The 55,615-nt window shown below is 65.8% G+C and carries 54 protein-coding genes (1 of these 54 cut by a window edge); 23 read left to right on the top strand and 31 right to left on the bottom strand.

Annotated elements, in window-relative coordinates; all coding sequences use genetic code 11:
- Positions 1–337: the 3' portion of a type II RES/Xre toxin-antitoxin system toxin gene (locus tag BUA29_RS02815; protein ID WP_072755116.1), read on the top strand. Its footprint begins 149 nt before the window's first position; 337 of the gene's 486 nt are visible here — the last part of the coding sequence; its start codon lies off the left edge, out of view; the stop codon is at positions 335–337.
- A 112-nt stretch (positions 338–449) separates the two neighbouring features.
- Here the strand turns inward: BUA29_RS02815 and BUA29_RS02810 are convergent, their stop codons facing one another.
- The 6 genes from BUA29_RS02810 to rhlB all read right to left on the bottom strand — a co-directional run bounded on the left by BUA29_RS02810 (position 450) and on the right by rhlB (position 7,769).
- Positions 450–1,430: an alpha/beta fold hydrolase gene (locus BUA29_RS02810; RefSeq protein ID WP_245770486.1), complete on the bottom strand. Its 981-nt coding sequence runs from the start codon at positions 1,428–1,430 to the stop codon at positions 450–452.
- 97 nt (positions 1,431–1,527) lie between these two features.
- Positions 1,528–3,468, bottom strand: a complete 1,941-nt coding sequence (locus tag BUA29_RS02805; RefSeq protein ID WP_072755115.1) for a M1 family metallopeptidase — start codon at positions 3,466–3,468, stop codon at positions 1,528–1,530.
- A gap of 66 nt (positions 3,469–3,534) precedes the next feature.
- A complete protein-coding gene (locus BUA29_RS02800) occupies positions 3,535–4,374 on the bottom strand; it encodes a response regulator (protein ID WP_072755114.1) in 840 nt (279 codons plus the stop codon).
- Position 4,375: 1 nt separating this feature from the next.
- The gene (gene ftsX / locus BUA29_RS02795) at positions 4,376–5,326 is read right to left on the bottom strand and encodes a permease-like cell division protein FtsX (RefSeq protein WP_072755113.1); all 951 of its coding nucleotides are present in this window, start codon (positions 5,324–5,326) and stop codon (positions 4,376–4,378) included.
- On the bottom strand, positions 5,319–6,008 hold the full coding sequence (locus BUA29_RS02790) for a cell division ATP-binding protein FtsE (RefSeq protein WP_072755112.1): 690 nt from the start codon (positions 6,006–6,008) through the stop codon (positions 5,319–5,321). The genes ftsX and BUA29_RS02790 overlap by 8 nt, the downstream gene beginning before the upstream one ends.
- A gap of 90 nt (positions 6,009–6,098) precedes the next feature.
- A complete protein-coding gene (rhlB, locus tag BUA29_RS02785; protein ID WP_072755111.1) occupies positions 6,099–7,769 on the bottom strand; it encodes an ATP-dependent RNA helicase RhlB in 1,671 nt (556 codons plus the stop codon).
- Between the two features lie 228 nt (positions 7,770–7,997).
- Here rhlB and trxA point away from each other — a divergent pair, with 228 nt between their 5' ends.
- Both trxA and rho read left to right on the top strand, forming a co-directional pair.
- Complete coding sequence (gene trxA, locus BUA29_RS02780; protein ID WP_072755110.1) at positions 7,998–8,324, top strand: thioredoxin; 327 nt, start codon at positions 7,998–8,000, stop codon at positions 8,322–8,324.
- A 189-nt stretch (positions 8,325–8,513) separates the two neighbouring features.
- Positions 8,514–10,271, top strand: coding sequence for a transcription termination factor Rho (rho, locus tag BUA29_RS02775; RefSeq protein ID WP_072755109.1), 1,758 nt, complete (start codon positions 8,514–8,516; stop codon positions 10,269–10,271).
- 52 nt (positions 10,272–10,323) lie between these two features.
- Here the strand turns inward: rho and BUA29_RS02770 are convergent, their stop codons facing one another.
- On the bottom strand, positions 10,324–10,785 hold the full coding sequence (locus BUA29_RS02770) for a hypothetical protein (protein WP_072755108.1): 462 nt from the start codon (positions 10,783–10,785) through the stop codon (positions 10,324–10,326).
- A gap of 35 nt (positions 10,786–10,820) precedes the next feature.
- Positions 10,821–11,645 (bottom strand): undecaprenyl-diphosphate phosphatase, encoded by an 825-nt coding sequence (locus BUA29_RS02765; RefSeq protein ID WP_072755150.1) that lies wholly within the window; start codon positions 11,643–11,645, stop codon positions 10,821–10,823.
- A 266-nt stretch (positions 11,646–11,911) separates the two neighbouring features.
- On the opposite strand from BUA29_RS02765, the gene glnA reads away from it, so the two are divergent.
- Positions 11,912–13,321 (top strand): type I glutamate--ammonia ligase, encoded by a 1,410-nt coding sequence (gene glnA, locus BUA29_RS02760; protein ID WP_072755107.1) that lies wholly within the window; start codon positions 11,912–11,914, stop codon positions 13,319–13,321.
- A 664-nt stretch (positions 13,322–13,985) separates the two neighbouring features.
- On the opposite strand, the gene BUA29_RS02755 is transcribed toward glnA, so the two are convergent.
- The 5 genes from BUA29_RS02755 to BUA29_RS02735 form a co-directional block, all read right to left on the bottom strand.
- Positions 13,986–15,881, bottom strand: a complete 1,896-nt coding sequence (locus BUA29_RS02755; protein ID WP_072755106.1) for a M61 family metallopeptidase — start codon at positions 15,879–15,881, stop codon at positions 13,986–13,988.
- A 130-nt stretch (positions 15,882–16,011) separates the two neighbouring features.
- Positions 16,012–17,271 (bottom strand): TCR/Tet family MFS transporter, encoded by a 1,260-nt coding sequence (locus tag BUA29_RS02750; protein ID WP_072755105.1) that lies wholly within the window; start codon positions 17,269–17,271, stop codon positions 16,012–16,014.
- Positions 17,272–17,312: 41 nt separating this feature from the next.
- Positions 17,313–17,903, bottom strand: coding sequence for a DUF2239 family protein (locus BUA29_RS02745; RefSeq protein ID WP_072755104.1), 591 nt, complete (start codon positions 17,901–17,903; stop codon positions 17,313–17,315).
- Between the two features lie 8 nt (positions 17,904–17,911).
- Positions 17,912–18,508, bottom strand: a complete 597-nt coding sequence (gene folE / locus BUA29_RS02740) for a GTP cyclohydrolase I FolE (RefSeq protein ID WP_072755103.1) — start codon at positions 18,506–18,508, stop codon at positions 17,912–17,914.
- A gap of 63 nt (positions 18,509–18,571) precedes the next feature.
- Complete coding sequence (locus tag BUA29_RS02735; RefSeq protein ID WP_072755102.1) at positions 18,572–20,191, bottom strand: isovaleryl-CoA dehydrogenase; 1,620 nt, start codon at positions 20,189–20,191, stop codon at positions 18,572–18,574.
- A 248-nt stretch (positions 20,192–20,439) separates the two neighbouring features.
- On the opposite strand from BUA29_RS02735, the gene BUA29_RS02730 reads away from it, so the two are divergent.
- On the top strand, positions 20,440–20,940 hold the full coding sequence (locus BUA29_RS02730; protein WP_072755101.1) for a hypothetical protein: 501 nt from the start codon (positions 20,440–20,442) through the stop codon (positions 20,938–20,940).
- A gap of 198 nt (positions 20,941–21,138) precedes the next feature.
- Here BUA29_RS02730 and BUA29_RS02725 read toward each other — a convergent pair whose 3' ends face one another.
- Both BUA29_RS02725 and crcB read right to left on the bottom strand, forming a co-directional pair.
- A complete protein-coding gene (locus BUA29_RS02725) occupies positions 21,139–21,459 on the bottom strand; it encodes a DUF190 domain-containing protein (RefSeq protein WP_072755100.1) in 321 nt (106 codons plus the stop codon).
- Positions 21,456–21,863, bottom strand: a complete 408-nt coding sequence (crcB, locus tag BUA29_RS02720) for a fluoride efflux transporter CrcB (RefSeq protein WP_072755099.1) — start codon at positions 21,861–21,863, stop codon at positions 21,456–21,458. Before crcB ends, BUA29_RS02725 begins: the two co-directional genes overlap by 4 nt.
- 372 nt (positions 21,864–22,235) lie before the next feature.
- Here crcB and BUA29_RS02715 point away from each other — a divergent pair, with 372 nt between their 5' ends.
- Genes BUA29_RS02715 through BUA29_RS02695 form a run of 5 tightly spaced genes read left to right on the top strand, consistent with a single transcriptional unit; the run spans position 22,236 to position 25,999 of the window.
- Positions 22,236–23,021, top strand: coding sequence for an ABC transporter ATP-binding protein (locus tag BUA29_RS02715; protein ID WP_072755149.1), 786 nt, complete (start codon positions 22,236–22,238; stop codon positions 23,019–23,021).
- Positions 23,021–23,770, top strand: coding sequence for an MlaE family lipid ABC transporter permease subunit (locus tag BUA29_RS02710; protein WP_072755098.1), 750 nt, complete (start codon positions 23,021–23,023; stop codon positions 23,768–23,770). Before BUA29_RS02715 ends, BUA29_RS02710 begins: the two co-directional genes overlap by 1 nt.
- 36 nt (positions 23,771–23,806) lie before the next feature.
- Positions 23,807–24,322 carry an outer membrane lipid asymmetry maintenance protein MlaD gene (mlaD, locus tag BUA29_RS02705; protein ID WP_072755097.1) on the top strand — a complete coding sequence of 172 codons (516 nt, stop codon included), beginning with the start codon at positions 23,807–23,809 and terminating at the stop codon, positions 24,320–24,322.
- The gene (locus BUA29_RS02700) at positions 24,319–24,972 is read left to right on the top strand and encodes an MlaC/ttg2D family ABC transporter substrate-binding protein (RefSeq protein ID WP_072755096.1); all 654 of its coding nucleotides are present in this window, start codon (positions 24,319–24,321) and stop codon (positions 24,970–24,972) included. Before mlaD ends, BUA29_RS02700 begins: the two co-directional genes overlap by 4 nt.
- 25 nt (positions 24,973–24,997) lie before the next feature.
- Positions 24,998–25,999 carry an MlaA family lipoprotein gene (locus BUA29_RS02695; RefSeq protein ID WP_072755095.1) on the top strand — a complete coding sequence of 334 codons (1,002 nt, stop codon included), beginning with the start codon at positions 24,998–25,000 and terminating at the stop codon, positions 25,997–25,999.
- 6 nt (positions 26,000–26,005) lie between these two features.
- Here BUA29_RS02695 and BUA29_RS02690 read toward each other — a convergent pair whose 3' ends face one another.
- The 3 genes from BUA29_RS02690 to BUA29_RS02680 form a co-directional block, all read right to left on the bottom strand.
- The gene (locus tag BUA29_RS02690; protein WP_072755094.1) at positions 26,006–27,349 is read right to left on the bottom strand and encodes a DNA recombination protein RmuC; all 1,344 of its coding nucleotides are present in this window, start codon (positions 27,347–27,349) and stop codon (positions 26,006–26,008) included.
- 72 nt (positions 27,350–27,421) lie between these two features.
- Positions 27,422–28,135 (bottom strand): VIT1/CCC1 transporter family protein, encoded by a 714-nt coding sequence (locus BUA29_RS02685; protein ID WP_072755148.1) that lies wholly within the window; start codon positions 28,133–28,135, stop codon positions 27,422–27,424.
- 18 nt (positions 28,136–28,153) lie between these two features.
- Entirely contained in the window at positions 28,154–29,323 is a 1,170-nt protein-coding gene (locus BUA29_RS02680) for a class I SAM-dependent rRNA methyltransferase (protein WP_072755093.1), read from the bottom strand.
- Positions 29,324–29,539: 216 nt separating this feature from the next.
- On the opposite strand from BUA29_RS02680, the gene BUA29_RS02675 reads away from it, so the two are divergent.
- Entirely contained in the window at positions 29,540–30,502 is a 963-nt protein-coding gene (locus BUA29_RS02675) for a TerC family protein (RefSeq protein WP_072755092.1), read from the top strand.
- A gap of 263 nt (positions 30,503–30,765) precedes the next feature.
- Here the strand turns inward: BUA29_RS02675 and BUA29_RS02670 are convergent, their stop codons facing one another.
- A complete protein-coding gene (locus tag BUA29_RS02670) occupies positions 30,766–31,416 on the bottom strand; it encodes a DUF2238 domain-containing protein (RefSeq protein ID WP_072755091.1) in 651 nt (216 codons plus the stop codon).
- Positions 31,417–31,506: 90 nt separating this feature from the next.
- Between BUA29_RS02670 and BUA29_RS02665 the strand changes: the two genes are divergently transcribed.
- A complete protein-coding gene (locus tag BUA29_RS02665) occupies positions 31,507–32,451 on the top strand; it encodes a patatin-like phospholipase family protein (protein ID WP_084602314.1) in 945 nt (314 codons plus the stop codon).
- 24 nt (positions 32,452–32,475) lie between these two features.
- On the opposite strand, the gene BUA29_RS02660 is transcribed toward BUA29_RS02665, so the two are convergent.
- Entirely contained in the window at positions 32,476–32,970 is a 495-nt protein-coding gene (locus BUA29_RS02660) for an Lrp/AsnC family transcriptional regulator (RefSeq protein ID WP_072755090.1), read from the bottom strand.
- A gap of 130 nt (positions 32,971–33,100) precedes the next feature.
- Between BUA29_RS02660 and phhA the strand changes: the two genes are divergently transcribed.
- From phhA to BUA29_RS02630, 6 genes are all read left to right on the top strand, one after another.
- Positions 33,101–33,994: a phenylalanine 4-monooxygenase gene (gene phhA, locus BUA29_RS02655; protein ID WP_072755089.1), complete on the top strand. Its 894-nt coding sequence runs from the start codon at positions 33,101–33,103 to the stop codon at positions 33,992–33,994.
- 124 nt (positions 33,995–34,118) lie between these two features.
- Entirely contained in the window at positions 34,119–35,153 is a 1,035-nt protein-coding gene (locus BUA29_RS02650) for a class 1 fructose-bisphosphatase (protein ID WP_072755088.1), read from the top strand.
- A gap of 87 nt (positions 35,154–35,240) precedes the next feature.
- Complete coding sequence (locus BUA29_RS02645) at positions 35,241–37,055, top strand: SLC13 family permease (protein WP_072755087.1); 1,815 nt, start codon at positions 35,241–35,243, stop codon at positions 37,053–37,055.
- Positions 37,056–37,142: 87 nt separating this feature from the next.
- Positions 37,143–38,582 carry a cardiolipin synthase gene (gene cls / locus BUA29_RS02640; RefSeq protein ID WP_072755086.1) on the top strand — a complete coding sequence of 480 codons (1,440 nt, stop codon included), beginning with the start codon at positions 37,143–37,145 and terminating at the stop codon, positions 38,580–38,582.
- A gap of 49 nt (positions 38,583–38,631) precedes the next feature.
- Positions 38,632–38,892, top strand: a complete 261-nt coding sequence (locus BUA29_RS02635) for a hypothetical protein (RefSeq protein ID WP_072755085.1) — start codon at positions 38,632–38,634, stop codon at positions 38,890–38,892.
- Positions 38,889–39,647 carry a pyridoxine 5'-phosphate synthase gene (locus tag BUA29_RS02630; RefSeq protein WP_072755084.1) on the top strand — a complete coding sequence of 253 codons (759 nt, stop codon included), beginning with the start codon at positions 38,889–38,891 and terminating at the stop codon, positions 39,645–39,647. Before BUA29_RS02635 ends, BUA29_RS02630 begins: the two co-directional genes overlap by 4 nt.
- 95 nt (positions 39,648–39,742) lie before the next feature.
- On the opposite strand, the gene BUA29_RS02625 is transcribed toward BUA29_RS02630, so the two are convergent.
- The 10 genes from BUA29_RS02625 to dnaA all read right to left on the bottom strand — a co-directional run bounded on the left by BUA29_RS02625 (position 39,743) and on the right by dnaA (position 50,950).
- Positions 39,743–40,156, bottom strand: a complete 414-nt coding sequence (locus tag BUA29_RS02625; RefSeq protein WP_072755083.1) for an ExbD/TolR family protein — start codon at positions 40,154–40,156, stop codon at positions 39,743–39,745.
- 15 nt (positions 40,157–40,171) lie between these two features.
- Positions 40,172–40,603, bottom strand: coding sequence for an ExbD/TolR family protein (locus BUA29_RS02620; RefSeq protein WP_072755082.1), 432 nt, complete (start codon positions 40,601–40,603; stop codon positions 40,172–40,174).
- A gap of 39 nt (positions 40,604–40,642) precedes the next feature.
- Positions 40,643–41,398 (bottom strand): MotA/TolQ/ExbB proton channel family protein, encoded by a 756-nt coding sequence (locus tag BUA29_RS02615; RefSeq protein WP_072755081.1) that lies wholly within the window; start codon positions 41,396–41,398, stop codon positions 40,643–40,645.
- Positions 41,399–41,488: 90 nt separating this feature from the next.
- A complete protein-coding gene (locus tag BUA29_RS02610) occupies positions 41,489–42,157 on the bottom strand; it encodes an energy transducer TonB (RefSeq protein ID WP_072755080.1) in 669 nt (222 codons plus the stop codon).
- A 151-nt stretch (positions 42,158–42,308) separates the two neighbouring features.
- Entirely contained in the window at positions 42,309–43,397 is a 1,089-nt protein-coding gene (locus tag BUA29_RS02605; RefSeq protein WP_072755079.1) for a tetratricopeptide repeat protein, read from the bottom strand.
- Positions 43,398–43,697: 300 nt separating this feature from the next.
- A complete protein-coding gene (locus BUA29_RS02600) occupies positions 43,698–44,480 on the bottom strand; it encodes a M48 family metallopeptidase (RefSeq protein ID WP_072755078.1) in 783 nt (260 codons plus the stop codon).
- A 25-nt stretch (positions 44,481–44,505) separates the two neighbouring features.
- Positions 44,506–46,968, bottom strand: a complete 2,463-nt coding sequence (gene gyrB, locus BUA29_RS02595) for a DNA topoisomerase (ATP-hydrolyzing) subunit B (protein ID WP_072755077.1) — start codon at positions 46,966–46,968, stop codon at positions 44,506–44,508.
- Between the two features lie 106 nt (positions 46,969–47,074).
- On the bottom strand, positions 47,075–48,169 hold the full coding sequence (gene recF, locus BUA29_RS02590) for a DNA replication/repair protein RecF (RefSeq protein ID WP_072755076.1): 1,095 nt from the start codon (positions 48,167–48,169) through the stop codon (positions 47,075–47,077).
- Positions 48,170–48,263: 94 nt separating this feature from the next.
- Positions 48,264–49,367, bottom strand: a complete 1,104-nt coding sequence (gene dnaN / locus BUA29_RS02585) for a DNA polymerase III subunit beta (protein ID WP_072755075.1) — start codon at positions 49,365–49,367, stop codon at positions 48,264–48,266.
- 248 nt (positions 49,368–49,615) lie between these two features.
- Positions 49,616–50,950, bottom strand: coding sequence for a chromosomal replication initiator protein DnaA (gene dnaA, locus BUA29_RS02580; protein WP_072755074.1), 1,335 nt, complete (start codon positions 50,948–50,950; stop codon positions 49,616–49,618).
- A gap of 207 nt (positions 50,951–51,157) precedes the next feature.
- Here dnaA and rpmH point away from each other — a divergent pair, with 207 nt between their 5' ends.
- From rpmH to BUA29_RS02555, 5 genes are all read left to right on the top strand, one after another.
- Complete coding sequence (rpmH, locus tag BUA29_RS02575) at positions 51,158–51,298, top strand: 50S ribosomal protein L34 (protein ID WP_072755073.1); 141 nt, start codon at positions 51,158–51,160, stop codon at positions 51,296–51,298.
- A gap of 55 nt (positions 51,299–51,353) precedes the next feature.
- A complete protein-coding gene (gene rnpA, locus BUA29_RS02570) occupies positions 51,354–51,857 on the top strand; it encodes a ribonuclease P protein component (RefSeq protein WP_245770485.1) in 504 nt (167 codons plus the stop codon).
- Positions 51,854–53,482, top strand: coding sequence for a membrane protein insertase YidC (gene yidC / locus BUA29_RS02565; RefSeq protein ID WP_072755071.1), 1,629 nt, complete (start codon positions 51,854–51,856; stop codon positions 53,480–53,482). Before rnpA ends, yidC begins: the two co-directional genes overlap by 4 nt.
- 95 nt (positions 53,483–53,577) lie before the next feature.
- Positions 53,578–54,906 (top strand): tRNA uridine-5-carboxymethylaminomethyl(34) synthesis GTPase MnmE, encoded by a 1,329-nt coding sequence (mnmE, locus tag BUA29_RS02560; protein ID WP_072755070.1) that lies wholly within the window; start codon positions 53,578–53,580, stop codon positions 54,904–54,906.
- An 89-nt stretch (positions 54,907–54,995) separates the two neighbouring features.
- Positions 54,996–55,328 (top strand): hypothetical protein, encoded by a 333-nt coding sequence (locus BUA29_RS02555; protein ID WP_072755069.1) that lies wholly within the window; start codon positions 54,996–54,998, stop codon positions 55,326–55,328.
- On the opposite strand, the gene BUA29_RS02550 is transcribed toward BUA29_RS02555, so the two are convergent.
- Positions 55,319–55,615, bottom strand: a 297-nt coding sequence (locus BUA29_RS02550) for a transposase (RefSeq protein ID WP_143148779.1), incomplete at its 5' end; no start/stop codon positions are given. The genes BUA29_RS02555 and BUA29_RS02550 overlap by 10 nt on opposite strands.

Genomic DNA, 55,615 nt, shown 5'->3' with positions numbered 1-55,615 from the left:
AACCGTGGCGCACATAGACAGCCATGGGTTGCCACTGAACAGGTACGTGGTCTGGATTGACGTGCCCGACGACGTTTGGGGAGCCCGCAGGGTGTTGAAGGAAGAGGATCTGCCAGGCGGTTGGGACGCGATCCCTCACGGGATGGCCTCAACGCAGGTCGGAAGCGATTGGTACAACGCCAATCAGGAGGCTTTGCTCGAACTGCCCTCCGCAATCGTCCCGGAGGAGAGCATCGTCCTCATCAACGCCAAACACAAAGACGCCAAGCGACTGAAAGCAACGACGGGTCGTCGCATCGACTACAACATGGTGCTGCGGACGTTGACCGAGACGTAAACAGGCTGCCTCGACGTGAAGCGCGACGACCACAGCGAATGGCTGTTTGCGCCTTGAGGCGTGAGAACCCGCCGCCTGAAGGCGGGGGCATCATCGTCCTGCGCCCACACCGTCATGCCTGCGCTGCATGCAGGCCGCCATCCCGGTTCTGTCCAATCCAGTCCAGCACGGCCTCGGCCAAGGCCTGCGGCCGCTCCATCGGCACCATGTGCCCGCATCCCTCCAGCAGCAACGTGCGGGCGTGCGGAATGCGCGCGGCATACAGGCTCAGGGCGCTGGGATCGATCACGGCGTCCTGCCGCCCCCACACCAGCAGCGCCGGTTGAGTGATCCGTGCTGCCTCCTCGCCCGGCCGCAGGCTGTCGGGGCCGCGTCCGATCCGGTCCAGCACCACCTGTTCGAACGCTGCATCGGCGCGCCGTCGGGCAATCAATGCCGTGGCCACCGGCCAGGGAATCCACGGCTTGGCGGCCGGATCGTAGAACACGGTCGCCAGATAGCGGCGCAGCGACGCGGCATCGCAAACCGCAAACGGGTTGTGACCGGCCAGCACGGCCAACCCAAAGGCGTTGTCGTCGAAACGCACGCCTGCCGCGCTGATCAGCGCCACCTGCGCCACCTGCGCCGGAAACCGGGCCGCCACCAGGGCGGCGATGCCGCCGCCCATGGAATGCCCCAGCAGCACCACCGGGCGATCGGGTGACACCGCCCGCAGGTAGGCGGCGACGCGCTCGGCCTGTTCCACATAGCCATAGGCGGCATCGGGCTTGCGTTCGGATTCCCCCCAGCCGGGCAGATCGGGGATGCAGAGATGGAACCGCCGGCCTAGCGCCCGCGCCAGCGGATACCAGTTTTCTTTGCTGCCGGTAAAGCCGTGCAGCATCACCAGCATGGGGGCCGCTGGATCGCGAGCCGGGCACCAGGCATGCACCCAGCGATGCCCGGCAGCGACCAGCACACCCCGGCGCAAACGCGCCTGCCAGCGCAGCAAGGTAAACGCCAGCCGCAGCAGACGGTCGGGCTGATGCTGCCCCAGTAGGATGAGGGCAAGGCCAAGCACGACCAGACCCGTTGTCAGCAGCACAGCGGTCATCGCGGCTCCCGATGCGGAAGGAAGGTCTGCACAACGCCATCCTGGCGCCGCCAGCCCAGACCGAGCCCGGCGCATGTCCGGGCTCGGCACACGACCATCACGGGGTGGACGCCGCCGGCGGCGCGGCTTTGGCCGCCTCCAGGATCGCCTGCACCGACCCCTGGGTGATCGGATGCATGCCTGGCTTGGCGCGGGCGAACACCTGCTCGGCAAAGGTCAGGCCGTCCGGTGTCGCCACCAGCGCCTTGTAGATCGGCAGGATCAGCTTGCGGCGGCCAACACGTTCGAGGAACTTGCCCATCTCCTCGCGGGCGGCGGTATAGCCGCTGCGCTCGGCCAGCGGATACCAGCGCATCGCGATTTCGCCGTTCGGTGTGCCGGTGAAGTGATAGGCCGCGTCCAGCTGGGCCAGCTGCTCGGGTTTGAGCGTCTCCGGCATGGTCTCCAGGAAATGCACCCACTCCTGGGTGGTCCAGGCGTCGGTGAGCGCCTTGGCCGGCAACTGACCGCTGCCCTGCCAGGCGATGCGGGCGGCATTGACAGTGGCAAACCGGCCCGATTCCACCTTCGGCGCATTGTCGGGGATGCCGGGCTCATACAACCACTGATCGACCTCCTGCATGGTCACCACGTTCGGGTGCTTGTCGATCAGGGTGGCCTTGAGATAGTCGCGGAACTGGCGGGTGGTGATGCTCTGGAAGGCGAAGTGGTCGAAGTAGCCCTTCAGCCAGGGGTCGAACACGTCGCGGCCAAACCGCTTCTCCAGGAACTCGAGGAACCAGGCACCCTTGGTATAGACGGTGGCGCTGGACTGGTCGTCCGGGTCGGCCAGGGTGCCGGGCTTGAGCGAGAGCCGCTGCAGCTCGGGCGGCAGGGTCTTGTATTCCTGCTTGAGCTCGTCGCGGTCGATCACTTCTTCCATGTCGGCCATGTCACGGCCGTACAGCGCCTCGGTGATGCGGCTCTGCACGTAGGTGGTGGTGCCTTCGTTGAGCCAGGCGTCCTTGTCGGTGGCGAAGGTGACCAGGTTGCCGGACCAGCTGTGCGCCAGCTCGTGCGCCACCAGCGACACCAGCGATTTGTCGCCGACGATCACGGTGGGCGTGGCAAAGGTCAGGCGCGGGTTTTCCATGCCGCCGTAGGGGAATGACGGCGGCAGCACCAGCAGGTCGTAGCGGCCCCAGCGATACGGGCCGTACAGAGACTCCGCGGTGTCGATCATCTTCTCGGTGTCTTCGAACTCGGCGGCGGCCTTGTCCACCATCGTCGGTTCCGCCCACACGCCGCTGCGCGCGGAAATCGGCTTGAACACCAGGTCACCGGCCGCGATCGCCAGCAGGTAGGACGGAATCTTCTGCGGCATCCTGAAGCTGTAATCGCCGTCACGCACCGCATTGGGGTCGTTGTCGGCGCTCATCAGCACCATGGTGTCCTTCGGCGCGGTGATGTGCGCGGAATAGGTGAAGCGCACCTGCGGGGTGTCCTGCAGCGGCACCCACGAGCGCGCGTGGATCTGCTGCGACTGGCTGAACATGAACGGCTGACGCTTGCCTTCGGTCATCGCCGGTTCCAGCCACTGCAGACCGGACGCCTCGGGTGATGTCGAATAGGTCACGCGGATCTTGGCCGGACGGGTCGGCGCCTGGATGGTCAGCGCGCTGCCCAGCACCTTGTCCTTGTCCGACAGCGCGAAGGTCAGTGGGCTCCACGTACCGTCGGCCCCCAGACCCTCGGCCTTGACGATGGTCAGGTCGCGGGTGTCCAGCACCAGCTGGGTCGCGGTTTTGTCGATCCAGTCCAGGGTGTAGGTGGCCGTGCCGCTCAAGGTTTTCTTGTCGAAATCCAAGGCCAGATCCAGCGCCAGATCGGTGATCCGGACTTTGTCTGGCTGGGCGAATGAATGTTCATCCACGATTTTTTCCGCCACGGCAGGAGTCGTCGCAGCTGTTGCGGGGGCGGGTTCCGGGGCGCGGTTGCAGGCAGACAGCGAGGAGCCGAGCGCGGCAGCGACGGCGGCAGAGAGAAGCAAATGACGCATCGGGGGAATCCGGGCTTTACGGGAAAGCGCGAGTTTACCGCCTGGACGTCGCACCGGCCCCTGCGGTCATCCGTCCTGCTTCATCTTCGCCAGCCGCAGCTGGAACAGCACCTTGGTCACCAGCAGGCGCTCTTCGATCGGCTTGAGCACCAGATCGTTGGCACCCTCGCGCAGCAGCGCGGCCTGGTTATCACGGTTGTCGTCGCCGGTCATCATCACCATCGGCAGGCGCCGCTTGCCGTAGCGAAACACCCCGCGAATCTGGTTGAGCAGCTCGCGCCCGCTGAGCGCGCCTTTCAAATACACGTCGCTGAGCACCAAGTCGGCACCGACATCGCCATCCTTGCGCCCGAAGAACCGGTGCAGGTATTCCAGCGCGTCCTCGGCGCTTGGCATGTGCAGCACCTGCAGCCCGTGGCGCTCCAACATGCGCTTGGTCGCCACCGCTACCACCTTGCTGTCCTCGACATACAGCACCCGCGCCCCCTCGATCGGGGCAGGGTGGACGTAGCCACGGATGAATGCGGCCAACGCAGCCTGACCGAGCGATTTATCGAAGTAATCGGTGATGTCCTCGGTGAAGGCACGGGTTTCCAGCGCTTCCTGGGCGTTGCCGGAAATCACGATGACCGGAACATAGGCTTGCCCGGCCGCCTCGCGCACGCTGCGCGCCAGCGTCAGGCCATCGCCATCCGGCAGCACCAGCGCGGTGGTGACCAGATCGACCGTACCGGCCTCCAGTGCCTTGCGTGCCTCGGCGATGCTGCCGCAGCCGATCACCCGCGCATTCGGCAGCTCCTTGACCAGGGTGTCGGTGATCAGCTTGCGCACCAGCTTGCTGCCATCGACCACCATCACCCGCGGGGCGTCGCTGACCACATGGCGCAGATCGTGTTTGTCGGCCATTTCATTCCTCCATCGGGCGGTTTTCCCGCAGATGCCGGCCAACCGCCAGCAACGCTCCCAGCCAGCCCAGCAGCATGGCCACAAGAAGCAGGGCCAGACTGTCCGGCAGCGCCGGCCCCTGCAGGGTGAAGCGGCTGCCATAACTTGCCGCCAGCGCATCCAGCGGCGGCTGCACAAGGATGCCGATCACCCGCAAAAGCGCCAGCGCCAGTGCACCGGCAGCCAGCCCATACCACAGCCCCAGGTACAGGAACGGCCGCCGGACGAAGCCCTCGCTGGCCCCCAGCATCAGCAGCACGCTGATTTCCTCGCTCCGTGCCTGGATGTCCAGCCGCACGGTATTGCCAACCACCAGCACGGCACCCAGTCCCAGCAACACCGCCAGCACCTGAACCAGCCGGGTTCCCAGCGCCAGCCAATGCTGCAGGCGCTGCTGCCAGACCGCGTCGTACTGCACCCGCTCCACGCCTGGAAGCACCTGGACGCTGGCCACCAGCGTGCTGGCATCCCCACGCGGCACGAGATGCAGCACCTCCGGCAGCGCGGCGCGGGCCGCCTCCTCGCCGAGGGCGTCGATCGCCGCAGCGAAGTCGGGTTCCCGGCGCAGGTGATCCAGTGCCTGCCCGGGGCTCACCCGTTGCACCTGTTGCACGTCCGTGCGCGCACGCAAGCGGGCAACCAGGGCCTCGACCTGCGCGGCTGGCGTGCCTGGCACCAGAAACACCGTGACGTCATGGCTGGCCTGCACGCTGCCCTGCAGCCGCGCCAGATTCTCCAGCGCCAGCCCCAGCGCAGCCGGCAACGTCAGCGCCAGTGCCATCACGGTGATGGTGAGCAGGCTGGCCAACGGCCGCTGCACCAGCCGGCCCAGACTGGCCACGATGCTGAACCCATGGTGGGCCAGCCAGGTCCGAACCCGGCCTGCGGGGTGCTCGGTCAACGGCTCAGGCATCGGCCAGCTCCTCCGGGGCAATGTCGTCCACCAGCCGCCCCTGCTCCAGCACCAGCACCCGCTTGCGCATCCGCTTGACCAGCATCAGGTCATGGCTGGCCACCAACACGCTGGTGCCGCGTTCGGGCAGGCCCGCCAGCAGGGTCATGATCTCGGCCGACAGGGCCGGGTCGAGATTGCCGGTCGGCTCATCGGCGATCAGCAGGCACGGCTCGGCGATCACCGCACGCGCGATGCCCACCCGCTGCTGCTCGCCGGCCGACAGCTGGCCGGGCAGGGCCTTGGCCCGTGCGCCCAGCCCCAGACGGTCGAGCAGGTGCCACACCCGTTTGCCGATCTCATGGCGCCGAAGGCCCCGCAGCACCAGCGGCAGAGCGACGTTGTCTTCGACCGTGCGATCCGCAAGCAGGCGGTGGTGCTGGTGCACCACGCCGATCTGGCGCCGATGCCGAGCGATGCCAGCGCCGCGTACCCGCGCCAGATTGCGATCCTGGAACAGCACCGCACCGCGACTGGGCCGCTCCAGCAGATGGATCAACCTGAGCAGGGTGCTCTTGCCGGCACCGGAACGGCCGGTGACGAACAGCATCTCACCTGGCTCCACGGCAAAGCTCACCTCGGCAAGGGCGACCTGCCCCCCGGGGTAGTGCTTGCTGACGTTGTCGAACTGCAGGACCGGCATGTGCACACCCTACCCGAAGCAACCACCAGTATCGACGCCGCAACCCACTGCGACCAGCCCTGATGGCGGCCGACCATCATGACGTCCGCGTCAGTGCTGGTGCCGCGGCGCACGGGTGATCAAGGCGCGCAGGCGGCGGCGCAAGCGGCCCAATAGCGACGGCGTCTCCGCTTCCACCGGAGCTGGGGTGACCCGCTCCGCTGGCACCTGGACAGGGGCGTGCGTGTCTGCACCGGGTGCCCCGCCGTCCAGTGGCCGGCCGCGCCGCCGGCGCCGACGCTTGCGCTTCGGGGCCTGGTCCAGGGCCGTCCCTGGTGCGGTCGCTGCCTCTGCCGCGGACGTTGCGGCAGGTGCCGCGACCGTCTGCGTGCCTGCATCCGCCGCGGGCGCCTCGGGTGTGCGCGCTTGCCCCTCGCGCCGCCCGGCGCGGCGGCGCCCCGCTGGCCGGTCGCCATCGCGCTGGCGACGACGACCACCGCCACGCCGGCCTTCGTCGGTGGCCTGCGCCTGGCGCACCTCCTGGTAGATCGCGCCGATGCTCTCCGCGTCGCCTTCCGCCGGGCGCGAACGCTCGGGGCGGGGCAGCGGCGTCAACAGTTCCTGCGTGACCGGCTCGGAGGGAATTTTCTGGCCGATATAAGCCTCGATATCAGGCAGGCTCATCGCGTAGCGCTCGCAGGCAAAGCTGATGGCATCACCCTCGGCGCCGAGCCGCGCAGTGCGGCCGATCCGGTGCACGTAATCTTCCGGATCGAACGGCAGATCGTAGTTGTAGACGTATTTCACGCCGTCGATGTGCAAGCCGCGCGCGGCCACGTCAGTGGCCACCAGGATCTCCAGCTGGCCGGCCTGGAACTTCTTCAGCAGCGACTCGCGCTTTTTCTGTGGCACGTCGCCGGACAGCACGCCAACCCGGTAACCGGCCTTCTCCAGCGCCCGCGCAACCCGCTCGACGAACGCCTTGGTGTTGACGAACACCATGGTGCGTGCGCCCTCGCTGCGCGACAACAGCCCCAACAGCAGCGGCAGCTTTTCTTCGTCGGCCGGGTAATAGAGCTTCTGGCGGACGCGCGCGGCGGTGACCGTCTCGGCCTCCACCACCAGCTTCTGCGGCTCGTTCATGTGCTCATAAGCCAGCTCCAGCACGCGATGACTCAAGGTGGCCGAGAACAGCAGGGTCTGGCGGGTGGTGCGCTCGGGCATGCGCCGCAACAGGAAGCGGATGTCCTTGATGAAGCCGAGGTCGAACATGCGGTCGGCTTCGTCCAACACGCAGATCTCGCAGGCATGCAGGCTGACCACCTTGTGCTGCTTGACGTAGTCGATCAGCCGGCCTGGGGTGGCGATGATCACGTCGGCACCGGCCTGTAACTGTTCCCGCTGCTTGTCGTAATCCACGCCGCCATAGACCAGGGCGAACTTCAGGCCGAGATCGGCGGCGAACTTCATCGCATCCTTGTGGATCTGGATGGCCAGCTCGCGGGTTGGCGCCAGGATCAGCGCGCGCGGATCCTCAGGCTTGCGCTCGGCCAGCGCCGGGCGGGTCAGCAGGCGGTTGATCACCGCCACCAGAAACGCCAGCGTCTTGCCCGTGCCGGTCTGGGCCTGGCCAGCAACATCGCCACCAGCCAACGCCACCGGCAGGGTCATGGCCTGGATCGGGGTGCAGCGGATGAACCCGGCACCTTCCAGCCCGGCCAGCAGGGCTGGATGCAGGTCGAAGGAGGAAAAGGGGATATCGGTCAGCGGTTTATCGGACACGGAGACGGCCTCGGCGAAGGGTGCACTGCAACCGGCATGGAACGCCTCGTTGCAGACAACCCCTTGTCTTGCAGGGGGCAGCCGCGCAGACTGCCGGGAGGATTCCGGGGCTTGGCATTCCCGGCACGGGACCCGGAATCCGGACATTTGTGCCCATGTCCCGGGTCGAACCCCACGAAGTCTAGCATCCGCGCGCCCGACCCCGCGCCCCACCCGTTTGGAGTTCTCATGAGCAACGCCGTCCTGCACGCCACCGACGCCGATTTTGATCGCCTGGTTCTGGCTTCCGATATCCCGGTGCTGGTGGATTTCTGGGCCCCCTGGTGCGGCCCCTGCAAGATGATCGCCCCGGCCCTGGACCAGCTGGCCGAGGAATACGCCGGCAAGGCGAAGATCGTGAAGGTGGACGTGGACCAGAACCAGGCCACCGCCATGAAGTACCACGTGCGCAGCATCCCGATGCTGCTGGTGTTCAAGGGCGGCCAGGTGCAGGCCACCCAGATCGGCGCCGTGGGCAAAGCCCAGCTGGCGCAGATGCTGGACAAAGTGCTCTGACGCCTCACCCCGGCCGCCGCGTGCAAGCGGCGGCCGCTTGCGCGCCCTGCCATCGCAGTGCTAGCGTTATTGCCAATCCGGCGCCGCTGACGTCCCGACATCCCAGCGCGCCGCACCTTGACGGATTTTTTTAAGTTCCGATGACCCGCCCGCCGCCGCGGGCGCTCGCAACGCAAGCGAGGTTTTCCCTTGTCTGACACCATCAACGACGCCACCGGCGAAGTCGCCGAGAAGCGCGTGCGCAAGACCCGCGTGGCCAAGCCACGTAGCACCGACACCACCGCCGATGCCACTGCGGCGCCAGCCGCACCGGCCGCGCCGTCCTCCACGGGTGGCGAAACCGGCGGCACTGAGACTCCCGCCCATACTCCGCCGCCAACGCAGGCCGTGGCGACACCCTCTGCTGACGCCGGCCAGGCCAGCGCCCCCAGCCCGGACGCCACCGGCGCACCGGCCGGCGATGCAACCCAGGACGCCTCGTCTTCAGGCGGTGATGCCCAAACCGGTGGATCGGCGCAGGGCGAAGGCGGTTATCGCCGGCTCAGCCGACGTGAACGCTTCAAGCTGCGCCGCGAGCGCCAGCGCGATCGCCAGCGTGACGGCAGCCTGCCCGACGAAGGCGGCTACGGCGGCGAACAGCCATTCGTGCCGCGCCCGCACCCGCAGGTGCCGGAAGGCTTCCCCACCTACACGCTGGGCGACCTCAAGCGCATGCCGGCGCACAAACTGCTGGAAATCGCCGAGCAGCTCTCGATCAGCGAGGGCGTGGCACGCGCACGCAAGCAGGACATCATCTTCGCCATCCTCAAGGTGCTGACCCGGCACGGCGAAGGCGTACAGGCCGACGGCGTGCTGGAGATCCTGCCCGATGGCTACGGCTTCCTGCGCGCGGCCGAGGCCAGCTACCTGGCCGGCCCGGACGATGTCTACATCAGCCCCAGCCAGATCCGCCGCTTCAACCTGCGGACCGGCGACCACGTCTCCGGCCGCATCCGCTGGCCCAAGGACGGCGAGCGCTACTTCGCGCTCAACATCGTCGACACCATCAATGGCGAGCCAATCGAGGCGTCGAAGAACAAGACCCTGTTCGAGAACCTCACCCCGCTGTTCCCACGCAAGCGCTTCAAGCTGGAACGCGGTGACGGCTCTAGCGAAGACATCACCGGCCGCATCCTCGACCTGATCGCCCCGCAGGGCAAAGGCCAGCGCTCGCTGATCGTCAGCCCGCCCAAGGCCGGCAAGACGATGATGATGCAGCAGATCGCCACCGCGATCACCACCAACCACCCGGAAGTGCACCTGATCGTGCTGCTGATCGACGAGCGTCCGGAAGAAGTGACCGAAATGCAGCGCACCGTGCGTGCTGAGGTCATTTCCTCCACCTTCGACGAACCGGCCGCGCGCCACGTGCAGGTGGCGGAAATGGTGATCGAGCGCGCCAAGCGCCTGGTCGAGCACAAGAAGGACGTGGTGATCCTGCTCGACTCCATCACCCGCCTGGCCCGCGCCTACAACAACGTGCTGCCCAGCAGCGGCAAGGTGCTGACCGGCGGCGTCGATGCCAACGCCCTGCACCGGCCCAAGCGCTTCTTCGGCGCGGCCCGCAACGTCGAGGAAGGCGGCAGCCTCACCATCATCGCCACCGCGCTGGTCGATACCGGCAGCGCGATGGACAAGGTGATCTACGAGGAGTTCAAAGGCACCGGCAACAGCGAAATCCACCTCGACCGTCGCATTACCGAAAAGCGCGTGTATCCGGCCATTGCCGTCAACCTGTCCGGGACCCGGCGCGAGGATCTGCTGATCGAACCGGATCTGCTGCAGAAGATCTGGATCCTGCGCAAGCTGCTGCACCCGATGGACGAGATCGCGGCAATGGAGTTCCTGCTCGACAAGATGAAGAACACCAAGTCCAACGACGAGTTCTTCGCCTCGATGAAACGCTGACTGCAAACGCCAGCCGACACCACGCCCCGCCTCATGGCGGGGCGTTTTGCATTCACTCGCCGGCAAACACCAGGCGATCACCGTCGGCGTTGACCAGCACCAGCTTAAGCGGCGGGTCCGGCTCGAAATGCAGCCGCAACGTGCCCTGCAGACGGCGCACGATCTGCACGTCGCGCGCCGCTTGCGCCGGCACCGGACAGGGCTGCGGCGCGATGTCGAAGGTCGCTACCTCCAGCCGGTCCGCCAATACCCGTTGATGCGCACTCATCACCCGGCATGCCCGACCGACGCTCACCAGCGACGCATTGAAATCCAGCTCCAGTGGCGCCGCATCCGCCACAAACAGAGCCGCGATGCGCTGCCCGTGTGCGTCAGTGGCCTCGACCAGCTGCCAGCGATGGCGAATCAACTGCAACGTGGTGGCCAGACTGCCCACCGGGGCCTGTCCGGCAGGCGCATCCAGTGCGGCTTGCGCCTGGCTTGGGCCTGCCACCAGCAGAGCCAGCAGCGCCACCGCACAACTCCACACGCGCATGCGCCCACCCCGCCTCACTGCCCGGCCGGCAGCCACAGCAACAGGGCAAGCCCCAGCAATAGCCGGTACACCGCAAAGCCGGTGAAGCGATGGGTCTGGATGTAACGCAGCAGCCATTTGACCGCCACGAACGCCGTCACCGCGGCCGCTGCAAACGCCACTGCCAGCGCCTGCCAATCCTCGCCGGCCAGATCCCCATGCCGGGCCAGCGCCAGCAGCTCGTAGCCAGTGGCGGCAAACATCGTGGGAATGCCGACCAGAAACGCGAACTCGGTGGCCGCCGCACGGCTGGTGGTGCCTGCCAGCAGCGCCACGAAGATGGTCGCCGCACTCCGCGAGGTGCCGGGAAACACGCCCGCCACGATTTGTGCCAGGCCCACCAATACCGCCACAGTCCAGCTGATTCCAGTCTGCTCGCCGATGCGGCGGGCGCGCCATGCCGCGATCTGCTCGGCCAGCACCATCCACACCCCGCCCAGCACCAGTGCCCACGCCACCGGGGTCACCGTTTCTGGCAGTCGCCAACCCAAGCGCTTGACCAGCAGCCCGCCAACGGCCGTCACCAGGAACGCCACCACCAGCTTGGCGATCAACGCCCGTTGGTTGGCGGCATCGTCTGCGCGCCGGTCGAACAGGGCGCGCAGCATCGCCTGCAACTGCGTCCGGTAGATCAGCACCACCGCCAGGATTGCACCGGCCTGAATGGCAATGTTGAACAGGTCGCTGCGCGCACCCAGCCAGTGTTCGGCAATCAGCAGATGCCCGGTACTGGAGATCGGCAGAAACTCGGTGACGCCTTCGATGATCCCCAGAAGCAGGGCGATGAGTAGATCGTGCATGGTGCAGGCCGGCGACATGAAAGCCGGCAGGATAGCGGAATCGGCGCCGCCGCCAGAACAGGCTCGATCCGGCAGGCCCGCTGCGGCAGGCCCCTAAAGGGCAGTGTCCAACATTGGGCAAATATGGGCTTTCATGCACCACACTTGTGCAAGCTGCACTCGATGCAACCTAAAGATTCTTTTCAAATCAAACTTTTATGTGACTGGCACGGTTCCTGCTCTCATCCCGTCATCGCGGCCCTGCCGCATCTATCCGCAAGGCAACCATGTCTCTTGAACACGTCGAAAAACTGATCCGCGACCACAACGTCGAATTCGTCGATCTGCGCTTTGTCGACATGCGCGGCGTGCAGCATCACGTCACCTTCCCCAGCAGCATCGTCGATGCCAGCCTGTTCGAGGACGGCAAGATGTTCGACGGCAGCTCGATCTCCGGCTGGCGCGGCATCCAGAACTCCGACATGGTGCTGCTGCCGGATGCCTCCACCGCGTTCCTGGATCCGTTCACCGCCGATCCCACCCTGGTGCTGACCTGCGACATCCTCGATCCGACCACCCTGCAGGCCTACACCCGCGACCCGCGCGGCGTTGCCAAGCGCGCCGAAGCCTATCTGAAAGCCTCCGGCATCGCCGACCAGGCGTTCTTCGGCCCTGAGCCCGAGTTCTTCATCTTTGACTCGGTGCGTTTTGCCAACGAAATGGGCCACACCTTCTTCCACGTCGATTCGGACGAGGCGCACTGGAACTCCGCCCGCGAGTACGAAGGCGGCAACAGCGGCTATCGGCCGATGGTCAAGGGCGGCTATTTCCCGGTGCCGCCGGTTGATTCGCTGCACGACCTGCGCGCCGAAATGTGCAAGACGCTGCAAGCCGTGGGCATCGAGACCGAAGTGCACCATCACGAAGTGGCCAACGCCGGCCAGTGCGAGATCGGCACCCGGTTCAACACCCTGACCAAAAAGGGCGATGACCTGCTGACGCTGAAGTACATCATCAAGAACGTGGCTTACCGCAACGGCAAGACCGCCACCTTCATGCCCAAGCCGCTGGTCGGCGACAACGGCAGCGGCATGCACGTGCACATGTCGCTGGCCAAGGGCGGCGTCAATCTGTTCTCCGGCGACGGTTACGGCGGGCTGAGCCAGATCGCCCTGTGGTACATCGGCGGCATCTTCAAGCACGCCCGCGCCATCAATGCGTTCGCCAACTCCACCACCAACAGCTACAAGCGGCTGGTGCCTGGCTTCGAAGCGCCGGTGATGCTGGCCTACTCGGCCTCCAACCGTTCCGCCAGCTGCCGCATCCCGTACGTCGCCAACCCGAAGGCACGCCGTATCGAGATCCGTTTCCCCGATCCGATGCAGTCCGGCTACCTGACCTTTGCTGCCCTGATGATGGCGGGCCTGGACGGCATCAAGAACCAGATCGATCCCGGTGCACCCAGCGACAAGGATCTCTACGACCTGCCGCCGGAGGAAGAAAAGAACATCCCCACCGTCTGCCACTCGCTGGATCAGGCACTGGAAGCACTGGATGCCGACCGCGACTTCCTCAAGGCTGGCGGGGTGTTCAATGACGACTTCATCGACGCCTACATCGCGCTGAAGATGAAGGAAGTGACCGCCTTCCGCGCCGCCACCCATCCGCTGGAATATCAGATGTACTACACGATCTGATCCCGCTGACGAGGGTCACTGCACACGCCCCGCGTTCGACCAGGTCGCGGGGCGTGTCGTTTTGGCGACCGACTACGGCCGAAGATCCCGCGTCGGTTTGTTTGCACATGCTGGCGGCTTCGCCATCCGCAGACGCAGACGGTTGCCGTTCGTGCGCACGGAAGCAGGGGGGGGGCGCGTTGAAACAAGCCACGAACCGGCATGTGGCCGGGCGATCCAGACAGAGACGCAACATCGCGCCCGTACCGCCAGCCAGCACGAGGGGGGCGGGGCGGAACAGACGATGCCGGAAATGAGCCGTGGGAGGCGGGGAGATCGGCAGATGCGCCATCAAGAACCGGCAGCCCCGTCCTCCCTGACGGGGCCCGCAGCGGAAGGGGAGTCCTTGCCCACCCAGGGGTCACGGGGGGATCCGAGCGCTGCCGGTGTGGGGATAGCGTGCCCGGCGCGTCGGGGCCAGGCCATCAGCGGTTTGCCTATCTGCGGGTAGGACTTTTCTGATTCGCAGACCACCGCATGTGCCCCGCCGTCACCCGCCTCTGTAACGGCCATCCCGCCTTGGTTCACCTGGGCAGGCCCGAACGGCATCAACCCACGCCGAACCCGGCATCTGTCCGGGCCCGGCGCACACGCAGCAACGGCAGTCTTTGCCGTGTTCAGCGATTCACTTGCGTGGGCTGAGGATGGCGGTCAAGTAGTCCGGGGTGCCGGGGATGCGCTCCAGGTGCGGGTAGCGCAGGCCACCGCGGTAGTCGATCGTGACCGTCCGGTAGCGATCAAACTCCTTCACCAGCAGCGCGATCGGGGCCTTGCCATCGGTGTTTGCCTTCACTGCGTCTGCCAGCACATCGGGGCTGAACGCCTGACCATTGACTGCGACCACGGTGGCGCCGCTGCCAATGCCGGCGTTGAACGCCGGGCTGTCCCAGCGGACATCGGACACCGTGCCGTCCTTGCCCAGACTCAGGCCCAGCGAATACACGAAATCAGCACCGCCCCAACGCGCGTTGGCCTTGGCGTAGGCGCTCGGGGTGTCCTTGAACACCAGCCGCCAGCCCGCGGCCTCGATACCGCCGGTCAGGCCCTTCTTGCCATCCAGCCGCTCGCGCAGGAACGTGGCCCAGTCGTAGGGCAGCACCTTGTTGAGTGTGGCCACGACATCGTCGAAGGTGTAGGTGTTCTGCTGTTCCCACTCGCCATCGTTGACGCCGAAAAAGGCCTTGGCGAAATCATCCAGCGACTTCTTGCCGCCACTCCGACTGCGGATCAGCGCATCGGCCTCCAGCCAGATCATCTGGCCGCCGGAGTAGTAGTCCTCGCTCATCTGATAGTTGCGGTACGCGCGTGGCGCGCGGTTGGCGATGATCGGGTCGTTGGTGGTGTCCTGGATGTTGCGCCAGGACAGGCCCGGGCGGTTTTCGGCATAGGTAGCCACCACCAGCGCCAGCGCGTCGATCGACGCCGGCAGCGGACGCAGGCCGCTGCGTGCCGCCAGCACGTTGCCCCAATACTGGGTCTGGCCTTCATAGACCCACAGCAGGCTGTCTTGCATCGGCACGTTGAAGTTGGGTGTCCACAGATCGGCCGGACGCCGGTATTTGCCGTTCCAGCTGTGGGTGTACTCATGCGCCAGCAGGTCGGTGAACCCGATCTTTTCGTTCCAGCCGGTGAAATAGTCCGGCTCCACGCCGTTCTCGCTGGAGCGTTGATGCTCCAGGCCGTTGCCGCCCATCTGATCCGACAACGAGAACAGGAACTGGTAATGGTCGTAGTGCTGCGCGCCAAACAGTTTCAGCGCCTGTTCGACCAGGGCCTTGTGCAGCGCGATCTGTTTCGGCGTGGCCTCGAGATACTTCGGCGCATCGGCGACCACGCCCAGCTTCACCGGTACCCTGCTGCCGGCAGGCGTCAGGTCGATGTTCTTCGCGTAGCGCCCGGCATACACCGGCGAGTCCACGAAGATATCCAGCGGCACGTCCTTGTAATCCACGGTGTTGCCGCTGCGGCCCTCCTCGTCAAGCGCGGTGAACGCGGTCCAGCCGGCCGGGTAGGTGACACGCGGGTCGATCATGATCCGGTGCGCGTAGTGGCCAGCCGGGTACAACACCGTGGCCAGAAACTGCAGATTGAGCATGTTCGGCGTCATCACCACCCGACCCTGGCTGCCATTGGTGGGGGTGAGGTAATCGAACTCAGCCGTCAGCGTCTGCACACCCGCCGGCACCTGCAGATGGAAGGCATTGACGTCGAGCGGATCGCGTTTCCAGTCCAGCGTCTGGCCGTTGGCCTTGAAGGTGATGCCGGCGATCTTGTCGATCGGGTTGCGTGGGCTGTGTCCGCCCGGCACCCATTTGGGATACAGCAGGGTCAATGACCCAGGCTGCACCGGAATGGTTTGCTTCACCCGGAAGATGCGATGGGCGAGGTCGGTGGCATCGACCTCCACCCGAATCGTGCCTGGATATGGCACATCCTGCGGCGGCGGGATGTCAGGGGCCTGGGCGGCAAGCGGGCCAGCCAGCAACAGGGCCAGGGCAAGCGGCAGCAGACGGGGTGTCATGGCGGTATCCGGTCAGTGGGGATACCCGCGATGCTACCGCCGACCGCCGATCCTCCCCTATGCCGAAAGCCATGCCAGCGGTGTTCGGGCCTGCGGCTGAGTGCGTCCGCATCGGCCGCGGAACCAGGCGTCAGTCGGCCAGCTGCGTCGCTGCGTCTGGTGCTGGGGCAGCGCGCGCGGCGCGCCATGCCACCAGCGCGGCCAGCGACAGCAGCAGGGCCGCGATGAGAAAGGCCACACCTGGCAGCCGCACCGGCGCCGCCGGGCTGATGAAGTAGCCGAAGACACTGGCGAATGTCGCCGGCGCGATGATCCCCGCCAGTGACACCAGGCTGCTCAGCGCACCCTGGATGCGCCCCTGCGCGTCGGCCGGCACCTGCCGCGTGATCAACGCCATCGTGGCCGGCCCGGCCACAGCCCATAGCGCACTGATCGGCAGGCCGATCAGAAACACCCAGCCCGTCCGGGCAAACCCATACAGCACAAACCCGGTCGCGCCGCACAGCAAACCCAGCAGCATCGCGCGGCGTTCACCCAGCGCCTTCACCAGCCGCCCCACCACCATGACGTTGACCACCACGCTGCACACGCCCACCGCAGCCAGCACGTAGCCGGCCTGCTTTTCTTTCCAGCCGAAGGCGGCGTCGGCAAACAGCACGAAGGTGCTGGGATAGACGTAGTGGGCGAAGTTGGCGATGAACACCACCGCCACCAGCCCCCAGATGCGCGGATGCTCCAGCAGCATCTTCACGCCGCCCAGCGGGCGGGCGTGGGCCCAGTCGAAGCGGGCGGTGCGGCGTTCGGGCGGCAGCGATTCCGGCAACACGAACAGGCCGTAAAGGAAATTGAGCATCGCCAGGCCGGCGGCACACCAGAACGGCAGACGGTGGTTGATGTCACCCAGCACGCCGCCCAGCAGCGGGCCGACGATGAAGCCCAGGCCAAACGCCGCACCGACCATGCCGAAGCTCTTGGCGCGCTGATCTGAGGGCACCACGTCGGCAATGTAGGCATTGGCAGTGGAGAAACTGGCCGACGTGGCGGCAGACAGCAGGCGGCCGACGAACAGCCACGCCAACGTCGGTGCCAGCGCCATGAGCACGAAATCTGCGGCCAGCCCCAGGCACGACAGCAGGATCACCGGCCGGCGGCCAAAGCGATCGGACAGCGCGCCCTGGATCGGCGCGCAGAAAAACTGCACGATCGAAAACGTAAACGCGAACACGGCCGTCCAGTACGCGGCAGCGGACAGGTTGCCACCGACCATTTCCTGCACGAGATGCGGCAGAACCGGGATGATCACGCCGAAGGCGATCACATCGATCAGCACGGTGACGAAGATGAAGGCAAGCGCGGCCTTGCGCGCGCCGGGAGCAGTTTGAGTGTTCAAAACGTCAGGTCCGTGGATAGAAAAAAAGCCGTACTGATGGATCAGGCGACGAACGCATCGGTGGCCAGCCATTCGGCATGCTCGCGCACGTCGTCCGGCCAACTCGCCAGGTGTGACTGGAACGCGTGGAAATCACCCGCAAACAACGCCCGTGCCGCCGCCTCGAACCCTGCCAGCCCCTCGCCCATGGCCTGCATGAAGCGGTAGGTGGCTTCCTGTGCGGCCCGACGCCGGTCGTCGCTGGCGGAGACCTTGCGGGCTTCGTCCACCAACCGCCGCAGCGTCAGCGACGCACCGCCCGGCTGCGCCGCCAGCCAGTCCCACTGCTCCGGCAGCAGGGTCACCTCACGCGCCACCACGCCCAGCCGGGGCCGCCCCGGTCGCCGGGCGCGCTGCGCGGGCGCCGGCACGCCCTGCGGCTGCGCCAGCCAGGCCAACAGGTCGGCATCCGGCAGCTCCAGCGGCAACGCAAGCAGGCGCGCATCGGCATCGGCAAAGACCCGCACCGGCCGCTCCGGATGGGCTTCGCGCGCCTGCCTGGCCTTCAGCGCCACATGCCGGAGCTGGCCGCTGGCGATGCGATCAACCCCGCAGAACGCGGTACAGCGCAACCCCGGATGGATCGCCTCCACACCCTGCCTCAACGTCCTGGCCCGACCTCGATAAAGCGCAGGAACTCGGCGCGAGTGCGCGCATCGTCGCGGAAACAGCCCAGCATCTTGCTGGTCACCATGCTGACCCCGCGCTTGTGGATGCCACGCGTGGTCATGCACTCGTGGGTTCCCACCACCACCACGCCGACCCCGCGCGGTTCCAGTACGCGCTGGATGCAACCGGCGATCTGCGCGGTCATTTTTTCCTGCACCTGAAAGCGGCGCGCGTAGGCCTCCACCACCCGCGCCAGCTTGCTGATGCCAACGACCTTGCCCGCCGGCAGATAGCCCACGTGCACTTTGCCGATGATCGGCGCCATGTGGTGCTCGCAATGGCTTTCGTACTCGATGTCGCGCAACACGATCATCTCGTCATAGCCGCCCACTTCCTCGAACGTACGGGCCAGGTACTCGTCCGGATCCAGCGCATAGCCGCTGAACCAGTCTTCGTAGGCCTTGACCACCCGCTGCGGGGTGTCCAGCAGCCCTTCGCGGGTGGGGTCATCACCCGCCCAGCGCAACAGCGTGCGCACGGCCTCTTCGGCCTGCGCGCGGGTGACCTGGTTGCGAATGTCGTCGGCCATGGCGGCTCCGGGCACGTGTGGGGGCGCTATGGTAGCGCGCCCTGGGCCGACGCCCGGCGCTGGTCAGTCAGCGCTCGCCCGGACCAAGGCCGCCTCCACCTCCACCCCCGGCGGCAGGCTGCCATAGGTGGCGCCCGCATCCTGCCCGAGGCGCGCTGCACACCAGTCATGTGCCAGCGGATGCCCCGCACGCAGCAGGGTGGCGCCCTGCAGCAGCAGCGCCAGACGCTCGACCAGCCGCCGCGCCCCGGCTTCGTCGGGGTTGGCCAGCCAGGTCTGGGCCTGCGCCAGCGCGGCATCGAAATGGCCATCGCGGCCAGCCGCGGCGCTGTATTCGTCGTGCAAGGCCGCCGCCGTGGCCGGCTCACGTGCCAGCGCACGCAGCACGTCCAGGCACTGGATGTTGCCGCAGCCTTCCCAGATCGAGTTCAACGGTGCTTGTCGATACAGGCGCGGCAGCAGGGTTTCTTCGATGTAGCCGATGCCACCCAGGCATTCCTGCGCCTCGTTGACGAAACCCGGCGCGCGTTTGCAGATCCAGTACTTGCCGATGGCCGTCGCAATCCGCGCCAGCGCCGCGGCATGCGCATCATGGGGCGCACGATCGACCGCCCCGGACACGCGCAGCGCCAGCGCAGTGGCGGCTTCTGCTTCCAGCACCAGATCCGCCAGCACGCTGCGCATCAGCGGTTGGTCGAGCAGCCGCTTGCCAAACGCCTGACGATGCCGGGCATGGTGCAGCGCCTGCCGCAGCGCCATCCGCATCAGGCCGGCCGAGCCCAACATGCAGTCCAGCCGGGTCAGCATCACCATCTGCAGGATGGTCGGCACGCCGCGCCCTTCTTCGCCGATGCGATAGGCCCACGCATCGTCGAACTCCACCTCGCTGGAGGCGTTCGACCAGTCGCCCAGCTTGTCCTTCAGCCGCATCAGCCGGAACCGGTTGCGCTGGCCATCGGGCATCCAGCGTGGCAACAGAAAGCAGGTCAGCCCACCTGCAGCCTGCGCCAGCACCAAAAATCCGTCCGACATCGGCGCGGAGAAGAACCATTTGTGCCCAACCAGCGTGTATTCACCGTCCGCACCCAGCGGTGTTGCGCGGGTGGTGTTGGCCCGCACGTCGCTGCCGCCCTGCTTCTCGGTCATGCCCATGCCCAGCGTCACGCCACGCTTGTCCGTCATCGGCACGTCGCGGCCGTCGTAGGCGAACGCGCAGGCCTTGTCCGCCCACGCGCGCAATGCGGGCGCCTGCCGCAACACCGGCACCGCCGCGTGGGTCATGGTCAAGGGGCAGCTGCTGCCGGGTTCGGCCTGGTAGTGCAGATAACTCAGCGCCGCTCGCGCCACATGCGCGCCGGGGTGCGGCTGTGCCCACGACAGCGCGGCGACACCGTGCGCGATCGCAGTGCCCATCACCTCGTGATAGGCGGCATTGAACGCGACCTGGTCGATCCGGTGGCCGTAGGGGTCGTGTGTCTTCAGACGCGGCCGATCACGATGTGCCTCGTCAGCCAGGCGCAACAGCACATCGCCCGCCAGCCGACCATAGCCGGCCAGGTGGGCGCTGAAGCCCTCACCACCTTCGCGAACCACCGCCTCGCGCAGGCCGGGATCATCGGCCCACAGATCGAACGGCCCCGGCGGCGGTGGTTGGTTGAACACCGTATGCGTGGATTCACCCATCGGCCATCGCTCCCTGTTGCTGCAACAGCCCGCAGCATACTGCCGCGCGTCACATCCAGACGATTCATAAACAGCGACGCACTGCGCTGCGTGCATTCGATCACACAACCACGCATTCGCCTTGTGCCTGCCATCAAGCCATTGGCCACACGGCCGTTGTTATCAGCAGAGGCGCTGCGCTGCTGCCAACACACCGCAAGGGCGATGCGCTAGCGTCCAGGCCATCCCAGCAACACAGGAGGCAGGCCATGTCCACGCTCCATTTTGGCACCGCCGCCGAACTCTGGCACCACCTGCTGCGCGAGGCGGAATCCCGCAGCCACGTGCCGCTGGATGAGCAACAGGAAAGCTATCTGTTGTTCGTCTTGCTGCGCCATCAGAACGATGCCGACTTGCTGGCCCGCATCCAGGCCCTGGAATGGCTGCGCGCCCAGGAAAACGTCGGCCAGCTGCGTGCCGATGCCCTGCGCGACGTTGGCGACCGCTGCCTGCTGGTCGCCGGCCTGTTCCCGCAACTGGCCCAGCGCCGTCGAGTCAGTGTCGATTACTTCGTCACCCTCGGCCGCAGCGCGTATCGCGATGTCGCCGCCGCCTGCCGCAACGCCTACGCCGAGCTGTTTGCCCAGCTGGCCGCCCACTACGAGGCGCTGGTGCAGGTGCTGCGCGGGCTGCGCGAAGGCTCGCTGCTGATGACCCAGCCCGCACTCATACCGGCGGTACCTGCAACTCGACCGCGGGGCTTGCATTGACCTGTGCACTGGTGGGACGTTGCAACTTCCGGCCCAAGGCAACCAACTCGACGCTGAAGTTCTTGGGCGTGAAATACCCGCTTTCTTCGCCGTTTGGCTTCAACGGCGGTGAGTGGTATGTCCGCATGAGCATCAATTTCTAAAAATCCGCACCAGCACCGCGCCGGGTTCGGGGTTTACCTGAGCCCGGCGCGCGTTTTATTTCATTCCAACGATGCCGAAGTCCGCCTCCAGCCGGGCATAAAACACCTGGATGCCGGCGGTCTGCAGACGGTCGAGCAGGGCGTCGGCCTGTTCCGGCTGGGCGATGAACTCCACCAAGACCGGCTCGGTTCCGGCCAGCTCAAAGAAATTCGACTCGTGCAGGACACCGTGTCGGCCATAGCCGGCCATCGCCCGGAATACCGAGCCGCCGGGAATCCCGAGCGTGCGGGCCTGCTCCAGCAGCCACTCATACAGCAGCGCGCCCTCATGGCGGCTGGATTCATGGGTGTAGATGCGCAGATGGACGCCTTTCATGGACGGGCTCCGTGGACATAGGCCAGCAGCAGGGCATGGGTAAGGGCATAACCGCCCCAGGTGGCCAGCAGGGATGTCCCCACATGCAGACCGATCCCAACGCCAGCCCAGACCAGCTGGCCACGCATCAGGAGGGTGACGATTTCGGCCGAAAACGTGGAAAACGTGGTCAACCCGCCAAGAAACCCGGTCAACAGGGCCAGCCGCAAGACCGGCGGCAGTGCATCGAACTGGTTGAACACGGCCAGCAACACCCCCATCAACAGCCCGCCGATGGCATTGGCGGCCAGGGTGCCAAGCGGCAGGGTGGGGAACAGGGGGTTGAGCGCCAGCCCAAGGCCCCAGCGCGCAAGCGCGCCGACGCCCGCCCCGAAGAAGATGCCCATGACTGCGCCGAAGTTCATGCGGGCATCTTCTAGCGTACCGCCCGGCAAGGCAACCCCGGCATCGCCAGGCTTGCCCGGTTTGTCTGGACGGGTGGGCGGGCGCAAGGACGCGAATACCTGCTCGCCCAGCGCACTCAGCGCACTCCTGGTACAGGCGTATGTCCAGCAACGGTCAAGGGTTTGCCGCTGACCTGACCGGCCGTGCCACCAGACGATGCACCCGCAACGCAGCTTTCCATGTCCCTGTAGGTTTCTGGCTGTACATGCACACCTGATCGGCGATAATCCTGTACTAATCGGTTCAAATGCTTCGCCCCTGTTCAGCCGCGCTTTGGCATGCTGCGCGGCTATCTGTCTGGCCCGGTCCAGCCTGTCGAGATCCCGATTCCGATGACTGCCACCACCGCCGTCGTGCACTTGTCCAATGTCCGCCTGGAATACGGTGGACGGGCGGTCTTGCGCGGGATCAATCTCAGCGTGGCCAAGGGCAGCATGACCGCCGTGCTAGGCCCGTCGGGCAGCGGCAAGTCCACCCTGCTGGCCGCCATCACCGGCGAGCTGGTGCCGGCCCAGGGCCAGGTGGAGGTGTTCGGCCAGCCGGTTCCACGCGACGCCCGCGGGCTGCTGGCGATGCGCAAACGGCTGGGTGTCCTGCTGCAGGGCAATGGCCTGCTGACCGACCTGACCGTGCTGGAAAACGTGGCGCTGCCACTGCGTGCCCATTCCGGTCTGCCGGCCGCCGAGATCCAGGCGCGGGCGCTGGCCAAGCTGGAAGCGGTGGGGCTGGCCGCCGCCGCCGACCGTTTCCCGCGTGAACTGTCCGGCGGCATGGCGCGGCGGGCGGCGCTGGCGCGCGCGCTGGCGCTGGATCCGCCGCTGCTGCTATGCGATGAACCACTGACCGGGCTGGACCCGATCGCCAGCGGCGTGGTCATGAGCCTGCTGCGCCAGCTCAACCAATCGCTGGGACTGACCTGCATCGTGGTCAGCCATCACGTGCGCGAAACCCTGCCGGTGTGCGATCAGGCGGTCGTGGTCGCCAACGGCGGGCTGGCCTTTGATGGCACGCCCGAGGCGCTGCAGGCCAGCCAGGACCCGCTGCTGCGGCAGTTCCTGGATGGCAGCCCGCACGGGCCGATCGCCTTCGACGACGTCACTGGACAGAGGGCCGCCTGATGCCGCTGACCTCACCGCTGCGTTCGTTGGGCCGCGCCGGGCTGTTTGCCCTGGCGGTGCTGCGCGCCTCCCGTCCGGGTGCGGATTTCCTGGTCGAGCTGATCAAGGAGATCTACAAGATCGGCGCCCGCTCGCTGCCCATCATCATGGTCGGCGGTGCGTTCGTCGGCCTGGTGCTGACCCTGCAGGGGTATCGCACCCTGACCACGTTCGGCGCCACCGATGCCCTGTCCACCCTGCTGGGCCTGTCGCTGTACCGCGAGCTGGGCCCGGTGCTGACCGCGCTGCTGTTCATTGGTCGCGCCGGCAGCTCGATCGCTGCCGAGCTGGGCCTGATGCGCGCCACCGACCAGATCAAGGCACTGGAGCTGATGGCGATCGATCCGCTGGCCAAAGCCGTGGCGCCGCGATTCTGGGCGGCGGTGCTGAGCCTGCCGCTACTGACCGGGCTGTTCTGCCTGATGGCGATCACCGCCAGCTGGTTTGAGGCGGTGCAGTCGCTGGGGCTGGACAATGGCAACTTCTGGGCATCGCTGCAGAACAGCGTCGATGCCTGGGACGATTTCGGCGTGGCCCTGCTGAAATCCGCGGTCTTCGGTGCCACCGCCGCACTGGTGGCCGCCCACGCCGGGTTTTATGCCGAACCGACCATCGAGGGCACCTCGGTGGCCACCACCCGCGCCGTGGTCAATGCCTCGCTGCTGGTGCTGATGTTCAACTTCGTGATGTCGGCATTGCTGTTCAAATGACGACCGCTTCCCTTCGACTGAATCAGGATTTTGCCCATGGCCATCCGTAGCCCCAGGCTCGAGTTCGCAGTCGGCGCCTTCTTGCTGCTGGCGCTGGCCTCCCTGCTGGTGCTCGCCTTCGTCTCCACCAACCGTAAATTCGGGGATGGCGGCGCCCATTACTCCCTGCGCGCGCGCTTTACCTCGGTCGGGCAGCTGCGGCCACAGGCGCCGGTGCGGATCGGCGGTGTCACCATTGGCCGGGTCGCCTCAATCCGGCTGGATCCGACCCGGTTCGATGCGGTGGTGACGCTGGACATCGATTCTGCCTACGCATTACCGGCCGACACCTCTGCCGGGATCTACACCAGCGGCCTGCTCGGCGAGAGCTACGTCGGCCTGCAACCCGGCGGCGATCCGGATACCCTCAAGCCGGGCCAGGAAATCGCGTTTACCCAGCCGGCTGTGGATCTGATCCAGCTGGCGGGCAAGTACATGTTCGGTGGCGGCAGTACGGCCAACCCGGCTCCAGCGACCGCCCCCACTCCCGCGCAAACGGATAACACACAATGAAACCCCTGTTCCTCAGTCTCTGCCTCGTTCTGACCACCCCGCTGCTGCCGCTGCCGGCCTCGGCGCAAGCGGCGGCCACCCAAGCGGCAACGCCGGGTGCGCAGATCGTGGCCACCGGCAACCAGATTCTGGCCACTCTGCAACAGCGCCGTGCGGAGTTCCGCAAGGATCCGGCCGCCCTGCGCAGCTACATCGACAGCCAGATCCGCAACACCTTTGACAGCCTGTACGCCGCCCGCTTGGTGCTGGGCGTGCATGGCCGCGGCGCCAGCGATGCCGACGTCAAGCTGTTCGCCGACGCCCTGATCGACAACCTGATGCAACGATACGGCTCGGCCCTGCTGGATTTCGAAGGCAAACCGCGGCTGCGCCTGAAAAGTGAAACGCCACTGCCCAACGGGCGTGGCATGAAAATCTCCACCGAGCTGCTGCGCGAAAATGGTGCCCCGGTGCCGGTCGATTATCTGGTGCGCAACAACGGCGGCTGGAAGATCTTCGACGTGATGATCGAAGGCGTGTCCTACGTACAGACTTTCCGCACTCAGTTCGATACGCCGCTGCAGCAAAAGTCGATCGCCCAAGTCGCCGCCGATCTGCGCAACGGTGCGCTGCAGCCGCCTGCGCCAGCCTCGGCCAAGGGCGGCCGCTGAGCCGCCGAGTCAACCGGAGCCCACCATGTCGCGCCTGGTTCTGCTTGCCACCCTGACCGTCGCCCTGACCGGGTGCGCCGGTCAAACCGTGCGCACGGCTCCGCCATCGGACGCCGCCGTCTCCGCGCCGAGCGATCTCGCCGCCCCCACCCAGGCGACGCCAGCGCCTTCCGCACCCGCCGCGAGTACCCCCGCGCCTGCCGTTGCGGCAGCCCCGATCACGGCCACGCCACCGGTGTCGGAACAACAGGCGCCGGCAGCCGCCAGTGATGTCGCCGCGGATGCCGCTGAGGCCGACTACGAGGCGATCTACGGCGGCACCCACGCGATCAGCGCGGCCGGCACCTCAACGGCCCAGATCGATGATCCCTGGGAGCCGATGAACCGGCGCATCCATGCCTTCAACCTGGTGGTTGACCGGGCGGTGATGCACCCACTGGCACGCGCCTATGTGACCGTCATTCCGGAGCCGATCCGGATTGGCATCGGTAACTTTTTCGACAACCTGGGTGCCCCGCTGGCCGCTGCCAATCTGTTGCTGCAGGGACGGCCCGGGGCGGCGGTGGAAACCCTCGGCCGGTTCATGGTCAACACCACGATTGGTGTGGGCGGCCTGTTCGACCCGGCCACCAAACAGTTGAAGATGCACCGCCACAGCGCCGATCTGGGACGTACATTGGCGCGCTGGGGCTGGCAACGATCGCGCTACCTGGAGTTGCCATTGTTCGGCCCCAGCACCGTGCGCGACGGGCTGGGCCGCGCCGGGGATTTCACTCTCTCGCCGCTGAACCATATCGAGCGTGACCGCGTCCGGGTCAGCCTGCAGGCACTGCAGGCAGTCGATCTACGCGCCAGCCTGCTCAGCCTGGACGCCTTGCGGCAATCGGCACCGGATGACTACGTGCTGACCCGCGATGCCTGGCTGGCCCGCCGCCAGTACCTGATCGACAGCGACCGCAAGGATCGCGACGAGGGCAGCCAGGCACTGCCGCCCTATCTGCTGGAGCCATCGCCCACACAGCCTTGAGCGTGGTCAGGCACGATCGTCCGGCCCGGTCAGCACGTGCGGGCCGGCGCTGGAACCACTGTCGTCCACGTCTACTTCGCGCAGGCTGCGTTCGATGGCGCGGGTGCGCACGCCGGTCTGCTCGATCTGCTTGCTGGCCTGGTCGAGCTTTTCCTTGACCTTTTCCAGCACCTCGCCGAACTTGCGGAACTCGGTCTTGGCCTTTTCCAGGATGCGCCAGACTTCGGCCGAGCGCTTCTCAATGGCCACGGTACGAAACCCGATCTGCAAGCTGGTGAGCAATGCCAGCAGGGTGGTCGGGCCGGCCAGAGTGATGCGATGCTCGCGCTGCAGGGCCTCAAACAGCCCGGGCCGGCGCAGCACCTCGGCATACAGCCCTTCGGTGGGCAAAAACAGCACCGCGAACTCGGTGGTGTGCGGCGGGCAGACGTATTTGCTGCGGATCCGCTTGGCTTCCTCGCGCACCCGACGCTCCAGCGCATCACCTGCGGCACGTGCAGCCTCGACATCGGCGCGTTCCTGCGCGTCCAGCAGCCGCTCGTAGTCCTCGCGCGGGAACTTGGCGTCGATCGGCAACCACACCGGCTGGCTGCCGTCCGCCCCGGGAAAGCGCACCGCAAACTCGACCCGCTCGTGACTGCCCGGCACGGTGACCACGTTGGCGGCGTACTGGTCGGGCGCAAACACCTGCTCCAGCAGTGCCGCCAGTTGCACTTCGCCAAACACCCCACGCGACTTCACATTGGTCAGCACGCGCTGCAAGCCGCCGACATCGGCCGCCAGCTTGCTCATGTCGCCCAGCCCCTGGTGCACCTTGGCCAGCATCTGGCTGACGTTGGCGAAGCTTTCGGTGAGCCGCGTCTCCAGCGTGGCGTGCAGCTTTTCGTCCACTGTCGCACGCATCTGCTCGAGCTTGCGCGCGTTGTCTTCCCGCAGGGCGGTGAGCTGCTGCTCGAGTGTGGCACGCAGCTCGCCCAAGCGTGCCTCGTTGCGGGCGGTCAGCTCGCGCAGGCCGGCGCTGAGCGCCTCGGCATGCTGGGCCTGTTGCGTCGCAAGCTCAAGCCTTGCCTGCCTTGCATCCTCGCTTAAGGTGCGGCGCAATTCGTCCAGCCGATCCTCGGTGCGCGCCGCCGCCGTCTGCATCTGCAAGCCGACGTTGTCGATCCGCTGACCCTGCTGCAAAGCAAGGCTGTCGAGCTGGCTGCGCAGCTGCTCCCGATTCTCCTGCAACAGCTGGCGCAACGACGCCTCGATGCGTGCCTCGGGGCGACGCAATAACAGCCAGAGCAGCAATCCATCGGCCAGCAGGGCGGCGGCCAGCGCCATCAACAACAACGAGTGGGCATCCATGCCGCCAGTGTAGCGGTGTCCTGTTTTCAGGAAAGGGTGGATCGCCCGTGCGGATACGCCGGTCGTGCGGCGTCAGACCGCCTCAATGCCAAACAGGCGGCCGATGCCGGCCGTCACCGCCAGCGCCACGCTGCCCCATACCAGCACCCGCAGCGCGCCTTTGCCACCGCTGCCGCCGGCAATCCGTTCGGCCACATAGCCCAGCAGCGCCAGCAGCAGCAGCGTGCTGATCACCACCGCCGCTGCCAACCCGGCGCCTGGCCAAAGCCAGGCCAATAACACCGGCGGCAGGGCGCCAACCGTGAACGAGGCCGCCGACGCCAGCCCGGCCTGCACCGGACGGGCCCGTTGCAGCTCATGGATGCCGACTTCGTCGCGCAGATGCGCACTCAACGGATCATGGGCGCTGAGCTGTTCGGCCACCTGCCGCGCCAGTGCTGGCTCCAGACCGCGCGCGATGTAGATCTGGGTCAGCTCCTCCAGCTCCGCCTCCGGGTGTTTTTCCAGCGCCTCGCGTTCAATGCGGATGTCGGCTTCCTCGATATCGGCCTGTGAGCTCACCGAGACATACTCGCCCGCCGCCATCGACAGCGCACCCGCGGCCAGCCCGGCCAACCCGGTCAGCAGAATGGTCTGCGGCGTGGCCTGGGCCGTGACTATGCCCAGCACCAGACTGCTGGTGGAGATCAGCCCGTCATTGGCACCCAGCACGGCGGCGCGCAGCCAGCCGCCATGATGGCTGCGATGGTGCTCGGGGTGAGGGTGGGGAATCCTGGAACCATCCATCGCCATTGTCCTGTGGGCTCAATCCAGCAGCCGACAGAATACCGCCTTCAGATAGCGGCTTTCCGGCACCTGCACCTGCCAGGGATGGTCAGGGCCGGCACCGGCCACTTTCAACACCTGCACGGTACGGCCGGCGTAGAAGGCGGCACGGCGCAGCATGTCGAGGAACTGCTCCTCGCTGACCAGACCGGTACAACTGAAGGTGGCAAACAGCCCGCCGGGCTTCACCACGCCCAGCGCCAGCTTGTTCATGTCGAGGTATTTCTTCAGCGCAGGGATGACCTGCTCGCGATCGCGGGTCATCTTGGCCGGGTCGAGGATGACCACGTCAAACCGCTCACCATTGGCGGCGGCATCGCGCAGCCACGGGAAAATATCGGCCTGCACGAAGCGTGGCCTGACCTGATTGAGATGCGCATTCTGCTTTGCGATCTCGATCACCGCCGGGTCGATATCGATCCCCACCACCTCGTGCGCACCGCGCACTGCGGCATGCACGGCAAAGCCGCCGGTGTTGCAGCACAGATCGAGCACGCGCAGGCCCTGACACTGTTGTGCCACCCAATGGCGGTTCTCGCGCTGGTCGGCAAAGAAGCCGGTCTTGTGGGCACCGGCCGGGTCGGCGCGGAACTTCACCCCGTATTCGCTGACGATGGCCGGGGCAGTGCCCTGGGTCTCCTTGTAGTCGAAGCTCTCCTGCTTCTGCACATGCTCGTCGGCGAAGCTGTGGAAACGGCAGCCGGGGAAATGCGTGCGCAGCGCATCGAAGATGAGGCTGCGATGCCGCCAGGCGCCAGCGCTGAAAAACTCGACCACGATCAGGTCATCGTAGCGATCCACCACCAACCCGCTGATGCCATCGCCCTCGCTGTGCACCACGCGCCAGGCGTTAGTGATTTCATCCAGCTTGAGGATCTCGCGGCGTAGCCGCACCGCCTCGCCGATCTTGCGCACGAACCAGCCAGCATCCACCGGCACCTCTGGGTCGCGCTCGAGGATGCGCACGGCGATCCGGGAATGGCCATTGTAAAAACCGCGGCCGATGAACGCGCCGTCCACACCGACCACATCGACCACACTGCCGGGCTTGGGCCGCTGCGCGGGCTTCTCGACCAGGCGCTGGAAGATCCATGGGTGAGTGGAGTTCCAGGCGTTTTTCAGACGGATCACAGGCAGGGGGTCGGCCATGACGGCATTCACAGACAGATCTAAGAATCTGCTATTGTCGCCGATGAAGGGGAGTAACTCCGCGCCCGATGGTCGTCATGACGGATCTTCCACGATCCCGGCCCCGGGGCAGGCCAGACCGCCTGCGAGTGAGACCTTCGCCAACCGGCGAAGCGCGCTCCCTTTCCATGCCTCCCTGCATGGACGCCTCCGCCGGTCAAACCCGTGGAGCGTTGCATGGAGACGATTGGAACCCCTTTTCTCTGGCTGGTATTCGGCCTGGTCGTGCTGGCCGCACTGGTGGCTGACCTGGTGCTGATGCGCCATGGCGGGCCGCACAAGGTCACGTTCAAGGAAGCCGCCTGGTGGAGCGTAGGCTGGGTCGCGCTGGCGCTGGCCTTCAATGCCTGGCTGTGGTGGCAGACCGGACAACGCTTCGGTGCCGCAGAAGGCGGGCGCATCGGCATGGAGTTTTTGACCGGCTACCTGGTCGAAAAAGCGCTGGCGGTCGACAACATCTTCGTGTTCCTGATGATTTTCAGCTACTTCGCGGTGCCAGAGATGCAGCGCCAGCGCGCGCTGGTGATCGGCATCATCGGCGCCATCGTGCTGCGCGCGATCCTGATTTTCGCCGGCGCGCTGCTGCTGTCGAAGTTCCACTGGGTGCTGTATCTGTTCGGCGCCTTCCTGCTGCTGACCGGCATCAAGATGTGGCGTGCCGCGGGCGAGGAACCCGACCTCGACCGCAACCCGGTGCTGCGTTGGCTGACCGCGCACGTGCCGTTCGTGCGCCGCTACGTGGGCAGCGCGCTGTGGATCGGTCAGGGCCGCCGCCGCAAGTTCACCCCGCTGTTCATCGTGATCGCGATGATCGGCATCACCGACGTGATCTTCGCGGTGGACTCGATCCCGGCGATCTTTGCCATCACCACCGACCCGTTCATCGTGCTGACCTCCAACGTGTTCGCCGTGCTGGGCCTGCGCGCGATGTTCTTCCTGCTGCAGGGCATGGCCGACCGCTTTCACCTGCTGCCCTATGGCCTTGCGCTGGTGCTGGCCTTCATCGGTGCCAAGATGCTGCTGATCGGCCTCTACAAGATCCCGATCCTGCTCTCACTGGGCGTGGTGGCAGTCATCATCGGCACCACCATCGCACTCAGCCTACTGCGGCCGGCAACCAAGCCCGACGCCGGGCACTGACATATGCCGATGGCGGGGTACTGTGTCAAAAGAGGAACGCGGTAAGGTGCTGGCCCGATCATGATCCCGGCGGCACGGCGAAAGGCCTCTGGTTGGACGCCAACAGGTAGGAATTTCCTGAAATCCGCGTCGGTGTTTTCCGTGTGCATCAGCACCAATACCCTGTCACTGGGCCTGGAAGCGCGTTTCTAAGCACCCCGCCAGCAGTGACGCCACGACTGCCGCCGCAAGGCGGCAGTCGTATTTTCAAAGCCGAGCAGGTGCTATTTGCCCGCCAGCACCACTGCCCCCAGCTGGCGGTCATGCCAGCGCGACAACAGCAGCAAGGACGTGGCTGCACCGCACAGGCACAGGAACATGTCCCACTGGGTGTCCCACGGGTCGCCCTGGGTGGCGAGGAACGCATCGGCGTCAGCACCATAGATCAATGCCGACCACCATTCGATCAGTTCGAAGAACGCCGAAAAGCTGAGGCACGCCGCCAGCACCAGGTACACCAGCCAGCCGCCGCGACGTAGCGGCGTCAGCCGCAGCAGCAGCTCGCGGGCCAGGATGGCGGGGACGAAGCCCTGCATCCAGTGGCCCACGCGGTCCCAGGGGTTGCGGGTGGTGTCCAGCAGATCCTGCAGCCAGAACCCGAGCGGCGTTTTCGCATAGGTGTAGGCGCCGCCATGGATCAGCACCAGCGCATGCAGCGCCAACAGCCAGCACAGCAACCGGGTCAGCGGGAAGTGCGGCCAGCGCCACACAATCAGCGCCAGGCCAACCATCGCCCATACCGTTTCCAACACCCAGGTCAGCCGATCGGTGGCGATGACGAACGACACCGCGAGGGCTAGCACCACGCCACCAGCCAGCAGCCAGCGTTCGATGCGGGTGGGCGGGACGGCGACAGGATGTGGTTGGCGGGTCATGCACGGATGCTAGCGCACGATTCCGCCACGGTTGCGGTTGCGCGCCGTAAGCTTTGACGTCTTTTCCTGCCCCCATCGCTCATACCTGCCATGCGCCGCATCGTCGCCCTTGTCTGCTCCGCTGTTCTGCTGGCGGCCTGTGCCAGCGCCCCCGCGCCAGCGCCTGCTCCGCCGCCAGCCAAGGTCGAGATCAAACCCATCAAGGTGGGGCTGGCGTTGGGAGGTGGGGCCGCCAAGGGCTTTGCCCACATCGGCGTGATCAAGATGCTGGAGGCCAACGGCATCCAGCCGGTGGTGGTGGCCGGGACCAGCGCCGGCAGCGTGGTGGGCGCGCTGTATGCCGGCGGCATGGATGCCTATGCCCTGCAGCAAAACGCCTTCGAACTGGATGAGTCCCGCATCCGCGATGTCAGCCTGTTTTCCGGCGGGCTGGTCAAAGGGCAGAAACTGCAGGAGTACGTCAACCAGTTGCTGGGCAACCGCCCCTTCGAAAAGCTGAAAAAACCCTTTGCCGCCGTCGCGACCCGGCTGGAGGACGGCCAGCGCACGGTGTTCGTGCGTGGCAACGTCGGCCAGGCGGTACGCGCTTCTTGCGCCATTCCGGGCGTGTTCGAGGCGGTGACCATTGGTGGCTACCACTACGTGGATGGTGGCGTGGTCAGTCCGGTGCCGGTCGATGCCGCGCGCGAACTGGGGGCTGATTTCGTGATCGCGGTGGACATCTCCGCCAAGGCCGACGGGAAGGCCGACCCCTCCAGCCTGCTGGGCACGGTCAACCGCAGCATCGTCATCATGGGGCAGAAGCTGGGCGCCGCCGAACTGGCGCGAGCCGACGTGGTGATCCGGCCGCGGGTCAATGACATCGGTGCGGCCGATTTCGACCAGAAAAACCGCGCCATCCTGGAAGGCGAACGGGCCGCGCAGGCGGCACTACCGCTGATCCGCGCCAAGCTGGACGCCTTGCAGGCGCAACGGCGGGCGCAGGCGCAGCGTGCGGTACAGGCCTCCACACCGCCTGGCAAGGCCATGCGCTGAGCGCCCGCGGAACCGTCCGCTGATTTACGCCCCTTGCCCGCCACTCATCCCGGCAGGCAAGGGCACACCGCGGCCCGGCTTGACCGTGCGCAGCACGAAGCTGGTATTGACGTCGGCCACGCCGGCCTGGGCCAGCAGGCGATCCAGCAGGAAGCGTGAGAAGTGCTCCAGGTCACGCACCAGGGCCTGCAACAGATAGTCCATGTCGCCGGTCAGGGCATGGCAGGCGACGATCTCCGGCCAGCCGTTCACCAGTTCAGCAAAGCGGGCGATGTGCTCGGCATCGTGGCTTTTGAGCTGCACCCGCACGAATGCTTGCAGCCCCAGCCCCAGCCGCTCCGGATCGAGCTCGGCGTGGTAGCCGGTGATCACGCCTTCGCGTTCCAACCGCTGCACCCGGCGCAAACAGGCCGAGGGCGACAGATGCACACGCTCGGCCAGCTCGGCATTGGTCTGCCGGCAGGCACGCTGTAGCTCGGCCAGCAGGGCGAGATCGGTACGATCCAGCGATGCGCTCATTGATCGCTCAAAAATCCTGTGATGGCGCAATGATATTGCACAAAAATTCGAAATACTCGCAATAAAGCACGCATATTGCGCGTCATGGCGCTTACCCTGACCTTAAAGAAACCAATCACGGGTGACCGCCATGTCCACCGCCGCCCCGCGCCGTATCGAAAACATCCAGACCGACCGCGGCAAGCTGCCGGTCTATGCCACCGGCACCGTCGAGCAGCCTTGGGATGACTACACGCAGACTGACCACGCCGTGTGGCAACAGCTGTATGCACGGCAGCGGGACATCCTGCCGGGCCGCGCCTGCGAGGTGTTCCTGCATGCCCAGGATGCGATGGGGATGACGCCCGACCGCATCCCCAAGTTCAGCGACCTCAACCAGGCGCTGGGCGCGGCCACCGGCTGGCAGATCGTCGGAGTGGAAGGGCTGCTGCCGGAGCTGGATTTCTTTACTCATCTCGCACATCGCCGCTTCCCGGTGACCTGGTGGATCCGTCGCCCCGACCAGATCGACTACATCGAGGAACCGGATCTCTTCCACGACCTGTTCGGCCACGTGCCGCTGCTGATGGAACCGCAGTTCGCCGATTACTTGCAGGCCTACGGCCAGGGCGGGGTGAAGGCGCACCGCATCGGCCCGGAGGCGTTGATGCAGCTGGCGCGGTTGTACTGGTACACGGTGGAGTTCGGGCTGATCCGTGAGGCCGGCGGTCTGCGCATCTATGGCGCCGGGATCCTCAGCTCCAAGGGCGAGTCGATCTACTGCCTGGAGAGTGCCGCGCCCAACCGGATCGGCTTCGACCTGGAGCGGGTGATGCGCACGCGCTATCGCATCGACACCTACCAGAAGACGTATTTCGTCATCGACAGCTTCGAGCAGTTGATGGACGCAACGCGGCCCGACTTCACCCCGATCTATGCGCGCCTGGCCGGGCAGCCGGCATATCCCGCAGGCGCGGTGCTCCCGGGCGACGTGGTGCTCAAGCGCGGTACGGGTGAGGGCTGGGCCGCCGACGGCGATATTTGATCTCCGGCCCATCCCGGCCACGCAAGGGCAGCCCAGGAAGGGCGCGTGCATTCCGATCCGGGTCACACGCCACGCCGGCATCGGCGAAAATGGCGCCCTGTCCCATTCCGCTCGCCTTGCTGCCATGTCCCAGCCCATCTCACTGACCCGTTACCTGATCGAAGAAGAACGTCACGGCCACATCAATCCGGAGCTGCGCCTGCTGGTGGAAGTGGTGGCGCGCGCCTGCAAGCGCATCTCGATCGCCGTGGGCAAAGGCGCACTGGGCGGGGTGCTGGGCGATGCCGGCGAGGCCGGGCAGGCCAGCATCAACGTGCAGGGTGAGGCACAAAAAAAGCTGGACGTGCTGAGCAATGAGATCCTGCTGGAAGCCAATGCCTGGGGCGGCCATCTGGCCGGGCTGGCGTCGGAGGAAATGACCACGTCGCTGCCGATCCCCGAGCCATTTCCGCGCGGCCGCTACCTGCTGCTGTTCGATCCGCTCGACGGCAGCTCCAACATCGATGTGAACGTCTCGGTGGGCACCATCTTTTCGGTGCTGCGCTGTCCGGACGGGGTGAGCGAGCCACGCGATGAGGATTTCCTCCAGCCCGGCACGGCGCAGGTGGCGGCCGGCTACTGCATCTATGGGCCCAGCACCATGCTGGTGCTGACCGTCGGCCACGGCACCCACGCCTTCACCCTGGATCGCGAAGTCGGCAGCTTCATGCTGACCACCCGCGGCATGCGCATTCCGGAGGAAACCCGGGAATTCGCGGTCAACATGTCCAATCAGCGCTTCTGGGAACCGCCGATGCAGGCCTACATTGCCGACCTGCTGGCCGGCAAGGACGGGCCGCGCGGCAAGGATTTCAACATGCGCTGGGTGGCGTCGATGGTGGCCGACGTGCATCGCATCCTCACTCGCGGCGGCATCTTCAGCTATCCCCTGGACAGCAAGTGCGCGGCCAAGGGCGGCAAGCTGCGACTGATGTACGAGGCCAACCCGATGAGCCTGCTGGTCGAGCAAGCAGGCGGTGCCGCCAGCACCGGTCGCCAGCGCATGCTGGAGGTGGTGCCGACCAGCCTGCACCAGCGTGTGCCGGTGTTCCTGGGCTCGAAAGCGGAAGTGGACATTGCCGTGGACTACCACCTGCGTCACGACGCAGCGCACGGCTGATCCAGATCCTCTGCCATTCCACAAACCGGGCCGTCCGCACGTTGGCCCGGTTGCGGTTTTGTTCACGAAATTCGGCAGAATGGGGCCATGCACACCCTTCATGCGTTGTGGCCCCAGCTTGCCTTCGGCCTGATCCTTGCCGGCGGCCTGTACCTGTTCATCACCGAAAAGGTCAGGATCGACGTCACCGCCATGCTGATCCTGCTGGCGCTGGTGTTGACCCGCACCCTCGATCCGAAACAGGCCCTGTCGGGGTTTGCCAGTGAACCGGCGATCATCGTGGCGGCGGTGTTCGTGATCTCCGGGGCGCTGGCCTCCACCGGCATCACCGAGCACATCGGCGCCTGGATCGGCCGTGCCAGTGGCCGCTCGGAATGGCGCACGATTGCCGTGGTGATGCCGATCGTGGCACTGCTGGCATCGTTCACCCATCACGTGATGGTGACCGCAATGATGCTGCCGCTGCTGCTGCGGCACGCCCGCGACCGGCATCTGCCTGCTTCACGCCTGCTGATGCCGATGTCGCTGGCGGCCTCGCTGGGCACCACGCTGACGCTGGTCAGCGCACCCGCTTTCCTGCTGGCCAATGACCAGCTCAAACGCGCCGGTAGCGAGGGGCTGGGGATTTTCTCGATCACCCCGATTGGCGTGGCGTTGGTGGTGGTGGGCACGTTGTACATGCTGGCCGCGCGCTGGCTGTTACCTAAGCGCAGCGGCGAGGGGGGCGAGGATGACTTTCTGCGCCTGGGCCGTTTCCGCACCGAACTGCTGGTGGTGCCGGGCGGGCAGTGGTGCACCCGCACCCTGGCCGAGATGCAAAAAGCGATCGGCCCCTCGGTGCAGGTGCTGGGCTGGCTGCGCGATGGTGTTGCACGAACCGACCTGACCGCCGGCAGCCCGCTGTTGGGCGGCGACATCCTGCTGATCGAAGCCGGGGCCGATGAGTTGATGTCGCTGCACGACGATCCCGGCCTGGATCTGTGCGCGATCACTCGCTATGGCCGTTCGCTCAGCGGTGAGGGCGAGCCGCAGCTGGTCCAGACCGTGGTGGCGCCGGGGTCCGAGTTCATCGGTCGCAGCATCCGCGAGCTGGATTTTTCCAACCAGTTCCATGCCGTGGTGGTCGGGTTGTGGCGACATCGTGGCCGGGCAGTGGAACGCTTGGCCGATGCCCGTCTGCGCGAAGGCGATCTGCTGGTGCTGTGGGGGCGCCCCTCGCGGCTGGCGGAGCTGGCCACCCATCACGGGTTCCTGCTGCTGGCGCCGTTCGCCGGTGAAGCCAAGCGAAGGCTGCGTGCGCCGCTGGCACTGGCGATCCTGGCCGGCACCATCCTGATCGCCGCCAGTGAGTGGCTGCCCGCTCCGCTGGCGTTCCTGCTGGGTGCGGTGACCATGGTCGCCACCCGCTGTATCGACATCGATCAGGCCTACCGCGAAATCGACGTGCGCATTTTCGTGATGATTGCCGGCGTCATCCCGCTGGGCATCGCCATGGAACAGACCGGCACCGCCGACTTGCTGGCGCAGGGGTTGTCGCACATGGTCGCGCACTGGCCGCCGCTGGCGATCCTGCTGGTCATGTTCACCGCCGCCGCGCTGTTGACCCAACCGATGTCAGACGCCGCCACCGTGGCCCTGCTCGGCCCGGTCGCCATTGCCCTGGCCCAGATGCTCAAACTGCCACCCACGCCCTTCGTGGTCTGCACGGCGATGGGTGCCGTGGTCGCCTTCCTGACGCCGATCGGCCATCACGGCAATCTGCTGATTCTGCGCCCCGGCCAGTACCGATTTGGCGATTTTCTACGCGTCGGCCTGCCATTGACCGTGCTGATCGGGCTGGTCTGCGCCTGGATGGCGCGCTGGCTGTGGCTGGGCGGGCCGTTACTGCCGCGACTGCACTGACGCCGGGCAACATATGCGTGCCGTTTGTCCCCGCCGACAATCACCCTGCGCTAAGGTGACCTTTGCCGGCGTCACGGTGATCGTCGCATGAGTCTCTCCCTGCCCACCACGTTGGATGCCCTGTGGGCCATCCCGCACATCCGCGCCTGGCTCGCCGCCGCCTGGGTGCTGTATCTGCTGGGACTGGGCAGCTGGATCCTGCTGCAGAAGCGCGAGCCGGTGGCCACCCTGAGCTGGCTGCTGAGTCTGGCTGCGCTGCCGTATCTGGGCTTTGTCATTTATTACTTCTTCGGCCCGCACAGGATTGAGCGTCAACATCGGCGCCGGATCCGGCACAGGGCATCACTGACACCGAACCCCACGCTGGCTCCCGGCACCCAGGAGCTGCGCACCCTGGCCCATGCCACGACCGGGATGCCGCCCTGCACGGCGCGCTCGGTGCGCTTGCTGGTCGATGGTCGGGAAAAGTTCCCGGCCCTGCTTGCCGCCATTGCCGAGGCCCGCGATCACGTCCACCTCGAGTACTACATCTACCAGCCGGATCACACCGGCCGCGTGCTGCGTGATGCCCTGGTCGAACGTGCACGCGCGGGCGTGAAGGTGCGCCTGCTACTGGATGCCGTCGGCTCCAGCAAAATCAGGCGGCGCTTCTTTGCACCCCTGCTCGACGCCGGCGGAGAGCTGGCCTGGTTCCATCCGGTTCGCCCCTGGCTGCCCTGGAAACGGCCATGGATGAACCTGCGCACCCACCGCAAGCTGGTGGTGATCGACGGCCGCATCGGCTTCATCGGTGGCATCAATATCACCGATGAAGAGGACGACCGGCTGCGTGCCGATGCCTACCGTGACCTGCACCTGCAGGTCGAGGGCGACATCGTGCACTGGCTGCAGGAAGTGTTCGTCGAAGACTGGGCCTATGCCTGTCAGGACAACCGTTTCATTGCCGATGTCGCACGGGCCATGCCGGCGCCGCAACCCGGCGACATCCGCACGCAGTTGCTGAGCTCCGGCCCGGATTCACGCTGGGAACCGATCCACCGCCTGTATGTCGCGGCCATTCACGAGGCCCAGCATCGAGTCTGGCTGTCCACCCCATATTTCGTGCCGGGAGAGGCGGCGATGATGGCGCTGACCTCGGCCGCCCTGGGCGGCCTGGACGTGCGCCTGCTGGTGCCCAAAGTGAGCGACAGCCGGTGGGTCACCTGGTGTGTGCGCTCGTATTTCGACGATCTGCTTGCGGCAGGGGTCAAAGTCTACGAATACGGGCCGCGCATGCTGCACAGCAAGGCACTGCTGGTCGATGACCGGCTTGCGATAATCGGCAGCGCCAACTTCGACCATCGCAGTTTCCGCCTCAACTTCGAGGCCTCGCTGCTGGTCGAGGATCCGGCCCTGGCGCAGGCCCTGAAACAACAGTTCGAACAGGATTTCACGCATGCCCCCCGGGTTCGCAGCGACCGCCCGCAGCCATTGCTGACCGCCCGTCTCCCGGAGGCCCTGGCGCGCCTGCTTTCGCCACTGCTTTGATCCGCCACGCGGCGTACACTGAGGCATCTTCCATCGCGTGAGTTCCACCATGCATTGGCTGTTTCTGCTGCTGGCATTTGCCGCCATGGCGCTGGCCTTGCTCACCACCTCGATGCCCGTCCTGGTGGGCTGCCTCGTGGCGGCGTTGGTGTTGTTCGTGCTGTGGGTGGTCGGCCTGTACCAGGCACGGGTGGCCGGCACTGGCCGTGATCCCACCCTGATGGTCGATCCTGCCGAACTCCGCCGCCTGCGCGAGCAGGCACAGGCGCGCCAGCAACAAGACACAAGTGCAGGCGACCACACCCCATGACGGCACTGAGCGTCAACCTCAACAAAGTCGCGGTTCTGCGCAACTCACGCGGCGGCCGGGAGCCGGATGTGCTGCGTGCCGCCCAGGTCTGCCTCGATGCCGGTGCCGACGGGCTGACCGTGCATCCGCGTCCGGACGCGCGCCATATCCGCGCCGACGACGTGTATGCGTTGGGCGCGCTGTGCCGGGAACGCGGCGTCGAGTTCAATATCGAGGGCAACCCGTTTGCACCGCCCAGGCCCGGCTATCCGGGCCTGTTGGCGCTGTGCGAGGCGGTGCGGCCTGCCCAGGTGACCCTGGTGCCGGATGCCGATGGCCAGCTCACCTCCGATCATGGCTTTGATTTCACCCACAGCAGCGACGCCCTGCGGCCGCTGATTGCAGCCTTCAAGGCACTGGGCTGCCGGGTCAGCGTGTTCGTCGATGTCGGCGACCCCAATGTGGCGTTGGCCGCCCACTGCGGCGCCGACCGGGTCGAGCTCTACACCGGCCCCTACGCCGAGGCGTTTGCCGCCGGCACACCGCAGCCAGCGCTGGCGGCCGCTGCCGCGACGGCGCGTTACGCGCAAGCCGCCGGGCTCGGGGTGAATGCCGGCCACGATCTCAATCAGGCCAATCTGCCGGCCTTTCTGGCTACGGTGCCGAACGTGCTGGAAGTCTCGATCGGCCACGCCCTGATCGGCGACGCGCTGTACGCCGGACTGGACGCCACCGTCCGCGCCTACCGGGCGCTTGCGCACGCAACCGCCACCTGATCTTTACGACCGCATGCCCCAGAAAGAACGCCGCCCGTGACAGGCGGCGTTGTGCGTCATCCACGACGGCTCCGCAAAGCGGAGCGGAGAATTGCTTAGTTCTGGACGAACCCGATCTTGACCATCTCGGCGTTCTTGGCGGCTGCCAGTACCTTGGCCAGCACGCCGTATTCGGCCTGATCGTTGGTATCGATCTGCAGTTCCGGCTGGTTGGTCGGATCGCGGGCGACTTCTTCCATCATCCGCTTCTGCAAATCGCCCACGGCAACCGGCGAATCATTCCAGAACACCTGACCGGAGGCGTCGATCCGCAGTCGGATCGGCTCCGGCGGTTCCTTCGGATTTTCCGGCGGCTTGTCGGTCTTTTGCGGCAGATCCACATCCACCGGCACCGACTGGATCGGCATGGTCACCATGAAGATGATCAGCAGCACCAGCATCACGTCCACCAGCGGAGTGACGTTGATGTCCGCCATCGGGCCGCTGGATTTATTGGTCGAAAAGGCCATGTTGCATCGACTCCTTTATTGCCCTTTCTTCGGCGGCGTGGTGACGAAGCCGACCTTGGCGATGCCCTGCTGCTGGGCGATCTTCACCACCTCGCTGATCAGGTGATACTGGGTGGTCTTGTCGGCACGGATCTGAACCGGTGGCTGCGGTGTTTTCTGCGCCTCCACCGACAGCCGGCTTTCAATCGCACTCTTGCTGCTGGGTTCGTCATTGAGGAACAGCTCGCCGTTTTCGGTCACCGTGATGGTGATCGGAGGCACCTGCTGTTTTTCCTCTTTTTTCTTCTCGACCTTGGCTTCCGGCAGCGCCACCTTCACCTTGTGGTTCATCAGTGGCGTGGTGATCATGAAGATGATCAGCATGACCAGCATCACGTCCACCAAGGGCGTGACGTTGATTTCCGCCATCGGCGCGCCGTCTTCCTTATTGCCTACACTCGCACCCATGGTCGTGGCCTCCGTCAGGTCTCGGTCGATTGAGGACGATCAGTTCTTGCCGCCTTCGCCAACGCGCGCACCGGTGGCGAAGAAGTCATGCAGATCGTGGGCAAAGGTGTCGAACTGGTTGTTGGTCACCCGGTTGGAGCGCACGAACGCGTTGTAGGCCAGCAGCGCCGGGATCGCGGTGAACAAACCGATCGCGGTCATGATCAGCGCCTCACCCACCGGGCCGGCCACGGCCGAGATCGAGGCATCACCGGAAGAACCGATCTTGATCAGGGCGTGGTAGATGCCCCACACGGTTCCCAGCAGACCGACGAACGGGGCCGAAGAACCCACCGTGGCCAGCACGGTCAGACCGTCTTCCAGACGCAGGGACTCGCGGGTCACGGCCTGACGCAGCGCGCGATCGACGAACTCGGAACGGCTCAGCGATTCAGCCAGGCGAGACCCCTCGTGGCGGGAGTGGTGCGCCGCTGCCTGGGCGGCATCCAGCGCGATCTTGGAGAAGGGCTCCCACTTGGGCTGCTCTTCCATGAAACGGATCGCATCCTGGGCGTTCGGCGTTTCCCAGAAGGTATCCACGACACGGTCGGCGCGCGAACGCAGACGCATATTCTTGATGACGTTGATGATGATCCAGTACCAGGACATCACCGACATGATGGACAGCGTCAGGAAGACGGCCCAGCCAACCGCGTCGAAGTTCTGGATCAGATGGTCAAAGCCCATCTGCTGCAACGCGGCGGCGTTGTTGCCTCCGGCGGCGGCAGGTGCGGCGGCAGCAGTTTCTTGCAACATACGCTTAACCTTTTGTGTCGTGGATGAGGGTGGAACGGAAGGGATGGATCGGTTGGAACGGTACAGCAGGAAAAAACGGATCAGAACGGCTTAGAGCTTGAACTCCACCGGGACGCGAACGCGGCTGGCAACCTTCTGCCCGTTCCGGATCTCCGGATTGAAGCGCCACTTGCGTGCCGCCTGCATGGCCGAGCGATCCAGATTGCGGTTGCCGCTGGATTTCTCGACCTCCACATCGAGCACGTTGCCACTGGCATCGATGCTGATGATCAGGATGACGGTGCCCTGGATACCGCGGCGCTGCTCTTCCGGCGGATAGCGCGGCGGGTTCATGGCGCGCGAAGAAGGATCCACGCTGCCGCCGATATCCGGCACGGCCGGGGGCGGCGACGGCGGCGACGGCGGCGGTGCGGCCACGTCAACCGGACGGGACTCGCTCAGCACCACCGGCGGCTCCTCCGGCGGCGGCGGCACCGGTGATGGCCGCGGCGGCGCCAGGGTCTTGGGCGGCGTGAGCTGCTTGGGCGGTTCCGGCGGCGGCGGGGGCGGCGGCGGGGGCGGCGGCGGCGGTTCGATGAAGGTGACACTGACCACGTCTTCCTTCGGCATGTCCGGTGCCGGCGGTGCAATCGGTGCCAGCAGCAGCAGCAGGGCCGCGGCATGCAGGGCAAGGGCAACGCTGATACCGGCAATACGCGGCCAGCTCAAGCCGCTGTCGCGGTCGTCCTTCTTCTCGATGTAGGCGAGATGTTCCGTCATGCGCACGGCTCTGTTGTGGGGGAGCTCCGGCCGGATGCCGGAGCGGTGACTACATGGTCTTGCGACCGCAGGAATCCCCTAGTCTATACCAAGCCAGGGCACTTCTACCAAGCCCCGACGCTGGCGTATGTGAAAAACTGCGGCCTACGTCTCAACGCGAAAGAATGCGCTTGGCGTCCTCGGGCTTCTTTACGCCACGCTCCAGTGCCTGCTTGGCGGCGTCCTTGGCCTCAGCCTTTTTGCCGGCCACGTCAAGCACCTTGGCCAGGTTGAGGTAGGCCTCGCCATCAGCCGCCATGGGCGCGGCGCGACGATACAGCTCGATCGCCAGCGGCAGATCGTCATTGAAGTAAGCGTTCTGCGCCAGCACCTGGTAATCGCGCGCCAGATCCGGCCCGGGTTGCAGGATGCCTTTGGCGACACCGTCTTCGATCACCTTCTGCGCCTCAGCCCACTTGCCGGCGTTCATGTAGCCGGAGTAGAGCGCGCGCAGCTCACGGGATTCCGTCAACAGCCCGCGCTGATAGGCCTTCTCCAGAATCTTGACGGCTTCATCGAACTTGTCCGCCGCCTGCAACGCGGCGGCGGCATTCAACAGCAGGCGCTTGTCGTCGGGTTTTTGCTCCGCCAGCTGTTGCCAGAGTGCAGCCGCTTCTTCGTTGCGCTCCATGCTGGACAGGAGGCTGGCTTTCAGGCTCAGGTGTTCTGGCTTGTCTGTCTTGGTCTCGCTGAGAAAACGCTCCAGCGTCGCCAGCGCTTCCGGATACTTCTCCTGCTGGTACTGCATGACCACCAGGTTGTACATCACCGCGTAGTGACTGTTGTTGTCCAGCCCGTCGGCGGCAATGGCCTTGGAGAAGTACTCGATGGCTTTGTTCTGGTCATCGAGGTTGGCCGCGGCGTTGCCAGCCATGGAATAGGCAAACGACTTGTCATAGGCATTGGCCGCAGGCAGCGCGGCCACCTCTTCGGCCTTGGCAATCACGCCCGCCCAGTCTTCCTTTTCGTACAGCCCCTGCATCTCCTTCAGCAGCTTGATGCCTTTGGGCGAGGCGCTCGCCTCCGGAGAGTGCCGGGTGGCATTGGGATACTGAGCGGCCTGCTCCTGCGTCTTCTTGGCCTGCCGGTCGGCCATCCGGCGCGCCAAGCCGTCCTGTGCGGACACGGTCGGAGCAGCCAGTGCACCAGCCAGGGCGGTGACCAGGGCAAGCGAGAGCGAGCGACGGAGCAGGGTGTTCATACGACACAACCTCGAACAGGTGAAAGTGGAAACCAGACGACTGACGCTGACGGGGATTGGCAAGGCCCGCTGTATCTCACACAACGCGGTTGCCGGCAAGGCCGGCCATCGTCATCGCAATGATGATGACACTGCCGCCTGTGCGGCCTGAGAGATGCGGGCTGACGGTGGCGATCATGATGATGGCAGAACTGACGGCCGCCTTGAAATTTCCAATCCAATCAATCAGTTCCGCTCATCAAGCAAGGCGATCCCGACGCGCAGACGCATCACACGATTGGGTGCGCAAACGCGGTGCCCTCAACGACAGCGCGGGATGAACCCATCCTGACGTGCCTGCGCCATCACGGGCAGCAGACCATCGGCCCGCCCCTGCAACTCGCGCAAGCGTGAGACGGGATCGGGATGGGTGGACAGCCAGCGCGGCGGCCGTGCATCCCCCAGTGCCGCCATGTTGCGCCACAGCGTCACGGCGGCGCGCGGGTCGAAGCCGGCTTCCGCCATCAACTGTTGTCCGACCACATCGGCTTCGCGTTCCTGGGCCCGCGAATTGGGCAGCAGAAACCCAGTCTGCGCCAACAGGGACCCGCCTTCGGTGGCCAGTTGGCTGTAGTCGCCAGCCAGCGCGCCGAGAAGCTGCACCACACCGGCCGCGCCCAGCTGGCGGGTGATGCGCTCCTCATGGTGGCGGGCGATCACATGGCCGATCTCATGGGCAATCACTGCGGCCAGCTCGTCCTGGTCATGCGCCACGCGAAAGATGCCGGTATAGACCCCCACCTTGCCGCCGGGCAAGGCAAAGGCGTTGGGCTCGTCATTGATGAACACCGCGGTTTCCCACGGCAACTGCCGCCACGACGCGGGCAGCCGCGCCACCAGCGCGTTGGTCACGCAGGCCACGTACTGCTGCTGCGCAGGTGGCGCCAATCGCAGACTGGCTTTCTGTTCGGCAAAGGCCTGGCTGCCCAGCGCCTGCAACTGCGCCTGCGATACCGCCCCCACGTACTGGGTGCGACCGGTCGGTGAGGTGGTGGTGGCGCATCCGGCCAGCGCCGCCGCCAACAGCAGCGCCCGCCATCGCATTCCTGAGGTCATGCCTGGGCCGATATCAGACATCCAGGTTGGCCACTTTAAGCGCATTTTCTTCGATGAACTCCCGGCGTGGTTCGACGACATCACCCATCAACGTGCTGAACAGCGCATCGGCGGCCACCGCGTCCTCGATCCGCACCTGTAGCAGGCGGCGCGTCTCCGGATTGACCGTGGTTTCCCACAGCTGCTCCGGGTTCATCTCGCCCAAGCCCTTGAAGCGCTGGATCTGTCGGCCCTTCTTGGCCTCATCCATCAGCCAGGCCTGGGCCTGATCGAAACGGCTCACCGGCTGGGCGCGATTGCCGCGCACGATCCGCGCGCCTGCGCGCACCAGCCCATGCAACTGGCTGGCTGCCTCGCGCACGGGTTTGAGCTCGCCGTGCTCGAACAGGGGCTGCGGCAGCAGTTGCACTTGCTGTTCGCCCATGTGGCTGCGAACGATGCGCAGCGCCGGCGGCCGTTCGCCCTGGCCGGGCAGCCATTCCAGCGTGTACCGCGGCCGCCCCAGCCCCCCCTGGTTGAGCCGGGTCGCCAACGCGGCCAAGGCATCGGTCGGATCACCGTGCGCGGCGATGGACGCTGAATCCAGCGGCTGGAAATCGATCAACGCCTCGAGCACCCGCGAATCAAACCGGTGTGCGCTGCGGGCGATCGCCTCGCGGGCACGCGCATAGACCAGCAGGAGCTGTTCGAGCGCAGGCCCCTCGATTGGCGGCTCGCCCTCGGCCGGGAACAGTTGTGCGCCTTCCACCGCGCTGTTGGCCAGGTAGGCGTCGAGCGCGGCATCGTCTTTCAGATACAGCTCGTTCTTGCCCTGTTTGACTTTGTACAGCGGCGGCAGGCCGATGTAGATGTGGCCGCGCTCGATCAGCTCCGGCATCTGCCGGTAGAAGAAGGTCAGCAGCAGGGTGCGGATGTGGCTGCCGTCCACGTCGGCGTCGGTCATGATGATGACGCGGTGGTAACGCAGCTTGTCCGGGTTGTACTCGTCCTTGCCGATACCAGTACCCAGCGCGGTGATCAGGGTGCCCACCTCGGCACTGGAGAGCATGCGGTCGAAACGGGCACGCTCGACGTTGAGAATCTTGCCGCGCAGCGGCAACACCGCCTGGTTCTTGCGGTTGCGGCCCTGCTTGGCGCTGCCACCGGCCGAGTCGCCCTCGACGATGAACAGCTCCGACAGCGCCGGGTCTTTTTCCTGGCAATCGGCCAACTTGCCGGGCAGGCCGGCGATGTCCAGCGCACCTTTGCGCCGGGTCAGGTCACGCGCCTTGCGCGCCGCCTCGCGGGCACGGGCGGCATCGATGATCTTGCCAACGATGGCTCTGGCTTCGTTGGGATGTTCCTGCAGGAACTCGTCCAGACGGGCGGACACGATGGCTTCCACCACCGGCCGCACGTCAGAGGACACCAGCTTTTCCTTGGTCTGGCTGGAGAAGCTCGGATCCGGCACCTTGACCGACAGCACTGCGATCATGCCTTCGCGCATGTCATCGCCAGACAGCGCCACCTTGGCCTGTTTGGCGATGCCGTTCTGCTCGATGTAGTTCGTCAGGGTTCGGGTCAGCGCCGCCCGAAACCCTTGCAGGTGGGTACCGCCATCCTTCTGCGGGATGTTGTTGGTGAAGCAGAACATCGTCTCCTGGTAGGCGTCGGTCCATTGCATGGCCACCTCCACGGTGATGCCGTTCTGCTCACCCGTGACGGAAATCACACTCGGGTGCAGCGGGGTTTTCAGCTGCGCCAAATGCTCAACGAAGCTTTTGATCCCGCCTTCGTACTGGAATACGTCATGGCGGCCTTCACCGCGCTCGTCCACCAGGGTGATCTTGACGCCCGAGTTGAGAAAGCTCAGCTCGCGCAGGCGACGCGCCAGGATTTCGTAGTGGAACTCGGTGTCGCTGAAAATCTCGGGCGACGGCCAGAAGCGCAAGGTGGTGCCGCGCCGGTCACCCTGATCGCCCACCCGACGCAACGGGTACAGCGGTTCGCCCAGCGCGTATTCCTGCTGGAAATGGCCACCGTCACGCCAGATATCCAGCATGAGCCGGCTGGAAAGGGCGTTGACCACACTCACGCCCACCCCGTGCAGACCACCGGACACCTTGTAGCTGTTGTCGTCGAACTTGCCGCCGGCATGCAGCACGGTGAGGATGACCTCGGCCGCCGACCGGCCTTCTTCCTTGTGGATATCCACCGGGATGCCGCGACCGTTGTCGGCCACGCTCACCGAGCCATCGGCGTGGAGGGTCACCAGGATGTCATTGGCATACCCGGCCAACGCTTCATCCACCGAGTTATCCACAACCTCGAACACCATGTGGTGCAGGCCGGTGCCGTCGTGGACGTCACCGATGTACATGCCGGGACGTTTACGGACTGCTTCCAGCCCGCGCAGGACGGTGATCTTGCTGGAATCGTAAGACGATGACGGGGGCGTTTCGGGCTGCGGGCCCGGGGTATGTGGGTGCTGCGACATCGGCGCGTCTTGCTCCGCTGGACACGCCAGCAGGCGTGTCCGGATACTGATGGATAGGAAGCCTGCAGTATAGCCGACCCCCACCCCGGCCTGCCTGGCAACCGGGTCAGTCTGGGGCAACCGGGCCGGCGATTTGACCCTGTTCCACGTGAAACACGGCGGCGGCCGGCAGACTCCCACACCATCCCGCGGGCAGTTCCGTCCCGGTGACCAGCACCTGGGCGTCATAGGTCTGCAGTAGATCGAGCACCCGCTGCTGGTGGGCGCGATCCAGCTCCGACCCCAGATCATCCAACTGCAAGATCGGCCAGTCACCGCGCACACGTGCCAGATGAGCGGCCTGTGCCAGCAGCAACGCCAGCGCCAGTTGCTTGGTTTGACCGCGCGACAGGCCTTCGCGCCCGGGCAAATCGCACAACCGGATGCGCAGGTCGGCGCGATGTGGGCCCACACTGGTATGCCCCAGGGCTAGGTCGCGTTCGCGCGCCAGCAGCAAGGCGTCTTCCAGCGATTGCGTCTGCTGTCGCCAGCCTGGATACAGCTCAATGTCGATTCCCCCCGCCGCCGGCAATAACCGTGGAACAAGGTGATCCAGCTGAGACTTAAGCTCCGCCAGACAGGCGCTGCGCATCTGGGTGATCGCTGTGCCCGCCTGCGCTAGTTCCTGCTCCCAGGCATCCAGCTGTTCCAACCCATGCCGGTACCGCAGCAAGATGTTGCGTTGTTTGAGCGCACGGGCATAGCGCCGCCAGACCGGCAAAAACTCGTGTTCCACGTGAAACACGCTCCAGTCCAGATAGCGGCGGCGCATTTCGCCCCCACCCTCCACCAGAGCGTGGCTGCCCGGTTCAAACGTGACGACTGCCAAGGCCTGGCAAAGCTCGCCGAGCTGCTGCACGTCCCGGCCATCCAGACGCGCCTGCCAGTCCTGACCGGAATGACGCAGGCCGGCCCGATGGCAGCCGCCGTCGGCACGCTCCCATTCGACAAACACCGACAGCGCCGGCTGCCCTTGCCGCACCAACCCGTCGCGCACCCGTCCGCGGAAACTGCGGGCATGGCCGATCAGGTGCACGGCTTCCAACACCGATGTTTTGCCGCTGCCGTTGTCGCCCAGCAACAGGTTGAAACCCGGCTGCAAGGCCAGTTCGACCTGATCGAGGCGACGCAAGGCCTGGATCTGCAAGCGCCGGATCAGCATGGGGAAATCCCCGTGTGCGGGCGACCGAAACGGCGACGCCCGGAACGGGCCGGGCGTCGAAGGTCGTGTTCCACGTGGAACATGGTGTGCCGGATCACAGCCGCAATGGCATCACGACGTGGCGGGCCTGCGGATTGTCGGCGCCCTGGATGAGGGTGGAGGAATGGGCGTCGCGCATCTGCAGCAAAACGAACTCATCGCGTAGGGCAGTCAACGCATCCAGCAGATAAGTGACATTGAAGCCAATCGCCAGCCCATCCACGCTGGTCTGCGCTTCCACCTCTTCCAGCGCCTCCTCCTGCTCCTGGTTGTGGGCGCTGGTTTTCAGCAGGCCGGGCGTGATTTCCAGCCGGACGCCGCGATATTTCTCGTTGGACAGGATCGCCGTGCGCTGCAAGGCGGCGCGCAAGGCCTCGCGATCGACCTTCACGTGACGGTCAGCACCGATCGGGATCACCGCCTCGTAATCCGGGAACTTGCCGTCGATCAGCTTGCTGGTGAACGTCACATCATCTCGACGAATGCGGATGTGCGAGCGATCCAGTTCAAGGGTGATCTGCCGATCACTGCCGCCTTCCAACAGGCGCTGCATCTCCAGTACGCCCTTGCGCGGAACGATGATCTGGCGACGTCCGGACTGCCCATGTTCGAGCGGGGTTTCACACAGCGCCAGACGATGGCCATCGGTGGCCACGCAACGCAAGACGTGTTCGCGCAAGTCGAACAACAAGCCATTGAGGTAATGCCGGACATCTTGCTGCGCCATCGCAAATGCCGTGCGATCCAGCAATTCCTTCAGGGCCGATTCCGGCACGGTCACCTGCTCGCTGACCTGCATCTCGTCGAGGGCAGGGAAGTCGTTGGCGGGCAGCGTCACCAGGCTGTACCGGCTGCGCCCGGCTTGTACAGAGACCTTCTCGCCATTTTGACTCACGGTGATGCGGCTACCGTCGGGTAGCTCGCGCACGATTTCGAAGAACTTACGTGCGTGAATGGTGCATTCGCCGTCGATGCCATCTTCGATGGCGACGCGAGCCACCATCTCCACTTCCATGTCGGTGCCGGTCATGGACAGCAGCCCATTCTCAACCCGCACCAGCACGTTGGCCAGCACAGGCAGGGTATGCCGTCGCTCCACGACATTGACGACTTGCGCCAGAGGCTTCAGCAAGACTTCGCGTTGCAGGGTAAACCGCATGTGGACCCCTCGTCCGGTCTGTTCGTGCAGGAGCGCCCAAGCCCCTGCTTCTCAAAGAAGAATAACTGTGAAAACGCGGTGGTGCTGGTGTCCCAAAAAATCCGGGATAAGTGATACAACGTGTTGTTTCTAAAGCATTTTTTGATCACCGCAAGGCCTTGCACAAGTGCCGGTGGACTTGCGGACAAGCTGTGGATAAATGATCCGCCACATCGGCGTCCACCCGTTATCCACAGCCTGCGGGTGATTCATTCACTGAGTTTGCGCAGCAGTTTCTCCCAGTCTTCATGTAGCTTGGCATCGCTTTCGATCAGGCTGCGGATCTGCCGGCAGGCATGCAGAACCGTCGTATGGTCGCGACCATCGAAGGCCATGCCGATTTCCGGCAAGCTGTGTTCGGTGAGTTCCTTGGCCAGGGCCATGGCCATCTGGCGTGGCCGTGCCAGCGAGCGGTTGCGTTTCTTCCCCAGCATCTCCCGCAGCTGCAGTCCGTAGTAGTCTGCCACGGCCTTTTGGATGTTGGGGATGCTGATCGACTGCTGCTGGGCACGCCACAGGTCGCGCAGGGTTTCCTGGGCAAATTCCAGGGTCACCGGCTTACCCAGTAGCCCGGCCTGGGCGATCAGCTTGTTGATCGCGCCTTCCAGCTCGCGCACATTGCTGCGCATCTTCTTGGCGATCAGTTCGGCCACTTCGTCGGGGATCACCGCGCCACGCTCACGCGCCTTGGACAGCACGATCTGGGCGCGGGTCTCGAAATCCGGCGGGTCGATCGCCACCGACAGCCCCCAGCCGAGGCGTGACTTCAGCCGCGGCTCCAGGCCATCCACCTCGCGCGGGTAGCGGTCGCAGGTCAGGATGATCTGCTGGCGTCCCTCAAACAAGGCGTTGAACGTGTGGAAGAACTCTTCCTGGGTGCGATCCTTGCCAGCGAAGAACTGGATGTCGTCGATCAGCAACGCGTCGATCTTGTGGAACTGACGCTTGAACTGGTCGGTGGTTTTTTCCTGCAAGGAACGGAAAAACGCGTCGTAAAACGTGTTCGAGCGCAGGTACAGCACCCGTGCCGCCGGGTTGAGTCGACGCATCTCGTTGCCGGCGGCATGCATCAGATGGGTCTTGCCCAGACCGGTGCCGCCGTACAGCAACAGCGGGTTGTGGCCGCGGTCGCCGGGCTTTTGCGCGGCGTGCCAGGCAGCGGCGCGTGCAAGCTGGTTGCTGCGGCCTTCGACGAAGTTGTCGAAGGTGTAATGCGGGTCGACATTGCCATGGAACGGGCTGGCGGCCTCGTTGGACGCCGCCGCGGCCGCCGGGGTGACCGGGGCAGGCGGGGTGGCAGCACTCGGACGATGCGGGCTGCCCACATCCAGGACCACCTGGCTGAGCCCGCCGAAGTGATGCACCAGCTCACGAATACGTGGCAAGTAGCGCGACTGCACTTCGTCGCGCACGAATACGTTCGGGGCATACAGCACCAGGCCGTCGCCCTGGCGGGCGGGCAGCAGCGGGCGCAGCAGGGCCAGCACATCCTCGGGGGGTAACTCGGCTTCCAGGCGTTGCAGGCAGGCGGGCCAGACGTCCATGCGGGGTTGGATCTCGAAAACGGACACGGGCAGGATTCCGGGGGGAATCCTGTGGATAAGCGTTGGAAAGGTGCCAGCGTAGCATCGCGCCGGCATCCGCAAAACCCCAGCCACGCGGATATGGGCAGGCAGGCGTGTTGCGCGGCGTGCAATCGGTCGCTAAACTCTCCGGTCTTTTCCGTCAAGACTCAAGCGAGCAGGCCCGCCATGGCGACCAAGCGCACTTATCAGCCCAGCAATCTCAAGCGCAAGCGTGATCACGGCTTCCGCGCCCGCATGAAAACCGCCGACGGCCGCAAGGTGCTGGCACGGCGGCGTGCCAAGGGCCGTCATCGGCTGACCGTCTGAACGGCGCGGCCAGTCTGCCGCGGCCGGCCTTGGGCCGGAACCGATGACTTCATCCGTGACACCTCCGACGCCGGCGTCTGCTCAGGATGCCGGCGTCGCCGCGTCTGCGGCCAAAACGCGGCGGCACACCCTTCCACGTGGCGCCCGGGTTCGCCGCAAAGCCGAGTTCGCGCAGGTGTTTGAATCCGGAAAGCGGATCGGCACGCCGCTACTGGCGTTGCATTGGTACTTCGACGACGGCCCGGCCCGGCTGGGGTTGGCGGTGTCCCGTAAAACCGATCCGCATGCGGTGGGTCGCAACCGGATCAAGCGCGCTCTGCGCGAAGCCTTCCGCCAGTTGCGTCCCTGCCTGCGAGGGGGCGCCTATGTGCTGGTGGCGCGGCGCGATGCGGCGCAGGCCGACGGGCGCCAGCTGCGCGCCGCCCTGAACACACTGTTGCAGCGCGCCGGTGCGTTGTCGGCGACGCAGGTGCCGGGCACAATGCCGGCCGTCTTTCCTTCCCCCCGACGTCCCGCCGCGAACGGTTTCGCTGCGGGCCCGGAGCAGCCTGACCCATGAATCAGACCCGTACTTTCCTGCTGGCCGCCTGGCTGATGGTGGCATTTCTGCTCTGGCGTGAATGGGCGCAGCCGCCGCAGGCAGCGGCCACAGTGCCGGCTGTAACGGCCTCCTCCACCGGGGCGGCCGTGCCCACGCTGTCGGCCACCCATGAGCCCAGTGCGCAGGCGCCGGTCGCGCCCGTGGCGACGTCCGCAGCGCCGGTGCAAATGCGCAATGACGTGCTGGCCCTGACCCTGGATGGGGGGGCGGTCACCCGCGCCGAGCTGTTGACGTACCGGCAGAACCGCGACCCTGGTAGCCCGCCGGTGGTGTTGTTCAATCCTGATCCTGCCACCTTCTACGCAGCCGAGGCGGTCTGGCGCGATGCCCAGGGGCGGGCACTGGCGTGGCGTCCGCAGGGGCAGGCGCGTACATATGCACTGGCGCCTGGCCAGACCGAGGTGCAGGCGGTGTTCGTGGCCAGCGATGGCCGTGGCGTGACGGTGCAGCGCACCTTCACCCTGGCGCGTGGCAGTTACGCCCTGCGCGTCCGCGATGAGGTGATCAATGCCGGCACGACGCCCTGGCAGGGCGATATCGAGCGCCGGCTTGAGCGGGTACCGCCGGTCGTTGCGAGCGGGTTCACCAATACCGAGTCGTTCAGCCTCAACGGGGCGGCCTGGTACAGCCCGCAGGACAAGTACAAAAAGCGCAAGTATCCGGATTTCAGCAAAGACGGCCCGCTCAACCTGACCGTGACAGGCGGTTGGGTGGCGCTCTCGCAGCATTACTTCCTCACCGCCTGGGTGCCGCAGGCGGACCAGCCGGCATTGTTTGTGCTGGGGCAGCGTGGCCCGCTGTACAGCATCAGTGCCCGCGGGCCGGCCGTGACCCTGGCACCGGGTCAGCGCTTCACCAGCACGGCCACCTTGTGGGTGGGTCCCAAGCTGGCCGATCAGCTGGATGCCACCGCGCCGGGGCTGGGCCTTGCCATGGACTACGGCATCTTCACCGCCCTGTCCAAGCCGATCCATTGGCTGCTGACCCAGCTGCACAAGCTCACCGGCAACTGGGGTTGGGCGATCGTGCTGCTGGTGCTGCTGATCAAGCTGCTGCTGTATCCGCTGTCGGCCAAGCAGTACCAGTCGATGGCCAAGATGCGCAAGTTCCAGCCGCGCATTGAGCAGCTCAAGCAGCGCTACGGCGAGGACAAGCAGAAGTTCCAGATGGCCATGCTGGACCTCTACAAGAAGGAGAAGATCAATCCGGCGGGTGGCTGTCTGCCGGTGTTGATCCAGATGCCGGTGTTTTTGGCCCTGTACTACGTGCTGATCGAAGCGGTCGAGCTGCGGCAGGCGCCGTGGATCGCCGGCTGGATCAATGATCTGACCGCACGCGACCCCTACTTCATCCTGCCCCTGCTCAACGGGCTGATCATGTGGCTGACCCAGAAGATGACCCCGATGGTCGGCATGGACCCGATGCAGAAAAAGATGATGCAACTGATGCCGCTGGTGATGGCGGTGATGTTCGCCTTCTTCCCGGCGGGTCTGGTGCTGTACTGGGTGACCAACGGCGCGCTGGGCATGCTGCAGCAGTGGTGGAACACCAAGCGCTTCGCCGAGGCGGGAGAACCGGCTTGACCCCCCGTGCCCGGTGGCGGCTGGCCGGGCCCGCCTGCGCAGCCGCCGGCACGGCATCCCCGTTGGGCGACACCTGATTCTGCAATCATCCCGGCATGGCAGACACGGACACCATCGTCGCCATCGCCACCGCGCCCGGTGCTGGCGGGGTAGGCATCGTGCGTCTGTCCGGGCCGCGGGCGCATGCCATCGGCGAGGCCATCTGCGGTCGCAGACTGCAAGTGCGGCGGGTGCAGTACGCGCAGTTTCGCGATGCCGCCGGCGAGGTGCTCGATGACGGCATCGTGCTGTGTTTCCGCGCCCCGGCCAGTTTCACCGGGGAGGATGTGGTGGAACTGCAGGGCCATGGCAGCCCGGTGGTCTTGCAGGCCCTGCAGGCGCGCTGTGTCGAGCTGGGCGCTCGCCTGGCCGGGCCGGGCGAGTTCAGCCAGCGGGCATTTCTCAACGGCAAGCTGGATCTGGCCCAGGCCGAGGCGATCGCCGACCTGATCGCCGCTGCCGATCTGTACGCTGCGCGCGCCGCCCGCCGTTCGCTGGAGGGCGTGTTTTCGCGTCAGGTCGAACGGCTGATGGAGCAGGTCCTGCAGTTGCGGGTGCAGGTCGAGGCGGCGATCGATTTTGCCGACGAGCCGCTGGAAACGCTGGGTGGGGCCGCCTTACGGCAAGCCGTGCAGGACACCCGGCAGACCCTGGCCCGGCTCTGTCAGGAGGCTGAGCGCGGGCGGCGCCTGCGCGACGGGCTGCATGCCGTGCTGGTGGGCCCGCCCAATGCCGGCAAAAGCTCGCTGCTCAATGCGCTGGCGGGCAGTGAACGCGCCATCGTCACCGACATCGCCGGCACCACCCGTGATGTCTTGCAGGAAACCGTGCGGATCGGCGGAGTCGAGCTGACCCTGGTCGATACCGCAGGGCTGCGGCAGGCCGGTGATGCCATCGAAGCCGAGGGCATCCGGCGCGCGCGGGCGGAACTGGCACGCGCCGATCTGGCGCTGGTGGTGCTGGATGCGCGTGATCCCGACAGCGGTCGGGCCGCGGTCGCCGCTGATCTGGCCGGTGTTCCGCAGGTCTTGTGGCTGTACAACAAGGTCGATCTGCTGCCGGAGCCCCCCGTGCTGCCGGAGGGCGTGCTGGCACTGTCGGCGCGAACCGGTGCCGGGGTGCCGGCCTTGCAGGCGCAACTGGCGGCGCTGGCGGGTGGCCGCGCCGGGGATGGCGCATTCAGTGCACGGGCGCGGCATGTGGCCGCCCTGCAGCGCGCCGGCGAATGGCTGGCGCAAGCGCAGCAGGAGCTGGCCGTTGAGGCGCTGGAGCTGGCGGCCGAGGCGCTGGGGCAAGCCCACGCGGCGCTGGGCGAGATCGGCGGACGGGTGGACGCCGATGCCCTGCTCGGTCACATTTTTTCCAGCTTCTGCATTGGCAAGTAAGGCCCGACAGGCACAGGTTGCTTGACAATTGCGGGCAGTTATCGCGTGCTATGTTGCCTCAGGAGTCCACGCACGGGGGAAACACCACGATGTCTGCACGTCACAAGGGGTTTGCGGCTACGCTGCCGGTCGCCATGACCATGGCGGTCACGCTGGCGCTGGCCGCATGCAAGAAAGAGGAAACACCGGCGGCTGCGCCGGCGGCCACATCCGGGAACACGCAAGCACCCGCCACAGAGTCGGCGGTGGCGGCGTCGGTCTCGGCGATGAGCATCGACCAGCTGCGCGAGGCGGCCAGCAAGGCCTATAACGACAACCGTCTGTACGCACCGGCCGGCAACAATGCGATGGAGTATTACCTGGCGCTGCGCGACAAGCAGCCGGGCTCAATCGCGATTCCAGTGGAAACGGTTCATGTCTGATGGGGAGCATGGAGCCAAGGGTGACGGGGTAGATGCCTGAGCTTGGCGCACAGCAGGTAGCTGATGGCGATCAGGTTGGCGTCAGTGCGATAGCCCTTGGCGCGGGCCTTGGCGGCCTGGATCTGGGCGTTGAAGGCCTCGACCTGGCCGTTGGACAGGCCGGTGTCGAAATGCCGCAGGATGCCGGTGAGGTGGTCGCGGATGGTGGCACCGAGCTTCTTGAAGGGCGTCAGCCGACACCGTCGTGCCCAAGAGACCCACTTTCGGAGCAGCGGTTCGGCGGTGGG

Origin of the sequence: Thermomonas hydrothermalis, assembly GCF_900129205.1 — a bacterium.
Taxonomy (GTDB): domain Bacteria; phylum Pseudomonadota; class Gammaproteobacteria; order Xanthomonadales; family Xanthomonadaceae; genus Thermomonas; species Thermomonas hydrothermalis.
Note: the sequence above shows the minus strand (reverse complement) of the source record. Positions and strands in the feature narration are given on the sequence as shown.

What these genes read in the sequence shown, in the direction of transcription:
- BUA29_RS02810 (WP_245770486.1), bottom strand. Translation starts at nt 1,430, where the DNA reads ATGACCGCTGTGCTGCTGACAACGGGTCTGGTCGTGCTTGGCCTTGCC.
- BUA29_RS02805 (WP_072755115.1), bottom strand. Translation starts at nt 3,468, where the DNA reads ATGCGTCATTTGCTTCTCTCTGCCGCCGTCGCTGCCGCGCTCGGCTCC.
- BUA29_RS02800 (WP_072755114.1), bottom strand. Translation starts at nt 4,374, where the DNA reads ATGGCCGACAAACACGATCTGCGCCATGTGGTCAGCGACGCCCCGCGG.
- ftsX (WP_072755113.1), bottom strand. Translation starts at nt 5,326, where the DNA reads ATGCCTGAGCCGTTGACCGAGCACCCCGCAGGCCGGGTTCGGACCTGG.
- BUA29_RS02790 (WP_072755112.1), bottom strand. Translation starts at nt 6,008, where the DNA reads ATGCCGGTCCTGCAGTTCGACAACGTCAGCAAGCACTACCCCGGGGGG.
- trxA (WP_072755110.1), top strand. Translation starts at nt 7,998, where the DNA reads ATGAGCAACGCCGTCCTGCACGCCACCGACGCCGATTTTGATCGCCTG.
- BUA29_RS02765 (WP_072755150.1), bottom strand. Translation starts at nt 11,645, where the DNA reads ATGCACGATCTACTCATCGCCCTGCTTCTGGGGATCATCGAAGGCGTC.
- glnA (WP_072755107.1), top strand. Translation starts at nt 11,912, where the DNA reads ATGTCTCTTGAACACGTCGAAAAACTGATCCGCGACCACAACGTCGAA.
- BUA29_RS02755 (WP_072755106.1), bottom strand. Translation starts at nt 15,881, where the DNA reads ATGACACCCCGTCTGCTGCCGCTTGCCCTGGCCCTGTTGCTGGCTGGC.
- folE (WP_072755103.1), bottom strand. Translation starts at nt 18,508, where the DNA reads ATGGCCGACGACATTCGCAACCAGGTCACCCGCGCGCAGGCCGAAGAG.
- BUA29_RS02735 (WP_072755102.1), bottom strand. Translation starts at nt 20,191, where the DNA reads ATGGGTGAATCCACGCATACGGTGTTCAACCAACCACCGCCGCCGGGG.
- BUA29_RS02730 (WP_072755101.1), top strand. Translation starts at nt 20,440, where the DNA reads ATGTCCACGCTCCATTTTGGCACCGCCGCCGAACTCTGGCACCACCTG.
- BUA29_RS02725 (WP_072755100.1), bottom strand. Translation starts at nt 21,459, where the DNA reads ATGAAAGGCGTCCATCTGCGCATCTACACCCATGAATCCAGCCGCCAT.
- crcB (WP_072755099.1), bottom strand. Translation starts at nt 21,863, where the DNA reads ATGAACTTCGGCGCAGTCATGGGCATCTTCTTCGGGGCGGGCGTCGGC.
- BUA29_RS02715 (WP_072755149.1), top strand. Translation starts at nt 22,236, where the DNA reads ATGACTGCCACCACCGCCGTCGTGCACTTGTCCAATGTCCGCCTGGAA.
- BUA29_RS02710 (WP_072755098.1), top strand. Translation starts at nt 23,021, where the DNA reads ATGCCGCTGACCTCACCGCTGCGTTCGTTGGGCCGCGCCGGGCTGTTT.
- mlaD (WP_072755097.1), top strand. Translation starts at nt 23,807, where the DNA reads ATGGCCATCCGTAGCCCCAGGCTCGAGTTCGCAGTCGGCGCCTTCTTG.
- BUA29_RS02700 (WP_072755096.1), top strand. Translation starts at nt 24,319, where the DNA reads ATGAAACCCCTGTTCCTCAGTCTCTGCCTCGTTCTGACCACCCCGCTG.
- BUA29_RS02695 (WP_072755095.1), top strand. Translation starts at nt 24,998, where the DNA reads ATGTCGCGCCTGGTTCTGCTTGCCACCCTGACCGTCGCCCTGACCGGG.
- BUA29_RS02690 (WP_072755094.1), bottom strand. Translation starts at nt 27,349, where the DNA reads ATGGATGCCCACTCGTTGTTGTTGATGGCGCTGGCCGCCGCCCTGCTG.
- BUA29_RS02685 (WP_072755148.1), bottom strand. Translation starts at nt 28,135, where the DNA reads ATGGATGGTTCCAGGATTCCCCACCCTCACCCCGAGCACCATCGCAGC.
- BUA29_RS02680 (WP_072755093.1), bottom strand. Translation starts at nt 29,323, where the DNA reads ATGGCCGACCCCCTGCCTGTGATCCGTCTGAAAAACGCCTGGAACTCC.
- BUA29_RS02675 (WP_072755092.1), top strand. Translation starts at nt 29,540, where the DNA reads ATGGAGACGATTGGAACCCCTTTTCTCTGGCTGGTATTCGGCCTGGTC.
- BUA29_RS02670 (WP_072755091.1), bottom strand. Translation starts at nt 31,416, where the DNA reads ATGACCCGCCAACCACATCCTGTCGCCGTCCCGCCCACCCGCATCGAA.
- BUA29_RS02665 (WP_084602314.1), top strand. Translation starts at nt 31,507, where the DNA reads ATGCGCCGCATCGTCGCCCTTGTCTGCTCCGCTGTTCTGCTGGCGGCC.
- BUA29_RS02660 (WP_072755090.1), bottom strand. Translation starts at nt 32,970, where the DNA reads ATGAGCGCATCGCTGGATCGTACCGATCTCGCCCTGCTGGCCGAGCTA.
- phhA (WP_072755089.1), top strand. Translation starts at nt 33,101, where the DNA reads ATGTCCACCGCCGCCCCGCGCCGTATCGAAAACATCCAGACCGACCGC.
- BUA29_RS02650 (WP_072755088.1), top strand. Translation starts at nt 34,119, where the DNA reads ATGTCCCAGCCCATCTCACTGACCCGTTACCTGATCGAAGAAGAACGT.
- BUA29_RS02645 (WP_072755087.1), top strand. Translation starts at nt 35,241, where the DNA reads ATGCACACCCTTCATGCGTTGTGGCCCCAGCTTGCCTTCGGCCTGATC.
- cls (WP_072755086.1), top strand. Translation starts at nt 37,143, where the DNA reads ATGAGTCTCTCCCTGCCCACCACGTTGGATGCCCTGTGGGCCATCCCG.
- BUA29_RS02635 (WP_072755085.1), top strand. Translation starts at nt 38,632, where the DNA reads ATGCATTGGCTGTTTCTGCTGCTGGCATTTGCCGCCATGGCGCTGGCC.
- BUA29_RS02630 (WP_072755084.1), top strand. Translation starts at nt 38,889, where the DNA reads ATGACGGCACTGAGCGTCAACCTCAACAAAGTCGCGGTTCTGCGCAAC.
- BUA29_RS02625 (WP_072755083.1), bottom strand. Translation starts at nt 40,156, where the DNA reads ATGGCCTTTTCGACCAATAAATCCAGCGGCCCGATGGCGGACATCAAC.
- BUA29_RS02620 (WP_072755082.1), bottom strand. Translation starts at nt 40,603, where the DNA reads ATGGGTGCGAGTGTAGGCAATAAGGAAGACGGCGCGCCGATGGCGGAA.
- BUA29_RS02615 (WP_072755081.1), bottom strand. Translation starts at nt 41,398, where the DNA reads ATGTTGCAAGAAACTGCTGCCGCCGCACCTGCCGCCGCCGGAGGCAAC.
- BUA29_RS02610 (WP_072755080.1), bottom strand. Translation starts at nt 42,157, where the DNA reads ATGACGGAACATCTCGCCTACATCGAGAAGAAGGACGACCGCGACAGC.
- BUA29_RS02605 (WP_072755079.1), bottom strand. Translation starts at nt 43,397, where the DNA reads ATGAACACCCTGCTCCGTCGCTCGCTCTCGCTTGCCCTGGTCACCGCC.
- BUA29_RS02600 (WP_072755078.1), bottom strand. Translation starts at nt 44,480, where the DNA reads ATGCGATGGCGGGCGCTGCTGTTGGCGGCGGCGCTGGCCGGATGCGCC.
- gyrB (WP_072755077.1), bottom strand. Translation starts at nt 46,968, where the DNA reads ATGTCGCAGCACCCACATACCCCGGGCCCGCAGCCCGAAACGCCCCCG.
- recF (WP_072755076.1), bottom strand. Translation starts at nt 48,169, where the DNA reads ATGCTGATCCGGCGCTTGCAGATCCAGGCCTTGCGTCGCCTCGATCAG.
- dnaN (WP_072755075.1), bottom strand. Translation starts at nt 49,367, where the DNA reads ATGCGGTTTACCCTGCAACGCGAAGTCTTGCTGAAGCCTCTGGCGCAA.
- dnaA (WP_072755074.1), bottom strand. Translation starts at nt 50,950, where the DNA reads ATGGACGTCTGGCCCGCCTGCCTGCAACGCCTGGAAGCCGAGTTACCC.
- rpmH (WP_072755073.1), top strand. Translation starts at nt 51,158, where the DNA reads ATGGCGACCAAGCGCACTTATCAGCCCAGCAATCTCAAGCGCAAGCGT.
- yidC (WP_072755071.1), top strand. Translation starts at nt 51,854, where the DNA reads ATGAATCAGACCCGTACTTTCCTGCTGGCCGCCTGGCTGATGGTGGCA.
- mnmE (WP_072755070.1), top strand. Translation starts at nt 53,578, where the DNA reads ATGGCAGACACGGACACCATCGTCGCCATCGCCACCGCGCCCGGTGCT.
- BUA29_RS02555 (WP_072755069.1), top strand. Translation starts at nt 54,996, where the DNA reads ATGTCTGCACGTCACAAGGGGTTTGCGGCTACGCTGCCGGTCGCCATG.